Raw genomic sequence first — 57671 nt, forward strand, 5'->3', positions numbered from 1 at the left:
CACTCTTTTTTGTCATGTTTCTCAGCATGACAGCCACACTTAAAACTAGCTGTTATCTTCATATTACACTCAAACATGATGCTCACTCCTTCTTTTTATACTCATATTTAGCATACGCTTGAACATAATCTATTGAGTGATAACCTAGCCTAACAAAAAAATATTTCCTTTTAAACCATTAATTGGACAGCAACAAAAAGTATCCATCCATCTGAGCCTGCATCCTGTTCAAAAAAAAAGAATCTGACAAGTAATATAGCATCACTTGTCAGATTCTTTTTTTCCTCATTTCATTTTCATCCAGCTGTCGATATAATGCACCGCAAACTTCACATTATTTTCTGGATATGCTTTATTCACTTTTGCTAATTCAGCTTTCATATATGCACTGCTTTTTTGATAAAAGCTAATATGGATTCCTTCATCTGATTGCCCTGTTTCTACAGCAATCGTTATTGGTTTGTTTGCATTTTGTGCATATTGCCATTCGGTTTTCACTAAAGTATTAATGCCATTTTCTCCTGCCGCCATATTGCGGTATGCCATTACTGTAACACCATCTGTTAGATTAATCGCCCATTTTGCAAGATTGCTTTTTCCGAACTTATTCTGAAAATTGATGCTATCAAACCAAAATGGCATATCAATTGTAAAAGGCAAATTCAATTTTGCACTTTGGTTTGCACTATTTCTTATGATTTCTTGGTAATATAATACAGTGCTGCTTCTATCAGCATCCCAGTTTGATAATATATATGGTTCTACATCTAAATGGATTCCTTGAAACTGCTGATTCGCACTACTTTTAGATTGATATGCTTTTACCCATTGAAAAAAAGCTGTTTGTTTCGTTTTTCCTTTTTGAGTAGCCCAATCCGGTGCCCCATCTAATGCATAAATTTCTATATTTTTAGCCGTTGCTTTTGCTATAAATTGTTGGTATACACTGTTAGAAAGATCTGAATCTACTTGTAGATAAACTTGGTCTACATTATTTTTAACAAGAAAGTTTAATATTTTTGTTTCTTCTGTACGCAATGACCAAGGGTTCCAAATCCACGTAGCATCTGTTGTCATTTCTGCTGCTTTTGAACACATCGCTGGCATCATCATCCAAATACACAATAATAGAATAATACTTTTTTTCATTTCTTTATCTCCTTTTAAAAAAAGCCGAGACTTTCTTTAAAAAGAGAAGTCTGGCAACCTGGCAACCATACGTATAAAACGGTTAGGTCCATAGCTTTGCGTCCTTATTTTTCAATAAGTTTGCCCTTTTCAGATTGTTATTTATACCTCTATCATACTAAAAAAGTACTAGTTTTACTATTGCTTTTTTCATATTTACTAGATAATTTAACCCTATAAAAGATTTATTATGGCTGATTGTCTATGCTCAGTAGATTCTTTTTATTTTTTCAGCGCTTCCTCAAAAGGAGCATAAAATACTCCCTTAGGTGCAAGTATATCCGTTTCGGTTTCTTCTTCTTTCCCGTCTAACTCGTAAATTCCTGCTGGAAAATAATCATAATAGCCTGATTGTCTATGCAGTTCTACAAAATACTCATCCAATTCTCTCATTAATTGAATATAACTCTCATGATCAATTACTTCTCCATATTCATCTAATTCATAATTTTTTTTAATAGCCTCTTCTAATTCAGGATAAGATTCTGCTGCAACAAATAAATCCACATCACAGCATTCCATGCATAATAAAACCTCTTCGCCTTTAATTTGCTCGTAGGCAGTATCAATCATTTTTTTTAAGATACTTTTTATTTCTTCCTCATTATTTACTTTTTTTATTGTATTCATCCTCATACCTCCAAGTCTTTCTTCTATCGTAGAAAGAACATGTTTATCTACTTTCACCACATTTGATAAAGTAAAAAGCAGCCAATAACATACTTGACCATTTCTCCTTCTATCATACTAAAAAATAAAGAGGTATGGAAATAATCCCCCTTTCAAACAAAAGGGGGATTACTCATTTCTATTGCACCAATTCTTTTAATAAACGATAAGATTCTAATCTATCTTCATGATTAAAGACTTGTGTATTGACAATCATTTCATCTGCATCTGTTTCAGCAAGGAATTTTTGCAGTTTTTCTTTTACTTGTTCAGGGGTTCCTACAATCGAAGCTTTTAATTGTTGATCCACAATCGCTTGTTCATGAATGCTCCATAGTTCATCCATATTGGAAACGGGCGGTTTTAATTGTGTCGGCATACCTCTTATTAAGCTTAAAAAGGCTTGGGAAAAAGAGGTTGCCAAATATTTTGCTTTTTCTGCTGTTTCTGCAACAATTACGTTTACCCCAACCATTACATACGGTTTTTCCAAACTTTCAGACGGAGTAAAATGCTTTCGGTAAATATCAAGTGCTGGTAGCGTATAATCTGAAGAAAAATGGCTTGCAAAGGAAAATGGCAATCCTAGTTCCCCCGCCAATTTTGCACTAAATCCACTCGAACCCAACAGCCAAATAGGAATATTTAATCCTTCCCCTGGAATGGCTCTAACTGGCAATTGTGTTAGTTCATGAGGCTCCAAATAATTTCTTAATTCCTTCAGCTGTTCTGGAAAATCGCTTCCATCCCTTCTCGTACTTCTTCTTAGGGCATGTGCCGTAATCTGGTCACTCCCTGGAGCCCGTCCTAATCCTAAATCTATTCTGCCCGGATACACGGATTCCAATGTTCCAAATTGTTCAGCAATCACTAAAGGAGAATGATTTGGCAGCATAATGCCCCCAGAACCAACTCGAATAGAATTTGTGCCTCCTGCAATATAGCCAATTAAAACACTTGTTGCACTGCTTGCAATACCTGGCATATTATGATGTTCTGCCACCCAATAACGATTATATCCCCATTTTTCAGCATGACGTGCTAAATCTATTGTATTTTTAAACGCATTTGCTGCCGTACTGCCTTCTGTAATTGGCGATAAATCAAGGACAGAAAATTGTATCTCTTGTAAAGACTTTGCCATTTCTGTTCCTCCTTTAATTCTACTTCCTCCCTACTATAAATCTGCCTGCAACAAGCTTTCAACTTTATTGCCTGAAAAAATCTCCCTATCATCCCCTTCTAGTTATTTTTTTCGATAAAATCCAATGTATCTCGATGATATTTTTGCATTAAATATTCTATCGGCTCAAATGGAACAACAATTGGCACTTTTTTATCGTTAATAATGCGAATAATGGGCTTGGCGACAGACTTAGATTCGATAATAGACCATTTTCCTGCTTTTTTCTCTAATCTCAAATCAATAATCCCTAAATGATTACCCCAAAAGCCAGCCTGAACAGCAGGTTTTCCAGCAATTTTTCCTTTTGTATGCTTAACAAGAAGAGTATTTTTTTCTCCTTTTTTCGGAAATAAACTATGTGAATGCCCATATAAAACGACATCGATTCCTTTTACTTTGCTGACATCTTGAACATTATTGCCCCTTTTTTCTTTGAATTCCCTGTCCGATTGCAGTCCTGCATGTACAAGAGCCACTACTACGTCTGCCCCTTCTGCCTTCATTTTTGGCACTATTTCTTTTGCTGTTTCCTCCATGTTTTTTATCTTCACTTTATTTGCTAGATGTTCTTTATCCCACTCTGCTGTTATAGGAGTAATTAAGCCGGTTACTCCTACCTTTATAATTGTTTTTTCCCCAGTCTCTGTTTGAACTTCTTTATTTAAAATAATATAGGGCGAAAAAAAGTGTATATCATCTTGATCATATTCATTATGATCATCTACATAGATATTGGCATTTACAAAGGGAAATTCAGCTCCTTGCAAGCTTTTAAGCAAATAGTCAAGGCCATAATTAAACTCATGATTGCCAACTGTCGCAGCATCATACTTAAGCAAATTCATACTTTTATAGGCAGGGTGAATATCAGTATAGTAAAGAACATTGCTTGAAGCCACATAATCAGCCAGCGCATTTCCTTTTATTACATCTCCCACATCAAATAACAGGGTATTAACCTGATCTTTTTTTGCTTGCTGAATAAGACTAGCTGTTCTGTTTAAACCAAATTCAATTGTTCTCTTTTTCTTCGCATAATCAAAATCCAATATATAGGAATGAATATCAGTTGTTTCTAAGAGACGTAAAGAAACAATGGTTGACTTCTTTTCTTCTTCTCCGTTTATTATTTTTCCCGGTATAAATAACAGCAAAAGCATCATAATATAAAAAATTTTTTTTGTCATTGTTCATTCACCTCGAAAGATAACGACTCCAACATATAACCGTTCTTTACTTATTCTTATCTATTGTCTGTTATTTTCTTTCAAACTAACCATTGATTTTATTCCCATTTTTTTGTTTATCCTAAATCTCTTATCTTATAGGTTTATATTACATATGGATAGGGAAAAAACTATCTGACAAATAGTATTATAAACTGCAGGAAAATAGATAAAACCTTTTATTATGCAGAAATATGTCTACTCTTTAGAAGTTTTGATAGCTTTTGTCTTATCGCAGGAAAATTGCCTAGGCATCTCAAATATATGTAAACAAGAGAATAATTAAATATAAATATGAGGGGAGATTCATAATGAAAGCTTATTCCATTTATGAAGCATCAAAAAAACTAACGACTTCACCAAATAGATTAAGAAAATGGGAAAAGGAACTAAGAGACATATTATATATTCCAAGAAGCAAAAATGGCAGCAGATTTTACACAGATAAAGAAATTTCCTTATTATTGGAAGCGAAAAATTTATATGATAAGAAATTGCCGAAAAAGGAAGTTAAAGAACAATTAACGCTGATTCTTCAGCCAAAGCCAAAAAAACAGGAAGAAAAAGAAGAAATGATACAAGAAACTTCTGAAACATCATTCGAGCTTGTAGAGGAAATAAAACCTGTTCCCACTGCCCTTACTCCCTCTGTTACAGAGCAAAATATAAAGATGCTCCTCCATTCTTTAGAAACATATAAACAAGATTTTTTGCAAGAAGTTAAAGAAGAAATCCGCACGGGACTCCAAGGAGAAGTTTTGAATCATATTAAAGAAGAAATCAAAGCAGGACAAGCCCAATCAGCCATAACAATCAGCACAACGATTGAAAGAAAAAATGAAGAATTAAAAGATGAATTTAGAGACAATATCGATGAGTTAACAGATGTTATACATAGTAATGCACATCAATCCCATACAGAATACGAAGACATTCGTTCCACTATTAAAAAACTGTCGAAAATATCAAAAGCTGAAAGAAAAACTTATTCCAAACAGTGGACAACTACCGCATCCTCTTCAAAAGAAATTAAATCAATGATTGAACATTTATCAAAATCGAATGCTGAAATAAACAAATCGATGGAACAATTGCACCAAAATGATCAATCGATAAAAGCAGACCTCTTAAAAGAACGAGAACAGCTCAGAAAGGAAATTAGAGAAAGAGAACAAAGCTTTCAAGATTTAGTGCAAAGTTTTCGTGATACCGCAGTTGCAATAGAGAAGAAAAAACAATGGTGGAAGGTTTGGCAATCATAAAGTAAAACATTAATCAATGGGGACAGCTTAGTTAAATAAAAATAATTACTAATTGTAAAGGCTGGTATGAAGACATGTTTTGCTTTTTAAACATACTTCATACCAGTCTTATTTATGCTCCTGTTTCTATGGTATTATTATTAAGGGCAGTTCTCTATTAAAGAATACTACCTCTTTATTGATTCTATCAGCAATATTTATTAACATAGTTATATGAAAAAACATTTTGAAAAGGAGGAACAAATGACTACATATAAAATTTTATTTCTTGATATAGATGGTACTATTTTACAGCCTGATGATACCATCCAAGAATCTACAAAAACAGCAGTTAAATTAATGAAAAACCAGGAAATTGAAGTATTTTTAGCTACAGGAAGACCCCTCCATGAAATAGCAGATATTGGTGAAACACTTGACGTCCACTCTTTTATCGGCTATAACGGTGCCTATGCTGTTTCTAAAGGCGAAGATGTTCTAAAAGAGCCAATGAGTCCAGAATTGGTAAAAACATATGTAGAAATTGCCAAACAGCAGAAGAATGAGCTTGTTTTATATACAAATACACATAATTTATTATCAAATCCAGACAGCCCTATCTTAATGGAATTCGCAAAAAAATTCCATTTGAAACAAAATAAAATATTTTCAGAAGAGGAAGCAGCCAATGTTCTCGGTATAACAATCGTAAATGTGAAATCAGAGGATATTCCATTGTACGAAAAATTTGCCAACGTTCATTTATCGCAAGTTAATATTGAAGGATTTAGACATTCCTATGATGTGATTAGTGATAAAGTCAATAAAGGAATTGCGATTGCAAAAGTTTTAGATCGTCTTGGCATCAACCAAAAAGAAGCGATAGCATTTGGCGATGGCCTTAACGATAAAGAAATGCTTAGTACAGTTGGAGAAGGATTTGCGATGGGAAATGCAAATGAAAAATTATTTGCCTACGCTAAACATAAAACAACATCTGTAACAGATTCTGGAATATATAATGGACTAAAATCTTTAGGATTAATTAAATAATCTATATACATAGATAGATGCAGCTATGAAAAACATAAAATCCCTCAAGTGCAGATTTCATAGCACTTGAGGGGGAGTATTATAGATCAATATTTTCTTTTTCTTCTGTATCCTCTTCTACACGTTCACTTTCTAAATACTGTCCTATTTTTTTATCATAGTATGCCTGATTCATTTTATAAGAAAATTCAAAAGCGGGAGTTGTTGCATATTCTTTATTTACTAAATAAAACTCTCCTGCTTTTTGTATTTCTGTTAATTCCAACATCATCGTTACTTCTAATGCAATCAAATTTTTATTTTTTGTAATACTAACAGATGGATTAGATGACTTTACTGGTTTATTCATCAGCTTCTTATTAAAAAAGATAGAAAAATAAAGTTCATTGCCACTTTTGCTTTTTTTATTTATCTTTACTAAAAAAGAATCTCCTAAATCCTCCAGTTTTTCTTTGTCCATATTCTCTAAAGACAGAATTAATCGTATGTACTTATTTTCTACCGGTGTTATATTAATTTTTGTTGTGCTCATCTATATCCTCCTCTAATTAGCACACTACCCTTTGACCATTCTGTTCATTATATGATAAGGGGAAGTTTTGTATAACAAAAAAACACACTTGCTTATCCACTTTTCACCAGAATGAAATCTACAGCAGATTTTTAACAGCATTTTTATATAATAGTATAAATTCTACTCAATTATCAAGCTTCCCTTTAAAATAATAACTTTTTAAGTAATTCTAAAGAAATATGTGTATAATCAATACTGATAGCTTTATCATTCGACAATAAATAAAGCTAGTCTACAAATTTTTTAAAGAGGTGCATAATGAAAGAAATCCAAACGTTAGAAGAATTTAATGAGATTATTCAAAGTGAAAAAACAGTGATTGTTAAGTTTTTCACTACCTGGTGTCCTGATTGTACAAGAATGGATCTATTTATCGGCGACATTATGGAAGCGAACACAAATAAAACCTGGTACAGCCTTAATAAAGATGAACTTCCAAGCATAGCAGAAAAATATGATGTAATGGGCATTCCAAGTTTGCTGCTATTTAAAAAAGGAGAAAAAATCGGTCATTTACATAGTGCAAATGCTAAAACGCCAGAACAAGTAGAGGAATTTCTACAGACCTATTAATTTATTTTGAGCGTTTCATCTATCACAATAGAAAAGAAGAGAAAAGTTTTCCTTTTCTCTTCTTTTCTCTGTCAATAAATCTTGCTAACTTCTGCTTTTCTGCTAGCCAATGAAATTTTTCTCTCTAAAAAACTGATTCCATAATAAGCAGCTATTATAGAATCAGCTCCCTTTTATTTATCACAAATTAGTAGGTTTTTGCCCACCACCTAAGGGATGATTAAGAGAAAACGAAAAATCTCGGTGTACAAAAACTTGCCCATAAAATCCTGATTAATTCAACTAACAATCAATAGGAGATGGACTCCCACTGATTGTAGTTTCACTTTATCAGCCTGTATTGCGTAAACCTGCTGCAATTCCATTAATAGTCAACAGCACTTGGTTCATTAATTCAGGGTCCGGATTTTCTTGTTCGCGCAATTGTTTAATCAATTCTACTTGGAAGAAATTTAATGGATCCACATATGGATTTCTACGATACACCGATTCTTGAATAGATGGTGTATGATCCAATAACTGCTCGTCTCCTGTTATTTGCAAAAGAATTGTCTGTGTTTTATTATATTCATCTTTAATATTGTTATATATTCGTTGGCCAATACTCTGGTCTTCTACTAATGATGAGTATTCTCTAGCTGTTGTTAAGTCTGCTTTCATAAGAGCCATTTGCAGATTATCAACAGTTGAACGGAAAAACGGCCAATTTTTATACATTTCTTTAAGGAGCGCTATATTATTTGCTCCACCTTGTGCATATTCATAAAGCCCAGTGCCCGCTGCATACCATGCTGGCAGCAATTGTCTACTTTGTGTCCATGCAAACACCCATGGAATTGCACGAAGATCTTCAAAAGATGTTTTGTTTTTTCTGCTCATTGGTCTAGATCCTATTTTCAAATTGCCAATTTCAGTTAATGGCGTTGCTTCTTTGAAATATGTCATAAAATCAGGATCATTAAAAACTAACGATTGGTATTTCCGCAGTGAAATAGTAGAGATTTCTTCCATCGTCGTTTCCCAAACAGGTCTTCTATCAGTATGTTTATCTAAATTTTGAGTAATATGAGCAAATGCTGTCAATAAAGTAGAGGTTGCTTGTTCTAAACTTCTAAAAGCAATATCTTCCAATAAATATCTAGAAGACAAAACTTCACCTTGCTCCGTAATTTTGACGCCATCTCCTAATGTTTCAATTGGCTGTGACAAGATGCTGCGGTTTAATGGACCGCCCCCACGACCTAATGAACCACCTCTGCCATGGAAAAATTTTAACCCAATTCGATAGCTACTTGCCATTTCATGAATCTCTCTTTGTGCTTTATACAACTTCCAATTTGCAGTAAGAGTTCCACCGTCTTTGCTTCCATCAGAGTAGCCCAACATAATTTCTTGCTGATCATTATGCTGCTTTAAGTGCCCTCGATATACTGGAAGTTTGAAAAGTGTTTCCATAATTTTTGGCCCAGCAATTAAATCATCAATTGTTTCTAATAATGGCGCAACATTTAAATTGCTTTCTACCGAACCATCTGCATGTACACGATAAATGCCCGCTTCTTTAGCAAGCACAAGTACTTCTAAAATATCGCTAGGAGACTGTGTCATGCTGATTAGGTAAACATCGATAGCACGTTTGCCGAATTTTTTATGGGCTTCTCTTATCATTTTAAACACTTTAACCATTTCTTGTGTTTCTTTTGAATAGTCCTCACTTAATAAAAGAATTGGTCTAGGATCCTTTAGAATTGCTTCTAGTACTTTTATTTTTTCTTCTTCTGCTAAATTTTTATAATCGTCGGCAATGTGAACTTTTTTTAATATTTCGGCAATAGCAGATTCATGTTCCCCGCTATGGTTTCGAATATCCAATGTCGCTAAATGGAAGCCAAAAAGCTTTACTTGGCGAATTAATTTATGCATAGATTTTTCATCATGATGAATCGGCTGATGACTTTTAATGCTGTCATTAATAAGCAATAAATCTTGACATAATTCATCTGCATTACGATATCCTTTTTCAGAGATACCGACTTGATTTAATCTTTCGAAAATTATTGCAAGTTTTCTGCGATACACTTCTTTTTTCGCAGGCCATCTTTTATCTTCTGCCAAATATAATTCTTCTTCTCTATCAATTGTTTCAAGCAGCGCTGAACTTACTTGAACACGATTTGTTGAATGGCTGAATCGTTTCATTAAATCCACAACAGATTCTTTGTATTTTTCAATAACCAGTTTATTTTGTTTATGCAATGTCTGCCATGTTACTTCTGGAGTAACAAATGGATTTCCATCCCTGTCTCCGCCAATCCATGAACCAAAAGTTAGGAAATTGGGCACTTTCCATTCAAAATTCGGATAATTTTCTTGCAGAGCATCTTGTACTTCTTGATGAATTTCCGGCAAAACGTCAAATAATGTTTGTTCGAAATAGTATAAACCATTTCTCACTTCATCCATTACGGTCGGTTTGCTGTGTCGTAGCTCATCGGTCTGCCACATAATCGTGATTTCGTTAAATAAACCTTCCTCTATTTTCTTGCGTTCTTTTTTTGTTAATAGAGGATTATCTGATTGTTTAAGCAGATTTGCAATCCGTTTTTGAATTTCTAAGATAGATCGTTTTGTTGACTCTGTCGGATGTGCTGTAATAATTAACTCTAATGAAAGAGTATTAAGTACATCCTGAATTTCAGCTTCTGTTAAATTTTTCTGTTTAAATGTTTGAATTGCGCTTGCAATAGAACCAGGCTGTATGCCTTTGTCATCTTGCAATTGATAATCTCTTCTGCGTCTAATTCGATGAATTTGTTCTGCTACATTCACTAAATGAAAGTATTTTGAGAAAGCGCGAATAACTTGTCTTCTCATAGGTCTTTCTAAATTTTCCAATTCTTCTTTTAGCGCGTTGTATGTAGATTCATTATTATTATTTCGCAGTTCAATCGATAGTTTACGTATCACTTCTACTTTATCTAGCAATTCTTGACCACCATGATGAACAAGAACCTCTCCTAGAATATAGCCTAGTTGTTTTATGTCTTTACGTAGCGGAAGACTGCTTTCATTTACTTTAATTCTTGTTGTCATTAGATTACCATCCCTTAATCTAAATATTATTTCAAACTGTATCAACATCTATAATCGTATCATTATTTTTAGAAAAATTCATTAATAATTACTGTTTATTGATAGATATAAAAGATAAATCAGATAAAATTAATCTAATTTATAGATTAATAAAATTTTCATTGGAATTTAATGGAATTTTAATGCGTTTTCAACCCTTATTATGGAAAAAGAAGGCCTGACCTTTATACATTCACACATGCCCGCATAAAGAGTTGACCTCCTATTTTTTAATGATGATGATGTTCTTTTGCTGGATTATAAATAACAAAGCCTGGTTCTGGAACATGGAAATATTGCACCCAGATTCCATCTAAAAAATCAGCTTCACGAGTGTCTAATAAAACTTCCACCTCTTTATCCGTTTGTACGACTTCATCAAACTCAGTCTGCTTGTCTAATTTCAAATCATAATGGGCATGGTTTCCGTGGTGTTCGGTTATGTACACACGAAGTTTTTCTCCTTCATTAGCATTTGATAACATTTGCTTCATTACTTTTTCCGCATGTCTATTTATCTTTGCTTTCATTTGTTTATCCTCCAAATCATTAGTTGCTTATTTATTGTAATCCTCCAAAATATCGTTTGCAACTAATTGAATTTCTGCCTTCCTATTTCGTTATTTTCTAAATTTTTTATAGCAAAAAGAACTAGGCTGTTTATGCATTCGCCTAGTTCTTCATTTTACGCAAATATTCCGTTAATTAACCAAAAACAGCCACACTATCTTGCACTTCTTTTAATGCGGAAAGTTCTTTTGCATATAAAGAGAAATTGCCTTCATCCATGCTATCAAGTGTTTCATTTACTTTATATTCTAAGTAGTTGATTTTCAATTCCAAGTCCATAATTGAACAAATCTTTTTATCTTCTACAAACTCTTCTAATTCATCTATGTACATATAGACACTAGAATTTTTTATTAAAACGAGAACTAGCCAACCAAGGGAGTCAACATATTTTTTTTCATCAGTAATGATAAATGTATCTCCTTTATCGAATTCCAGCATAAATGTATGTTCAGGACTAGGACATGTACATTCAATTAAATATTGAAAAGATTTTAGCACTACATAGTTATTGTTCATCCTATTTTCCACCATCCTATAAATTGTTTAATAAACACTATTTGTGAAATAATAAGTTTTATTTGTTTTTTATTTTAAATGAAAATGATTATCAATGTCAAATGATTTTATTTTAAAAATAGAAAAAGTACGATGATTTTCTTCCTAAAAGAAAATCATCGTACTTTTTAGGATATAGAGTGGGTTTTATGATTTCTTTTCTCGACTAATGGAGTAACATATGCACGATTTCTTTTTGCAATTTTTTCTTTAAAATAGCTCATCATAAAAGAAATAATAAGCACGGAAATAATGCTGTAAAGCGCCCTTATTATCCCGACACTACATACTCCTATTAGGATAACAATTGTATCAAAAACAAAGTTTGTTTTTCCCATATTCCAATTAAGCTGCTTTTGCAAGGTGATGGATAAGATTTGTGCTCCTCCTAACGATGAGCCATTCATAAATAATATAATTGTGCCACTTCCGATAATGATCCCTCCAAGCACGCTTCCTACTAGGGGATGGATACTGAACGCTACATGTATTTTTGCCAATAACGCTGAAAATAAAGTAACCATACAGACCGCTGCCATCGTTGCAAATGTAAATTCTTTCCCCATTTTTTTGAAGGAAATAATAAAAAATGGAAGGTTAATGATGGCAAACAATAATGGAAAGGATAATGGAAGCAAATAGGAAAAACTTAATGCAAGGCCTGCTGTACCCCCAGTTACAATCCCGCTTGCTTTTAAAATAGATAAACCGAGGGCTGTTATAAAACATCCAAGCATCATAAAGAGAAATTTCAATAGATACCACTCCTAAAACAAGTTTTTATGATGTATAAATCTTTTGCTTTTTGGCGGCAGTTCATGCAGTTGGATAAGGGAAAAATATATGTGGATTTAAAGGTGGAATTATTACACTTATAATGATAGAATAGATCGAAGCAATTTTACATAACAAAAAGAATGCATTTAAACCAAAATACCTAAATATCGAATTGTTTTTCAAGAAAACAAGTTCAATTTGTTCAAAGGAGAAATTAAAGGAATGGATAAGGTTGATATACAATTACTGAAGATTCTGCAAGAAGATGGAAGGATAACAATAAGCGATTTATCCAAAAAATTAGCTTTAAGCCGTCCAAGCGTCTCAGAACGTTTACTTCGCCTACAGGAAAAAGGCATTATTGTTGAGTTTAGCGCACGAGTATCTCCTGCTAAATTAGGAAGAGAAACATTATTATTTATTCAAATTAGCGAATTAAAAGGAGAAGCAAAAACATTCGAAGATTTCATTCAGATAGTGGAGGATATTATCGAGTGTCATCGGGTAACGGGGCCAATTAGCTATACGATTAAAGCAGCTGTCTCTGGTATTGATGGAATGCGCAAATTAGTGGATCGGCTAATCCCATATGGAACAATCAATACTTCTGTTATTTTGGCTTCACCTGTTCCTTATCGTCATCTATTGCCAATGGAAGATGAAGATCTTTCTTAAATACAATAAAGCAGGAAAAAGGCTATTTGCCTTTCAGGCTGTCGACAAACGCTCACTTTGTTCGTCTTGTTCGAATGCTCATTACCTACCTCGGTAACTCCGCTTCTCTCAAGGCTTCACGCCTCAAAAGTCAAACGTTTTCGATCAGCCTGAAATTTTTCATTTTAGATTTTGTCTACATGTTGAAAGGCTATTTGTACTTTTTCCCTGCTTTATTCTTTACACTTTCTTAAGCCATTGAATCAATAATTGCAAATAAATCGTGAAGATTCTGAATTTCATAAGTAGGAATAACCTCTTTAGGAACAGCCTCTTCTCGATTAATCCATACTGATTTAATGCCAGCTCTTGTAGCACCAAGCACATCTGTATTGAGATTATCTCCTACCATTAACACATCTTCTTTATGGACATCTGCGATTGCTAATGCATGCTCAAATATCGATGGATCAGGTTTGCCTCTGCCAAAAGCACCTGAAATGATGATTTCATCAAAGTATGGTGCAATTTCTGGTGTTATTTCCAATTTTGTATTTTGCAATTGCGGAGAACCATTTGTAATAAGAACTAGCTTATATTTTCCTTTTAATTGATCAAGAACTTCAAATGTTTCTTCATAAACAAATGGAGATTCTTTTCTCAAACGAGGAAATGCTTCTGCTAATTCTGCACCAAATAATTCATCCTCAATTCCAACAGCTTTTAAGCCATTTATCCACGCATTTTTTCGGTAAAGCGGCACAATTTCTTTCATTTTTCGAAAAGAATCATGATCATCTGCGAATTCTCCCCATAAACCCTCAAAAGGATTAATGCCAATCATTTGAGTAAATGAATAAGTTTCATACCCTTCATAAAGTGCTCTTGCCTCTTTGCGCACTGCTTCTTCTAATATCTGAACATCTATTTCATATTTTTCTTGTGCAAGTCTACATGTTTTGTTGAATGCTTCTTGCACACTTTTTTTGTCCCATAATAATGTATCATCTAAATCAAAGAATATTGCTTTCACCATTTGAATCTTTCCCCATTCCATTATGTACTTAGATAGTGTTGCTTTCCCTACTAGATTACAAGGTAACGATTTAGATGTAAATACTTGATTTTTGAACAGAAACTTGATCGTAAATTTTATTGTCCCATAAAGAGAAAAAAATCAGGCATTTTTCCCGCCTGATTTTCCAACCATTATCTTTCATACAATCACTTTCGTTTTTTAATAAAAACCACTTTTAAATAATTACTTTCTTTGACCTGCTCTAAATAACGAAAGTCTTTTGGCAAACCAAATTCCTCAACAATTTCATACCTGCTGCTTTGTTTTTCAAACGCATCTAAAATAAATTTTTTGAATTTTTTCATATCAAAGGTGCTGCAATTTGTGGAGGCTACAATGATACCATTATCCTTTGTAATCGCAATGGCCTCTTTTAATAAGTTAGTATAGTCTTTGGCTGCACTGAATGTATGTTTTTTTGACCTTGCAAAGCTAGGAGGATCAAGAATGACCATATCAAATAACAGTTTTTTCTTAACAGCATATTTAAAATAGTGGAAAACATCTTCTACGATAATTTTTTGTTCTTCCAGATCGATGTTGTTCAGCTGAAAATTTTCCGCCGTTTTTGCTCTGCTTCGATTTGCTAAGTCTACACTAGTTGTTGACTTGCTTCCACCAATTGCTGCTGCAACAGAAAAAGCCCCTGTATAAGAAAAAGTATTTAATACATCTTTTTCGTTTGCATATTTATCGCAAATCGTTTTACGCACATCTCGCTGATCTAAAAAGATTCCAACCATGGCCCCGTCGTTTAAATCTACAGAGTAGCTCATGCCATTTTCTTTTATTGTAATTGGAAAATCTCCTTTTATTCCCATCACAAAATCGTCATCTTCTACATACATGCCCTTTTGATCAAAACGCTTTTTTTCATAAATTCCTTTAAAATCTATACATGTTTGCAGAGCTGCAATAATCTTATCTTTAGAACGATAAATTCCTTTGCTGTACCATTGAAAAAGCAAAAATTCATTAAAAATATCCAACGTAAAACCACCGATTCCATCTCCTTCGCCATTAAACAAACGAAATGCAGTTGTATCAGGATCTTGAAATAATGTTTTTCTTTTATCAATAGCAGCAGCTAATTTTTTTTCGAAAAATTTTTCGTCAATTGCTTCATTGGGATCGTTGGTTAAAATCCAGCCAATTCCTTTATTTTGAATAGCATAATACCCACGCCCAAGAAATTGTTTTGCTTTATTTCTCACTTCTATAATTTGCCCTTCTTCTAAATGGGAAACATTTGCCAAAGAATCTTTATACAATAAAGGGTTTCCTTCTTTTATTTCACGCTCAAATAAAGGATTTACTTGCACTTCTATTCGTTCCATTTTGTCACCTATTTACTTTCTATTATTCATTTCATCATTCTGTATATGTAAATGACTACAGAAAAAACATTCGATTCTATTTATTATACATGAAAAAGGTAGGGATACCTATATTAGCCAAAACAATCATTCGTTTTTTATAAATGAACCGAAAATCCCTTTATCTACAAGATGCACTAACATAATTTTGTGCAAAAAAAAGCAGTTTATCTGGCCAAAAGGAACCAAATGAACTGTTTTTTATTTCGAGATAATTATTTTACCAATCATGCCATACTCTTTTGCTTCTTCTGCATTAAAAAATAATCCCGTTCCGTATCATAATCATAAGCAGCTTTTGCAACATTCTGGTCAGTTTTTTTAGAAATGAATCCATATCTCAGTATATACCTATTTCTTTCCAGGATGCCTCTGAAGCGACAATAAAGGCGCGCTCAAAGAGGGAAGACAGCTTTTCTCTGGTTTCTACACACTGGAAAGCTGGATCGTGTACCGTTATCTTTATAAAATCCTCTGAAATACTATTAAAGTCTTCTACCTGTATAACATTTGCATAGGATTTTCGTACGATTGCAAACTCTTCAGGAGATAGTGTTTCTTTTACATATGTTCCTTTTCTTGTACATATGTTCCTTTTCTTGTACATGCGATAATAGTATGATCCAGGCTTATTTCTTTAAAGAGCTGGATGATTCGCATCCCCAATCCATTTGATAATAAGGATTCATAAACAAACTGCTTGTTGTGCTTTATACGTGTTGCGTTATCACCTAAAATCCAGAAATCATCCGCATCAATTCTTCTATCCGTTCACATTGTTTTCCCGTACAAGGAGCAAACACAGCTCCTTTATCCTTCATAATTTTTTTCGTCTCTTTAAATAATTCTCTATTAAAATCACCCTTGTTGTTTAAGAAAGTTCCGTCCATATCAGATATTACTAATCTAATGATGTTTAGCTACCCCTATTTATCTTTCATATTAAATACACTCAGATTGCACTTCATAAAGTCATTATAAGTTTCCCAAGCGAAATACCCATTGTATAGCGGTTACATTTTGCAATATAGTTTTTAAGTAATGAATGGATTTTTTTAGGAATATCCCTAAAATACACCGAAAGAAATGATTTATATTTCAATTTGCTTAATCACTCTAGCTGGATTACCACCAACTACAACATTATCTGATACATCTTTCGTAACTACTGCACCTGATGCGATAACAACATTGTCTCCTACCGTTACTCCTGGATTTATTACTGCACTTCCTCCAATCCATACATTATTTCCAAAAGTAATAGGTTTTGCATATTCTTTCCCCGAATTACGTTCCGTTGGATGAAGTGGATGTGTTGCTGTATAAATTTGTACGCCAGGTGCAAGCATACAATTATCCCCAAATCGCACTTCACAAACATCTAAAATGGTACAGTCAAAGTTTGCAAAAAAGTTTTCTCCTACATGTGTGTTATAGCCATAATCAAAACGTATATTTGGTTCCATATATACGTTTTCTCCCGTTGAACCCAATAACTCCTTCAATAACTCAGTCCGTTTTTTTCCTTCCGTTTCTAAAGTTTGATTATATATTCTAACCTTGTGTCTTGCTTCCTTACGTTCCTTTGATAATACTGGGTCAGCAGGGTTGTACATTTCTCCAGCTAACATTTTCTCTTTTTCTGTTTTCATATTTTAAGCTCCTTTTCCTCTATAAAAATTTAAATACGTCAATATATAGTAACCCATTGATTAAATTAGCTTAGTTAAAGCTACTAAGCTTAAAATCTTTCAAAACATATATCTATCGCTTTCCTTATACAGTCAATTCAATAAGGTTTTCTTCAGGGTCCTCTATAACACTCTCATAATATCCATCACCCGTGATACGAGGTGCACTAACAAGAGGATAACCATCTTTTACTAATCTATCTGTTAATTGATTAACCGACTCTCTGTTTCCTAGAGAAATAGCAATATGCGCCCAGCCAATTTTATCCCCCTTATTTTGCTTATTAATGCCATCCTTACGCATTATTTCTAATCGTGCACCCGATTCAAACGTAAGAAAATAAGATTCAAATTTCTTTACACTATTATGATATTTAGTATTTGACTTACAATTAAAATAAATTTCATAAAACTCCCTCATACCCTCCAAATCATTGACCCAAATAGCCACATGCTCAATTTTCAAATTTCCTTCACTCCCTTAATTATTTAAAGATCACCGTAAGTGTCACTATTCAAACATTTTTAGAGTTAAGCTTCGACGTTCTAAATTAGTTCCACCAATACTAGCAATATTTCTTTTAAACTGGCTTTCCTTCAAACAAAAATCTTATTAAAGAAATTTAATAAGTATAGAAATGAAAATTTATTACCTCTCTTTAATAAGTGACAAAATAATATTTTTACCTTTAAATAATTCTCTATTAAAATTGCCATTGTTATTTAAGAAAGTTCCATCCATTTCAGATATTACTAATTTAATCATTTTTAGCCCTCCCACTTTTACTTAATGCTAATTGTGATTCTAAGTACGATCAAATGAAATCTTACTCTGTCAGTTTAGGTTTTTTCAAAGGCATATCCATCATGATATACCGCTTGCATTTCCTATTATATTTTTAATTTACTTTTATAAATATGACAGATGGCTTTTGGTACCTTAAATGCACTGAAAGTAGTTTGTTCTATTTAAACTTGTTTAATCACTTTAGCTGGATTGCCCCCAACTACAACATTATCCGGGACATCTCGCACTACAACTGCTCCAGCAGCAATCACTACATTTTTGCCAATAGTAACTCCCGGCGCAATAACAGCGTTTCCACCTATCCAAACATTATCACCAATAGTAACTGGTTTGCCATATTCTAAACCTGATGTTCTTGTTTCTGCATCTAATGGATGGGTTGCAGTATATATACATACTCTTGGTGCCAGCATACAATTATTTCCTATAGTTACCTTGCAGACATCTAATATAATACAATCATAATTTGCAAAAAAATTCTCTCCAACATGGATATTAAATCCATAATCACAATTAAAATTAGGTTTTACACAACAATTCTCACCAGTTTTTCCAAACAAAGATTTTAACAGGTCACTCCTATTTTCTACTAATGAACCATTAAATTCTGCAAGTATTTGGCGTGCTCTAATATGGTCTCTTCCAAGTTCCTCATCAGGAAAATACAATTCTCCAGCTAACATTTTCTCTTTTTCAGTTTTCATATGAAATAACTCCTCATACTTTTTCTTGAAAATTCTGTTATCTATTGAATCCTCATATGATTAAGATACTATTGAACTTGTGTCTTTCTTCTTTAGTAAAATCTTCTTTTTAAGTAATCTATTTAAATTTTCTGAACTCATGAGCATTGCTGCAACAAAAACAACCATACAAAATGGGAATATTCCTATTGTTGAATGAGATGCGATAAAACCAAGTATTGGCGGCATGAATGTACTGCCTGTATAGGCAATAGCCATTTGATAGCCCATAATTGTTTGGGAATGCCTCTTCCCAAAACGTGTTGGTGTTTCATGCAACATACAAGGAAATATTGGTGCCAACCCTAATCCAACTATAATGAAAGCTATAAGGGAAAAAATGGACGGCAATGGAAGGAACAGAAGGATAGCACCGAACAATGCTATTATTTGCCCCATCCGAATAAGAGTACGGTTGCTCATTTTAAAAGTAATAAAACCTGTAATAAATCTGCCAATGGTTATTCCTGCGTAATAGAAGGAAACCCATTGCGCTGCAACTGCTACAGACAACTCCTTAACATTTACTAGAAAACTACTGCCCCAAAGCCCCATTGTTGCTTCAACCCCACAATAAAACAAAAAGGATATGAGAGACAGTTTCACTCCTTTAATTTGCAAAGGTTTTACATGGTGATCATTTTCGTTAGAAAACACATCTTTTGAATCTTCAGGTTCTTCATTTAAAGGAATATGGCTGTTTTTTCCTCTTCTGTTCCATAAAGGTAAAGTAAAAAAAAGGATTACTACTAACGCGAACTGAATTCCAGAAATCGCAAAATATCCATTTCTCCAAGAATTTTGCTCTGCAATAAATTGGGCCATAATGATAGGACCAAAAGTAGCTCCAACTCCCCAAAAACAATGCAGCCAGCTCATATGGTGTGCCTTATAATGTTTAGCTACATAATCGTTTAATCCAGAATCAACAGATCCTGCCCCGAGTCCAAGTGGTATGGTACATACCATTAACCAAACAAGAGAAGGAGCAAAATAAAATCCTAGTAAAGCAATAGCAGTCATTAAGCAACTGACAAACGTGACATGGCCAGTTCCAAATCGTTTAAGTATCTTTCCGCTGATTAAACTCGAGATAATGGTACAACCAGCAATCATCATAAAAAGGAATCCAGCAGTTTCAAGTGGGGCTCCGTAATCAGATTGCATAGCGGGCCATGCTACCCCCAACAAGGAGTCAGGTAAACCCAAGCTGATAAAAGCCAAATAAATGATGCCTAAAAGGAATATCGTCATATGTAAACCTCGCCATTAATTTTTTTGTGGTCCATTGTACTTTCGATTTGCTTTACCTGCTTATTCCATTCAACATGAGATCAAGTCCAATACTTTGTAATCCATATAAATAATCTTGTTTCCAATCGCTTATTTTAAGATCTGGAAGATGTTCCGAAGGGATATATTTTGAGCTACCTATGGCAATTTTGTCTACCATTGCTTTTTCCACTTCATCATTACAAAAAATAATGATATGAGGATTAATAATAGCTACAAACGAGGCTATTAACCTGCTAATTGCATCTATCTCATAATCCTTACTGATATTAATTTTTTTAGATCCACTTCCGTTTTCTAAAGCTTGTTGAAAATTCCTGTCGTTATACTGTGGAACGAATGAAACCTCTCCTGAGAAAAAAGTACTTCCTCGCACCACATCTCCATTTATCATAATCCCTGCTCCTGGTCCATTCTGACCAGAATACAAATATATAAGGGATTTTCTGTCCCTAATCCCCTTATTATTGTGATATCCAAGAACAGCAGCATTCATATCGTTCTCTACTGCGACAGGTATAGAAAAATACTCCTCATAGTATCCTTTTAAATCAAAATTTTGAAACTGCTCGTACCCTGGTATATAAAAAATTCGGCCGTTATCAACCGAACCAGGAACACCAATTGCGATAGAACTGATTCTCGGATATTTAGTCACTATGTTTTCCATGCACTTAGTTAATAAATTTAAACCATTATCCATTAGTACACTCGGCGCTTTTCCTTTTATCTTTACTTCACCCATACAATTAAAAATCGTATAATTTGTTTCTGTTCTTTCTAAAAATATTGCCAGACCTAACATATGCTCAGGATTATATGTATACCTTTTTGCTCTTCTTCCACCACTAGAATCATCTAAACCGACTAAAAGAATTTCTCCATCCTTCTCCATCTGTGCTAAGAACTTACTTATTGTCGGAAAACTAATATCTAATGTATGACTGAGTTCAGCTTTTGTTGCACTTCCTAGTTCTAGCAGAGTTTTTCGAATTCCAGTAAGTATCACCTTCTTCATAGATTTTGGAGTAGCTGATAATTCATTCACTAAATTCACCTCCTAAAAAACTTATTAAAGATCTTTAATAAGCATGGTGCTAATATAACATAATTTTTTTTTGAAAACAATAAAAATTGATATTAAAAGGTTTCTTTTCACCATACAAATATTCTAATGCTGCTCTTTGACAATCTGATAAGTTTTTTGAATAAAAATCAAACATCATCCTTATTTCCTTTCATCGTTACTTGTTTTTTATTTTTCCGAATTATATCTATCCATTGGTTATACGCCATTTCTTTAATAAAGCTGATGTTATTTTATGTTCCCATACGTTTCTTGTATAATATCTTCTCGGTCCCATTTTTTGATTTGAAGAAATCTACAATAGTCACCAAGTTTCTTCCTATTTTCTTCTAGCCCATCTTTTTCATTTATCATTTTATTTTGAGGGAAGTTCATCGACATGCCTCCTTTTTCTTTCATATCTATAACGTGGAAACTCTATAAAAAGATATGGGGATAAAAAAAATTTTCGTTTTTCTTTCATTTTATGTGTTTGCCGCCTGCCGCCATAATTCCAGCCAAATTGGGAAAATATAAAGAAAAACAACGAAAGAGAGGAAATAAAAATGGGAAAGGCAAAAAAACAGATAGGGACCTGTGCATTATGTTTACGAGAAAATGTAGAAACAACTGTTCATCATTTAATACCAAAAGAAATGGGCGGCGCTCTTTTAGAGACGGCTAATCTTTGCATTCCATGTCATAAACAAGTCCATGCATTGTATACAAATGAAGAATTAGCTCTACGATTACATACGGTTCCCCTCTTAGAAGATGATCCCCAAATAAAAAAATATTTGGTCTGGATCAAAAAACAGCCGTCCTCGAAATTATTAAAGGTTAAAAAATCGAAGGAAAGAAAGAAAAAAAGATAAAGTGCAACTAACAATCAGTGAAGACTTTTCCTATCCAACAGATTTTTAGTTAAACCCTTCAGGCTTCCTATTCCTCCTTCTCTCCAATTCCTTAATCCCCTCTAATGCCTTTTTGGCTTTTGCTTCTACTAAATTATACGATTGCCAGCAAAATTTGTTTTTACGCAAATTTTACTTTTTCTCGATTAGCAGTTCTTTTAGTCCTATAAAATGAAGAAAAAGCACCGAACTCCACTCAATGAATGCCGGACTTGTTACTAAAAATGTATGAATAAAAACTAGACCAACCATAAGGATAAAATTCAGGCTGTAAAAATAAGGATTTTCTGCTATAGCATTCCTTAAGGTCAACACCCATTTACAGCAAAATAAAAACATACCCCTTACTTTATTTATGGCTGGATGCTTTCTTTTTATATAAGCAAAAAAGACCAAATACAAAGCTACAAGAAAAAACAAAACCTGCTCGTTAACATCTTTTTCCCTTTTCATGCTTTATAAAGGAAAAACTTTTTCTTTCTATGTTAAACTATTAGTATGGACAATTTATGAATAAAGGAGGCATTTTTTAATGATCGTAGATATCTAGAGAGGTAATATGAAGCAATTAGTAATTCAACATTCTTCGAATACTCGAATTATTTCTTACATCCATACTCCCATTTAGCGTTTATCCTCTTTTCTACAACTAATCAACAATAAACATTAGAATATTTTGGTACGTCCATTGTCCAAATACATGCATATTTTAAAATAATAGTGGAATGATAACTTAATCAATATTTTATGATGATTAATAAATATTCCTTGAACTTTTATAAGGAAAGGTGTAAAAATGGTAAAAATACATAAAAAAGAATCAAAATCACATTTAATTATGCGCTACATTATGTTAATGATTGGTGCAAGCCTTGCAGCAGTAGCCATTGAATTATTTTTAGTACCAAATACAATAATAGATGGCGGCATTATCGGTGTTTCTCTTATTTTAAATTATATGACCGGTTTTAGTTTCGGAATCCTTGTGCTTATTATTAATCTACCGTTTTTATTTGCAGGATATAAGTATATAGGGAAAAACTTTTGCATTTCTTCCCTATTTGCCATCATTATGCTGGCAATTGTAGAATCAAGCCTACATCATTTTGAAGCATTAACAACAGAGCCCCTGCTTGCGACAGTTTTTGGCGGTTTGATTTTAGGTGCAGGTGTTGGACTAGTGATCCGCAACTCTGGTGCATTGGATGGGACAGAAATTTTAGGGATTTTATTATCCAAAAAAATTCCTTTTTCTGTCGGCGAGTTTGTTATGTTTGTTAATGTTTTTGTGTTTGCATGGGCAGGATTTGTTTTAGAATGGGAACAAGCCATGTATTCCATCTTAACGTATTATATTGCAAGCAAAGCGTTAGATGCGGTTATCCAAGGATTTGACGATACAAAAGCAGCGATGGTTATTTCCAATGAGTATGAAGAAATTGCCGAAGCATTATCAGATCGTCTTGGCCGCGGTGTTACAAAATTAAAAGGAAAAGGTGGATATTTAGATCAAGAAAAAGAAGTGCTGTATGTTGTATTCACACGATTAGAAGTGGCAAAATTTAAAAGCATTGTCCAAGAAATTGATCCAAATGCCTTTATTACCATAATGGATACCCAAGAAGCTCATGGAGGCAAATTTAAATCAGCTATTCATTAAAGCAAAAAAACCCTTGTCAGCACTAGACAAGAGTTCAAGCTGTTGACAAACGCCCGCTTTCTTTGTTGCTCGTTGCTCATTACCCATCTTGGTAACTTCGCGCCTCGAAGCTCAGACGTTTTCAATCAGCCTGAAAATGTGTATTTTCTACTTTGTCTATACTCTAAACTCTTGTAAATACTAAACAAGAGTTTTTTTATGTTTACACAAGTGATAAAACAATCGGTAATGTAATTAGGCTGAGCAATGTGCTAAATAGCGTTGCAGATGATACAAAGTCTGGATCTGTACCATACTGCAACGCATACAATGTTGTATTAGCTGCAGATGGCATTGCTGCCAGCACAATCATAATTTGTTTTAACAGATCATCCACAGGGAGAAATAATGTCATCCCCCAAGCAATCAATGGCGATACCACTAATCGAAGCACTAAAGCAAAAGAGAGCTGAGGAATCCGCAAATTTTTCACTGAAATTTTTGCTAACTGCATGCCGAGAACAAGCATAACCGTTGGAATAGCTGCATCCCCGACCATTTTAATGGCATCCATCATCGTGCTGCTTATTGGTACATGCAAAAAATGAAAGATTATACCTAATAATGCCCCGTACATAATCGGCACACGCAATACTTTTTGCAAAGTTTCTTTATTCGAAGGATTTTCGGAAGATCCTTTTGCCGCATAATATATTCCAATTGTTGCCATTATCAATTGCTGAATAACCATTAAAATAACAGCATAATGCAAAGCTGGTACGCCAAACGCAAATAAAACAAGGGGTGTACCGTAATTGCCATTATTCATAAAGGCTGAAGATAAAATCATTCCGCACATCTTATTTGTGCTATACGCTCTGAGCTTTCCCACCAAATAAATAATCGCAATAATGCCAAATACTAAAGCAAGGGCATAAATAGTCATCATTACATAATCACTATTAAATTTTGTTTCATAAAACACACTAAAACCAAGGATTGGGCTCATTAAATAAACACTCACAGTTGAAACTGGTTTAACATCAATATGCAGAATCTTCTCTCCAACAAACCCGACCCCAAAAATAAAAAATATTGGCAATAATACAGCAAAAAATTCCATTAAAAAACTCCGTTCTCCTGTACTTCCCTTTGTATTTTTTAACTCCTATTACCAAACCCTCACGCTTTGCAGTTTCTTTATGAGCTGAACATTCTCCACCAACGCTCAATCATTTTACTAAAAAAGCAGCGGAGAACACTTCTTATCTATTAAAAGTTTTTATAGTCTATTAGCATTTATTGTCTTATTTGGCCATTACCATAAATTAAATATTTGCTCGATGTTAAGGCTTTTAATCCCATTGGTCCCCTTGCATGAAGCTTTTGTGTGCTAATGCCAATTTCTGCACCATAACCAAATTCAAAACCATCTGTAAATCTTGTGCTTGCGTTATGATAAACAGCTGCCGCGTCTACTTTTGCTAAAAATAATGCTGCATTTTTTTCATCGCTTGTAATAATTGCTTCTGAATGATTGGTCCCATACTGATTGATATGCTGGATAGCCTCTTCCACATTTCCGACCACTTTTATACTAATTTTTAATGCGGAATATTCTGTATACCAGTCTTCTTCTGTTGCTTGTTTCGCTTGTTTAAAAGCTGCACAAACTTTATCATCACCGTAAATTTCTACTCCTTTATCTTCTAAAGCAGCTAGAAGCTCCACTCCATGCTTGTTAAACCAAGCTTCATGAAATAAAATTGTTTCAATTGCATTGCAGACAGAAGGACGTTGTGTTTTCCCATTTAAACTAATAGAAATCGCCATGTTTTTTTCTGCTGTTTCATCGATAAAGATATGACAATTTCCTGCGCCTGTTTCAATAACAGGAACAGTTGCTTCCTGTACAACTGTATCAATTAAATTTTTTCCGCCTCTTGGAATAAGGACATCCAAATATTCTTTTAAATGGAATAATTCTTTTGCTGCTTCTCTGCTCGTATCTTCAATCAGCTGTACAGCATCTAGTGGAAGAACAGACTTTTCTAGCGCCCTATGAATAGATTTGACAATCGCCTGATTAGAGTATGCTGCTGTAGAACTTCCTCTTAATAAAACAGCATTGCCTGTTTTAATGGATAAGGTCGCTGCATCTACCGTTACATTTGGTCTAGCTTCATAGATCATGCCCATTACGCCTATTGGCACCGTTTTTTTCATCATTTTCAAACCGTTTTCTTTTGTTATTTCTTCTAATGTCAGCCCAATTGGATCTTCTAATTCAATTAATTGTTTAATAGCTAACGACATATCTTCTATTCTTTTTTTATTCAGCATAATGCGATCCAAAACAGACTCTGTCAGCCCTTTTTCTTTTCCAAATAGCAAGTCTTTTTTATTTTCTTCGATAATATAATCTTGATCGATCAAAAGCTGCTCGCTGATGAATAATAATGCATCATTTTTTTCCGCTGTCGTTAATTGTGTCATATCAAAACTTGCTTGTTTCGCTTTTTTTCCCTTTTGTTGGATTTCTGTCATTTTTAATCCCCCTTAAATTTTTACCCATTTATCACGATGAATGACTGTTGTTCGGGAAGGATGTTCGGCATTTTTGCATTCTTCGCTTTTTTTGCCGATAATGGACATAAGTTCGTCTGATGAATATAAAACTTCCCCTTTTCCAATTCTTCCTGATTCACCAATCACTTCTACTACATTCCCTTTTTCAAATATTCCTTCAATTTTGTATATTCCAGCAGGCAATAAGCTGCTTCCATGATTCATTAAGGCTGTTTCTGCCCCTTTATCTACATAAAGGCTCCCTTGAACTGTTGAATGCAAGGAAATCCACTGGCGATTATTATTAATGGCTGTTAATTCATCTTTTCCAATATAAGTGCCATCTCCATGCCCTTCTAAAATAGAAATGAGTTTCTCTTTTCCACTGCCATTTCCTATAAATACTTTTACCCCTAATGAAATGGCTGTTTCTGCAGCAACCAGTTTCGACTTCATTCCACCTGTTCCAACCTTTGAACCGGAACCTTCTGCGCCCTTCATAAACTCTTCTGTAATTCCCTCGATAAAATCATATCTTTTGGCGTCAGGATTATCCTTTGGATTGCTGTCATACAGGCCATTAATGTCTGTTAAGATAATTAGCTGCCCTGCATGCACAAGTCCACTCACTAGAGCCGACAGCATATCATTGTCGCCGAATGTCAATTCTTCAACAGACACTGTATCATTTTCATTAATAATCGGCAAAATGCCTCTTTCCAATAATTCCATCAGTGTAGAATAGGCATTGCGGTATCGATCTCTTTTCGAAAAATCATTTCTTGTCAAAAGGATTTGAGCAGGAATAATGTCAAATTGAGAAAATTGTTTAATGTAGTTTTGAATTAACAAACTTTGCCCAACTGCCGCTGCTGCTTGTTTGCCCTTTAATGTAACAGGCCGTGACGGATATCCCAACTTTGCAAACCCTGCGGCAACTGCTCCAGAAGAAACGAGGATGACTTCGTGGCCTAGTTTTTTTAAGATGGCAATACTTGCAATATGGTCTGATAATTTTTTTTCATCTATTTCTCCTTTGGCATTCGTTAAGGAACTGCTTCCTATTTTCACTACAACTCTTTTTTTCTCCATAATCTGTAAAACCTCCTGATTCCAAAAAACATAAAAAAGCCCTTCTCATCCTTCGATAAAGGACGAAAAGGGCTAATATTTCCGTGGTACCACCTTAATTGGATAATAAAACACCACTTTGGTGCCATTATCCCACTTTGTCTGTTAACGCCAGATCACGCCTATCTTTTTCATAGGACTCAAAAGGCAGGTTCTGCGGATTTAACGTTATGAAGTCTTTCAGCTTCTAAACTTCACTCTCTAAAACGCAAGGTTTCGCATACTAATCCTTTTTCAAACGTTCTCTTGTTTAGATGTTGATTTTATTATAACAGTTTTTTTGATTGTTTCAATCCGTTTTTTTTTTGATTTTCCTTATCATGCCGACTGGCAGCGATAACGTGAATTTTTTTGATTTTCCACTAGCTTTTAAAACTAGGCTCTTTTTTTAATGCGTATTTCCGGATAGCCTTAGCTACACCATTTTCTTCATTAGTTTCTGTAACCGCATCTGCCGCTTTTTTTACGACCTCTTGGGCATTTCCCATTGCAACGCCAAATCCAGCTTCTTTAATCATACTAATATCATTTAAGCTGTCTCCAACGGCCATTACATCATCCATTGTAATATGTAATTTGTCGCAGACGGTTTTTAAACCCTTTGCTTTATTAATTCCAATCGCATTTACTTCAATATTGCTTAGAGAGGAATTGCTTAATTCAAAAACTCCTTTATCTTGCAATTCTTTTAATACACTTGCACGAATCTTGTCATCTTCTATATCAAAACCAAATTTCAGCCATTCTAATGAAGCAATATTTTCAGGCATTTGATCATTCCATGTTTTTCCGCAGCTGATCGCCCAAACTCTTGCCTGATGTTTTTGGGAAAGCTCCCACATCCACTTGATATTCTCCGCTTCCACCAAATTTCTTTCAATTAAATTGCCTTGGTAATCCCAGATTTCACTTCCATTAACTGTTACTAAAAAAGTTTTTAAAAACAAGCTTTCCGCATGCTCTCGACAAGTAGCAATAGATCGTCCTGTGCTTAACACAACATGGATTCCTTGATCTTGCGCTTCTTTAATAGCCTTGCGGTTCTCTTCTGGAATCTCGCCTTTTTCATTTAATAATGTTCCATCCATGTCTAGTGCAATTAATTTAATCGTTGGATTTTTTAACACGTTGTTCATGTTTTTTCCTCCTTTTTATTTCGCTGCAAAATGGATAGTTTACTATTACCCTTTATTTCCTTAGCAGAAGGTGAAATTCGTCTAAATGAATTTCACTTTTTTCTATTAAATAGTATATCGTTTCTGTTGGAAATAGTAAAAAATACCGCAAACTTTACAAAGTATTAATATTCTTTTATTGTAAAGAATCGAAATTAATATTATACAGAAATAGATTTTTTTATAACAAGGGACCTTCTTGAAAAAATACTATGTAATACCATGCCTACAATGATAAAACACATTCCAATCAATGAGATAAAAGAAGGCATCTGTGCAGAAAGGAATAGCATTTCCCCAAGCAGCGCAAATAATACTTCAAATGATTGGGTTGCTTCCACTGCTCCTAATTTCTGCATATCATTTCGCACTATATCTGTCGCTGCAAAAAATAAAATGGTGGCAAAAACGCCCGAAAATAAAGCGACTATGCTCGATTGCACCACTTGCTCCTTGCTTGGCAAACCTACAGTATAGACTCCGTAAATAGATAAAATAATCCAAAAAGGCAGACTCGCAATCGTCATGCCTAACACCCGCTGATAGGCATCTAAACGTCCGTCTAGAATCTCCATCATTTTGCGGTTGCCAAGTGGATAGGCAAATGAAGCAATGACAATTGGAATAAAGCAAAGCAATGTACTTTGAATAGACATCTCTTTTGCATACTCTGCTTGCATTAGCAGAACGCCAAATACAATCAGCAAAGAAAATGTTAAACTATTAAATGGAATTTTTTTTCGAATTTGTTTACCGCCCACTTTTTCATAAAAAAGTGGTGCAAGCAAGGTACCAGATATAATGGTTAGCTGCCATGTTGCCGCAACAAGCCATCCAGGTCCATAAGCTGCCGCAAAACAAATAAAAGCATAAAAAATGCCGAAGCCAACAGAACTCCAAAGAATCCATGGAATAGGATTTGCTTTTAGTTCCTGCCATACTATAGTTAGATTTTTTCTAAAAAGTACTATTATAAATAGTACTGGCAGCATAAAAAAATAGCGCAGAGATGCACTCCAAACCCAACTTCCCCCATTCATTTCCATCGCTTGATTCAAAACAAATGTAAATGCGAAAAAAAACGCTGCTAAAATGCCTAAAATAATAGCTCGCATAAAAATTTCTCCTTTAACTTTATTTCTGCATTAATATTTAGACTATTTGAAACCTTCATATATTACTATAACGCAATTAGTTTAGAAGCTGAATAGTTTTCATTATGGATGCGCAGAATTTTATAGATTTTTATTTTATTCGAATAATAAGGGAGCTGCCTTCATACTGTTATAGGAGAAAAACAGCAAGAGGTGGTTGTTTTGCGTTTGAAGAAAAAAAGATATTTCCTCTTTTCTTTTATCTTTTTGTTTATTCTGTATGTAATTGCACATATATTAGCACATGTTAAAATTTATATTATGTATAGCGCAAGCCTTTTTCCTTTTCTATTTGTCTTTTTCATCCTGTTTGCAGGAATTCTTATGTTGTTTAAATCTAAGCTTAAATAGAACCGTTATAGCGTTAAAATCGCCTAATAGCCGTTGGATTTTTCCAACGGCTATTAGTGTTTGTCTATTAACCAAGTACTATTGCTAGCATTTTTTGGTTATACTTATACTAATAGAAAGGTGTGATAGCAATGGATTTTATACTTTCCACATTTTCCTTTGTCGGCATTATTTTTATTTTGTTCTTCGCAGCATATATTAACGCCTTACTAAGTGTAAATCGAAATAAAGACCGAAAAAAATAAACCTTCTTAGATTATTTTATCCTTTTTCTTACACTGTAAATCGTCTAATTATCCTTTGTAATTCTTCTGAGTTTTCAGCAAGGGCTTTCGCAGAAGCATTCACTTCTTCTAGTGACGCAATCTGCTCTTGTGTGCTGGCGGCAACATTCTCCGATGCGTCAGCATTTTTTGTTGCAATTTCTGCAAGTTCATTTGTTGTGGAGCTAACTGCAGAAACTTCCTCAGAAACTACTTTTACAATAGTAGAAATTTCAGCAATTTGTGGTGCGATACTTTTGATTCCTGTTAAAATTTCATTAAATTTTATAATCGTATCATTAGATATTTGAATGCCTGCCCCGACACTTTTAGCCGCCTCATTCATTTTTTCAGCAGAATGCTCTGTTTTCAGTTGAATTTCTTGTACAAGATCTGTTATTTGTTTTGCTGATGCTTGTGATTGCTCTGCAAGTTTTCGAACTTCGTCTGCGACTACCGCAAATCCTTTTCCTTGTTCACCAGCTCTTGCTGCTTCAATCGCTGCATTTAATGCTAATAAATTCGTTTGTTCTGCAATTTGACTGATGACGGTAATAATTTGATTTATTTTACTAGAACGATCATTTAATTCCTGAATCATCTGATCCGATTCATTTACATGTCCATAAATCGTATTCATTTGCTCCACATTTCTTTTTACAAATGCTTCCCCTTCTTCTGCGTGAAAAGCAGTATTGCTAGCTTCCTTATTTACGCTTTCTATATTAAAGGAAATTTTTTCAACACCTTTGGCAATTTCTTCGATTGCATGTGCTGTATTATCTATAACCATTGTTTGTTTTTCCGCATCAGATGCAATAGCTTGAATAGATGTCCCTACATGCTCTGTCGCTGTTCTTGTTTGTTCAGAAGCTGCTGATAATTCTTCCGCCGCTGCTGCAACTTGCTCCGTATTTTCATCCACTTGAATAATTATCTGACGTAAGTTTTCGCTCATATTTTGAAAAGCATTTCCTAGTTCACCGATTTCATCCTGTGACTTGAGTTTTATTGCCTCTGTTAGATTTCCTTGACTAATAATATTTGCGCTTGTTTTTAAAACATTTAATGGTTTTGTTATCGAACTTGTAACAGAAATCGCTATAATGCTCCCTATTAATATCATAACAATTCCTATTATAATTGTTATCTTTATTAAATTGGAGGATGCTTGCATTACTTCATGTTTATACATGGTGCCTGCGACTTTCCAACCTGTTAATCCATTGGTCAAATAGGTCATTTTTTTATCTGTCCCATTATACTGATAGGAAAATTGTCCTTCATCACCTTCGTATAGTTTTTGAAAAAATTCCTCTTTTGGTACGGTTCCAGGGTCAATTGTCGGATGGGAAATATATTGCATTTCTTTGCCTAAAAGGATTGCATAACCTTCTTTTCCTATATTGATCCCTCTTGTTACTCTATTAATCGTATCGACTGTTAAATTAATTCCTATAACACCAGATCCATCTTTTAATTTTTTTGAAATAGTGACAACTTGATCTCCTGATGCAGACAAATAAGCATCTGAAATAACCGTATTGCTTGTATTTTCGGCATTTTTATACCAGTCTCTTTCTCTTGGATCATATCCTTTAGGCAGCTCCTTCTTTGGATACTGCACCATCACTCCTTCTGTGGTTCCAAGAAAAATGCTTGCATTTTCTGGATGAATAGATGCATATTCTTCCAGCCTTTTTCTTAATTCTGATCCCTCATTTATTTGTATATTTTGTTTTGAAATTGTTTCTGCAAAATAATCTGCATCTTTTACTTTCGGTTCTACTGTATCGGTAATATACTGATCAAGCAATTTAATGCTTTCTTTTGCAGCATAATTAATTTGAGTTTTCACTGTTTTTGTTCCGTTTAAATACGATATTGTTCCTATAATAATAACCGGAACAACAGCAAGCAGCAAAAAAGCAACTAATAATTTCTTTTTAATTGTTAAGATTGCCTGTTTCTTTTTCATTTAAATCCTCCTGCAATGCTAAAACTTAATATTTTTGTTCTTACCCTTAATATCGGCAGGCTCTAGTTTATCTGAATAAACTATTAGTCATCATTCAATAGGCAAAATTTTCAAAAAAACTAGAAAACACCTCTTGTTTTAATAAATTATGTTCAAGAGATGCGGTATATCTTATGCTGCTCGTATAAAAATAAGGCTGTTTTCGTAAACTTTGTTGCGTTTAAAGGAGTAGGTTGATTGCAGTGAAGGGATGCTCGCTTTCCGCGGGGCGGGCGGTGAGCATCCTCAGGTTGTGAACTGCGGGGTCTCACCTGTCCCGCTAATCCCACAGGAGTCTCGCACCTTTTACTCCAATCCACCTGTTTTAGCTATGGAATTGCTCATGGAAACTATCCGAAAAACAACAATCTTTTAGGAAACAGCCAAAAATAAAAAGACGAAAACAGTTGTTATATCTGCTTTCGTCTTTTTATTATCTTATTTTTACAGGCAGTAATTCCCGCGAATTTTCGTTTTATTTTATTGCTGGTATTGAACACGATGGAGATTAGCAAAAATACCGTCTTGATCTAATAACTCCTCATGACGTCCTTCTTCTGCAATTCCATCTTCTGTTACAACTACGATGCGATCTGCATTGCGAATTGTTGCAAGCCGATGGGCAATCACTAGTGTCGTACGATTTTCTGCAAGCTCATTTAATGAGTTTTGAATAATTAATTCTGTCTCTGTATCGAGTGCAGATGTTGCTTCATCCAATATTAATATTGGCGGATTTTTCAAAAACATTCGAGCAATTGCAAGACGCTGTTTCTGCCCCCCCGAAAGTTTTAAGCCCCGCTCTCCAATTTGCGTTTCATATCCATCTGGAAGTTTGCGGATTAAATCTTCCAAATGTGCACGTTTTACTGCTTGATGTATTTCTTCATCCGTAGCATCTAATTTTCCATAAGCAATATTTTCTTTTAGTGTTCCTGTAAATAAAAAAACATCTTGCTGAACAATGCCAATTTGGGAGCGCAAGGAGGATGTTGTCATATCGCGAATATCAATTCCGTCAATGGTAATGCTTCCACCTTTTACATCATAAAAACGAGGAATCAATGACGTAATCGTTGTTTTTCCTGCCCCAGATGGTCCTACAAAAGCAATTGTTTCTCCAGCAAGAATAGATAGATTAATATTTTCTAAAACGGGACGGTTATTTTCGTAGCTAAAATCTACATTGTTTAACTGGATATCCCCGCGAAGATTTGGCACATCAACTGCATTTTTTGCATTTTTAATATCTGGTTCTGTATCAATCAACTCTAAAAAACGTTTAAATCCTGCCATTCCTTTTGGATACAATTCTAATAAAGTACTAATTTTATCAATCGGTTTTTGCAATACATTCACATATAAGATAAAAGCAACAAGCGCCCCACCTGTTAATTCATTATGAAAAGTAAGCCATGCACCATACACGAGTACAATTAGTGTGAAAAAACGCATAAGCATATAAACAGAAGAGGAAGTAAGCGACATTACTTTATAAGCGCCCACTTTTGCTTTACGGAAACGTTTATTGTTAACCGAAAAACGAGACATTTCATATTCTTCATTTGTAAAAGATTGTACAACACGAACTCCTGATACACTGTCTTCCACCCGAGCATTCACATCAGCAATATCACCATACATATTCTTCCACGCTCTATGCATGCTTTTATTGCAATACGTAATAAGCCAAATTAATATCGGAACGATAAAAATAATAATAAGTGCAAGTTTCACATTGATTGTAAGCATAATCCAAAAAGCTCCAACAAATGTCATAGCGGCAATAAATAAATCTTCTGGACCATGGTGAGCTAATTCTCCAATATCAAATAAATCATTGGTAATGCGGCTCATAACATGGCCTGTTTTTGTATTGTCAAAAAAACGGAATGATTGCCTTTGAACATGGTTAAACAGCTGTGAGCGCATATCTGTTTCAATATTAATCCCTAATTTATGACCCCAGTAGTTAACGATATACTGCAAATATGTACTAACTAAGTATAATGCCAATAAACCAAAACTTACAGATACAATCGAGCTCCAATTACCCTCAGGTAGTAATGTGTCTATAAACCAAGAAACGGCCAAAGGAAATGCCAGTTCTAGTATGGCTACAACAACGGCGCTAGAGAAATCTAGTATAAATAATTTTTTATGTGGCAAATAATAGGTAAAAAATCGCTTAATCATAAAAATCTCCCTTATATTTTTTATTTTAAGATCCTATTCACTCCCCCCAAATGTTGCATACTAGAATTGTTTATGAGAATCATTATTGATTATAGATGTTAAACAGCTATTATTCAAGAAATTTATTTTTTAACCCGAAATAATTTCATGCAAAAAAGCAATGAAGAAATATTCCTCCATTGTTTTTTTATTAGTGATTACAAACGCTTTTTGCAATTCTAGTTAGCAGTTCCACACTCATTGGCAGCACCTTTTCGTCTATATCAAAACGATGATGATGATGTGGAGCAGGAAGTGGGGAACCGATAATCATATAGGTTGCTTTTCCCCCATACTCTTGTACACGACGCATCATAAAAGTAGCATCTTCACTGCCTAGGTTACTGTTGCTTTCAAGCTGAAACTTTGTAAATCCTTGAACTTTTTTCGCTTCTTCAACTACCAGCTCCATTAACTCAGGATTAGAAGCTGCCGTTGTCGCTTCGCCAATTACTTCCATTTTCGTTTGTACACCATGCATGGCGCCGCTTCCTACAATAATTTTTTCCACCCTTTTTTTTAACTCTTCATTCACTTCCCAGCTTTCGGCTCTTGTTTCAAGAATCATTTGTGCATAAGCCGGAATAATATTGGCAGCCGTTCCTCCTTCTAATACTCCTACATTTATTCTTGTTTTTTCCCCGCTAAATCGGGGCAAAGCATGAATATTCAATAAAGCAGTAGAGGCTGCTAATAATGCATTTGCCCCTTTTTCAGGAGAAGCGCCGGCATGGGAAGGGATTCCTTTAAATATCACTTTTAATTTAGATGTCGCCAAAAAATTGCTGATGCCACCGTGCACTTCACCTAATGGAAGATTTAAACCTAAATGAAGGCAAAATAAATGACGGACATCATCTAATATCCCTTTTTCCACCATTGATACAGCGCCACGTCCGCCTTCCTCCGCTGGCTGAAAAATCAGCTTAATGGTTTGAGATGGAGCAGCTTCTGCTATTTTTTCGGCAAATGTCAAACCTATTGCGGTATGACCATCATGGCCGCATGCATGCATGGATCCTGTCATACAAGAAGCATAGCCTTCCTTAAATGGAAGATGGCCTTCCTCTTCACTTTCTTTTATTGGCAGTGCATCCATATCAAAACGAAAAGCGATGGGAGACTTTTGCTCCCCTCCTCTCCAAATGCCAACAACAGCAGTATTTCCACCTTGCATCCTTTTTAGCAGCAGCGGATCTGCTCCCTGTTTTAATGCTTGATGATAGGCCTTTGTTAATTGTTCCTCTTGCGGAACACCAAAACGTGCTTCTGGTACCATTGCTTCTTTGCCGCAAAGCACTTCAAATCCCAGTTTTTTTAATGTTTGTGCGACAATGGAAGCAGTCCGAAATTCAAGAAAACCTTGTTCAGGATAACGATGAAAATCTCTTCTTTGTTCAATTACATTCACATTGTTTACTCCTTTTTTTTGCAATCCTTTCTCTATTTTAACATAATTTAAATTTTTAAAATTTTATAAATATAAAATGTTATAATTTGTCATAAAGTGAAACTTCAATCAGTGAGGGTTTTCTTCCTCCCTCACTGATTGTTAGTTGAACCAATCAGGCTTTTATGGGCAGTTATCCCCCACCTAGATTTCTCGTTTTCTCTTACCATCCCTTAGGTGGGGGGGTTACTGCCCGTTAATGCGTGATAAATACAAAACCATATGTTTTTCATCATAATAAATATTTTCATACTTTAACGCTCTTTTTTCTAGCCCCATAACAGTAAAGCCAATTCCCTCATATAAATGGATAGCATCCGTATTTTTAGCAACCACTGTAAGAAGTAGTTGTTCTATTTCATAATTTTTGGCAATCGAAATAACTTTTGTTAATAAAGTTTTACCTATTCCTTTTCCCCGATAATCATTTTCCACAAAAAAAGACAGCACACTGCCTTTATGTTTAATTTTTTCAAACACTTCTCTTTGCAAAGTAATAGAACCAACTAATCTATTTTGATCAAATGCACCTAACGTTATTCTAGTTGGATCTTTCAACTGCTGTGCCGTCTTTTTTACAGGTTGCAGTTTGTTTTCTTCTTCCGCAACAGTGAGCAAAAAAGCATCCGGATTTTGTTTTAGTGTTTTTAGTCGCAATTGCCAATACAATTTGGCATCTTTTGCTGTCAATAATCTTATGTACATATTCCCCACCACACTTATCTTGTTGATTCAAGCTGCAGCACATGCAGCTAACTCTATCTCTATAGAGTAATTCCATAACTCTTCGTTTCATCCCTTCTCCTTCAGCAAATTTTTTTAATGCAAAGGCTCTGTTAAACTTGCCTGTTGATTTCCACTACAGGCGTTCGCTTTCCGCGGGCGGTCCGGGAGGCTTGCTCCTGCGGAGTCTCACGTCCTTCTTTCCAATCAACAAAGTGCCAAAATCAACAATAAACTTTAACATAGCCAATACAAAAAAAGCACAAGATTTAAGCTCTTGCGCTTTTTTCGCTTCTGACCATTTTTAATTGGCTACTTTTTTCGTTGCATTTATTAATGCTTTGATTCCTTCAAGATCATTTTTATCAAAAAGCTCCACTATTTTACTGCCAACGATAACACCGTCACAGTACTGTGTCATGTTTTTGACATGTTCTGGTGTAGAGATGCCGAATCCAGCAAGAACTGGAATAGGACTTACTTCTTTTACTTTTAATAAATGAGGACCTAAATGTTCTTGGAAAGTGGTTCTAGCTCCTGTTATTCCAGTTACCGTTACAGCATACAAAAAGCCATTTCCTTTGTTCGCAATCGTCGCAATTCTTTCCATTGGACTTGTTAATGTTACTAAGCGAATTAATTCTACTTGATGTTTAGTTGCAGCATTTAGCAGAATTTCCTCTTCTTCCATTGGCATATCCGGTACGATTAAGCCATTAATATTCGCCTCTTCACAGCTTTTAAAAAATGCCTCTACCCCGTAGGACAGGATTGGATTAATATAGGTCATAAATACTAATGGGATAGATGTTTCTTTTCGAAAAGAAATAATCGTATTAAATACTTTATTTAATGTCGTGCCTGCTTTTAATGCACGTATTCCAGCTGCTTGAATAATCGGTCCATCTGCAACAGGATCAGAAAAAGGAATGCCGACTTCAATTGCTGTTGCACCAGACTCTTCCAAAAACTTAATTTTTTCTTCTAAAGTCTCTAATCCACCATCTCCAGCCATAATATATGGCACAAATCCTTTATCCCCATTTTCCTGTACTTTTGCAAAAGCTTCTGCAATTGTCGCCATTAGTTATTCACTCCCATTTTCTCCATTACTGTATTGACATCTTTATCGCCTCTTCCTGATAAACAAACGACAATTCCTTCTTCTTTTTTCATTGTCGGCGCTAATTTCAGTACATGAGCTATCGCATGAGAACTTTCCAATGCTGGGATAATTCCTTCCAATTTGCATAATAATTGCAATGCCTCAAACGCTTCATCGTCTGTTACCGATTCATATTGGACACGGCCAATATCATGTAAATGGCTATGTTCTGGCCCAACACCTGGATAATCAAGACCTGCTGAAATAGAATGAGCCTCTTGTACTTGACCATCTTCATCTTGCAGTAAATACATATAAGCCCCGTGAAGAACACCAGGTTTTCCTTTCGTTAAGCTTGCTGCATGCTTTTCTGTATGCAGACCATGCCCAGATGCCTCTATTCCATATAACTTCACTTCTTCATCTTCAATGAAAGGATAAAACATGCCCATTGCATTGCTACCTCCGCCAATACAAGCAATGACAGCATCTGGCAATTTTTGTTCTTTTTCTTTATATTGCTCCTTTGTTTCTTTGCCAATTACACTTTGAAAATCACGAACCATCATTGGGAATGGATGGGGCCCAGTTACAGAACCTAAAATATAATGAGTGTCCATCACATTTGTTACCCAGTAGCGCAGCGCTTCATTGCATGCATCTTTTAGTGTGGCGCTTCCTGACGTCACACTTACTACTTTTGCTCCTAACAATTCCATACGAAATACATTTAATTTTTGTCGGCGAATATCTTCTTCTCCCATAAATACCGTACATTCTAAATTTAAAAGAGCACATGCTGTCGCTGTTGCAACACCATGCTGGCCTGCACCTGTTTCTGCAACCACTTTCTTTTTGCCCATTCGTTTCGCAAGCAATGCTTGACCTAACGAGTTATTGATTTTATGTGCACCAGTATGGTTAAGATCTTCTCTTTTCAAGTAGATTTTTGCGCCATTTAAGTGTTTGGTTAAATTCTCTGCATAATAAAGGGGCGTTTCTCTGCCAACATAGTCTTTCAGCAAATAATCCAACTCTTGTTGAAATGCTGGATCTGCAATTGCTTTTTTATAGCCTTTTTCCAGCTCCAAAACAGCATGCATTAATGTTTCCGGGATATATCTTCCCCCATATACACCAAAATGGCCTTTGCTGTCTGGAAAAGAATAATTTATTGTCATTTTTACTTCCTCCTATTGCTTATCTAGATTCACAATTGATAAAAAATCACGTATTTTCTTAAAATCTTTTTTTCCATCTGTTTCGACTCCACTTGAAACATCAACTAGATCAGGTTGAACCATCTCTAACGCTTCTTTAATATTATCTGCATCCAACCCTCCGGCAAGGATTACTTTTTTGCCTTTAAAATCATAGTCTTTTAGCATCGTCCAATCAAAGGTTTTTCCATTGCCGCCGTGATATATTTCTCTCGGGCTATCCAATAATACATAATCACATTCAAATGCTTGGACCGCTTTTAGATCTTCTTCTGATTGAATGCTGAATGCTTTAATCACCGGCAAGGTAAACTGGGAAGCAAATTCATTAGATTCATCCCCATGAAGCTGAATAACATTAATGCCAGAAATGTTGGTGATTTCATCAATTTTTTTCTTTGATTCGTTAACAAACACGCCTACTTTCCAAATATTTTCCGGAAGCTCTTTAATAATTTCTTTGGCATCTTCCGGACTGATTTTCCGCTTGCTTTTTGCAAAAACAAACCCCACTGCCTTTGCACCATTTTCTACTGCACATTTTGCTGCCTCTTTATCTGTAATTCCACATATTTTTGCACCCATATGATCACTACCTTAAATAGAAACTTTCATTTGTTTTAATGTTTCTTCCAAGTTTCCGCTTCTCATAAATGTTTCCCCTACTAAAATAGCATTGGCACCAGCCTCTACCACTCTTCTAATATCATCTGTTGTGGCAATCCCGCTTTCGCTTACTAAAAAGCTGCCACTTTTTTTAATCATCGAAGCCAATTTTTCTGTTGTTTCAAGTGATACTTCAAATGTTTTTAAGTTTCGATTATTTACTCCTATCAATGATGCTCCAAGGGCAATAGCACGTTCTGCTTCCTCTTTATTATGCACTTCTACAAGGACTTCCAAATCTTTTTCTATTGCATATTCATACAGATTTTTTAATGTTTCATCATCTAAAGCCGCCACAATTAATAAAATTAAATTAGCGCCATAATGCTTGGCAAAATCAATTTGAATAGGATCAATAATAAAATCCTTGCAAAGAATTGGAAGCTCAACAGCTGAACGAACTTTTGTTAAATCTTCAAATGTTCCTTTAAAAAAAGGAGTGTCCGTTAAAACAGAAATAGCATCGGCACCAAACTGTTCATAATCTCCTGCCTGTTTGGTTGGATCTAACTTGGCATTTATCTCTCCTTTTGAAGGTGATGCCCGTTTAAATTCCGCAATAACAGAAAGAGTATTGGCACTTTTCAATGTATTCAGAAAGGAATATTTGGGTTTATTTTGGACAGTAGTCCCCAACTCTTCTTTTCTAGTTTTTAATTCTTCCACAACCGTATGTTTTTCGGCAATAATTTTATCTAAGATTGTTCCCATTATATCCCTGCTTTCTGCAATTTTCCACTTTTTTCAACCAATTGCTGCAATTTGCGATACGCTGCACCTGTATCAATACTTTCAGCGGCTAATTGGACTCCTTCTGCAATTGTTTCTGCTCGGCCTGCTGCATAAATGCCGATTCCTGCATTTAATAATACAGTATCTCGGTAAGCCCCTTTTTCTCCTTTTAATACATTTAATAGAATTTCGGCATTTTCTTTTGCGTCCCCGCCTCGAATTTCTTCATTTGAATAAACAGGAAGGTTTACATCAAAAGGGTGAAGCATTACTTTACGAATGCTGCCATTTTCCAAAATAACCAATTCATTTTCTCCTTGCAAACTAGCTTCATCCATGCTGCCTGCACCATTTAACACAACCGCTCTTTTTCTTCCTAATTTTTTTAGTACTTCTGCAAAAGGCTCGGTAAAATCTTTTCGATAGATCCCAAGCACTTGAGAATCTAAATTGATCGGATTAGTTAATGGGCCAATTAAATTAAAGATGGTTGGAATTCCTAACTCTCTGCGAACTTTCGTAATTCTCCCCATTTTCGGCTGAACATGCTGTGCAAATAAAAAAGTTATACCGACACTTTCTAACTGTTCTTCATTTTGCTCTGGGGTAATGTTTAATTTAATGCCCAGCGTTTCCAACACATCGGCACTTCCAGTTTTACTCGAAATGCTTCTATTGCCATGTTTTGCAACAGGTATTCCTGCACCTGCCATCACGAATGCAGAAGTACTGGAAACATTAAAGCTTTGCGAACCATCTCCCCCTGTGCCACAATTATCAATGCAGCCTGGCATGCTATTTTGAAATGGAAGGGTTTGTTCTCTAACAGCTTTGACGATGCCGACCATTTCATCAACTGTCTCTCCCTTCATTTTTAAAGCAGTAATAAAGGAAGCAATTTCACTGTCAGATATTGTGTCAGAAAATAACTTTCTTGCAGCAATAATCATTTCTTCTTCTGTTAATGATTGGTTTTGCAATAACTTCTGTAAATATGCTTTCATTTGATTACTTCCTTTCTTGTTTCTTTTATAAAGTTCGCAATTAATTGTTTGCCGTACCCTGTACCAACCGATTCTGGATGAAATTGAAATCCATAAAGAGGAAATTCTTTATGCTTAATAGCCATAATTTCTTGATCATCACTAGAATGGGCTAATATGGTAAATTCTTCTGGCAATGTGCCATTTTTAATCACAAGAGAATGATATCGCATCACTTCAACCGGCTCTTCTAATCCTTCAAAAACCGAAGATTGCTTTGTTGCTAAAAAGGATGTTTTTCCGTGCATAATATTATCTGCTTTTATTATTTCTGCACCAAATGCGTAGCCAATTCCTTGATGACCCAAACAAATTCCAAGTATTGGGAATTCCTTATATAGTTGTTGGATAAGCGTAATAAGTATTCCAGCATTTTCTGGTCTTCCAGGCCCAGGAGACAAAACAATTCGATCTGGATTTAGCGCTCGTATCTCCTCAATGGAAATTTTATCATTGCGGATAACTTTCACTTCTTCTCCCAATTCCCCCAGATACTGAAATAAGTTATACGTAAAAGAATCATAGTTATCGATTAATAAAATCATGTTGCCCCTCCAAAAATACTTTTAGTTTATGAATGGTTTCTTCATATTCTTTTTCTGGCACCGAATCATACACAATGCCTGCACCTGCTTGGATATATGCCGTTTCTCCTTTAATCACCATTGTTCTTATCGCTAAAGCAAAATCCATATTGCCATTTTTAGAAAAATAGCCAACTGCTCCTGAATAAATACCTCTTTTTACGCCCTCTAGCTCATTGATAATTTGCATGGCTCGTATTTTCGGTGCACCAGACACAGTTCCTGCTGGCAAACAAGATACAAGTGCATCCACACTAGAATATTCTTCTTTTAAATCGCCGCTGACTTCGGATACTAAATGCATCACATGTTTATATTTTTCTACTTTTAAATATTTATCAACATTTACGGACCCAAAATGGCTCACTTTTCCGACATCATTGCGTGCTAAATCTACAAGCATTTTATGTTCTGCCAACTCTTTTTCATCTTGTAATAAATCGTTTGCTAAATGGTTATCTTCTTCTACATTTGCACCTCTTGGCCTTGTGCCTGCAATTGGATTAGTAATGACTTTGCCATTATGTGCTTTGATCAAACTTTCCGGCGAGCTTCCTACCACTGCATATTCTTCAAAATCTAAAAAGTACATATATGGCGATTGATTCTTAATTCGCAGGCCGCGGTAATAAGAAAAAGGGGAACCTTCTATTTTTGCCGACATGCGCTGGGATGGAACAACTTGAAAAATATCGCCGTTTCTAATATACTCTTTTGCCTTATTCACTTTTTCTACAAATGCTTCCTTTGTAATAGACGGCTGAAAACTAGTTAAAGCAACCTCCTCCTTTTCTTCTACAAATGGTGTCGTTAGTTCTTCTTTTCGTTTATTTATTTTATCCTGCAATTCTTTTTCCGTTGTTGAATCAGAAAGGGGAGTTGCTATCAAATAAATTATTTGTTCTAAATGATCAAAAATAATCAAATCTTCAAAAAATAATAAATGCACATCTGGAATGCCGATCTCATCTTTCGCTTCTGGTCCGATATCTTCGTATTGTCTAATATTATCATACCCAACATAGCCGATTGCACCGCCAGTTATTGGAAGATCAAATGGCAGCTCCACTTGCCTTTTTGGCAGTAGTTTTTCAACCAAAGACAAAGATTTTTCATTGATGACCTCTTTGGTGTTTCCTCGGATAATGGTAGAAACCGAACCGTTGCCAATTAACTCAAAGGCAGGATTAGAGCCGATAATTGAATATCTCCCCGAATTTTGATGTTTTAAAGAACTCTCTAAAAGAAACTTCTTTTTTCCTTTTATACGTTGATAAATGCTAATTGGAGTTAATGTGTCTCCAGCTATTTTTTCAATAAGTAACAAATCTGCTTTTGTAGGCATCAAACTTTCTCCTCCTTTAATAAAAAAAGTCCCCTATCTCGCATCTTCAAATAAAGATACAGATAGAGGACGATTAAAAACCGCGGTACCACCTCACGTTAGAGTGTCTGACACTCTCCCTTTTCAAGTACTAATAATAAATACTCTATCCCTTTAACGGTGGAAACCGACGAACCATACTTTTACTTCAAGTCCGCACTCATAAGTCCATTCTGCAAGTAGATTGTATCGGTTTTCACCAGCCACCGACTCTCTAAAACAACACTCACTAGCATACTACTCTTAATCATCGTTTTTTTTATTTTTTTGTATACAAAAAGGGCTCTCTCCTATAAAAAGGACGAGAAACCCGTGGTGCCACCTTCATTAGCTTATAATAAGCTCACTTTAAGAAATACTTGCATATCTATGATGCAATATTTCCGTCTCTTGTAACGACGAGACTTTCGCTAAAGCCTACTCCTTTAACAGTTTCGGTTTAGAGGCTAGAAGTCCATTCATTATTATGTCTACACTGATTTTCACCAACCATCAGCTCTCTAAAGCATCCATAAAAATTACTACTCTTCATCACTGCCAATCACTATGTTGTTTTAATCATATGTATTTTTTCAAAAAAAGTCAAGAGAATCCAACTTATTTTTTTATTTTTTGCAGAGCTTTTTCAAATCGATTGCGCCAATCTAAAGCCAAATCTTCCAATAGTAATACTTTTTCAATTTTCTTTTTATTTTCTTTATCTAAAAGCATTAAATTTGTTGCATCCCAAACCGATATTTCAGATTGTTTTCTTTCTAATAAAGTAAACGATGAATTTGCATCGACCTGTCCCTCTTTTACTACTTTCAAAAAATACCCGGTATAACAGGTTTCCATTATTCTTTTTAAAAACATATTTATATGGTTATACTTAGAAATGGTCGAACATGGAATTCTCCCTTGTGTAACTTGTACGATTGCATCTCCTAATGAAAAAATATCTCCTATATAGGTTTCTTTTTCTACATAACCTGTTGCACAAATATTTTCTCCAAATGCAGGAATTGCTAATTCTGTTTGAAACTCCTTTTCCCAAGCTGCATAATGCTCATAAGGGTAAAAACATACAGCTCTTTCAGGTCCGCCATGAAAGGCTGGATTTGCTACACCATCTCCGACAAAACAATCTTCTGTCAATTGAGCAGATTGTTTTATTGTTTTTCCAATCGCCGAAACATATTTTTTTTCCTGCCAACTAAGCTCTTCTGGTTGGCCAATGCTTAATGCAACAATATTCCCCACATCTATTCCTCCATCTCTTATTTTGCCTATCTTTTATCTTAATATGAATAAATTAAAAATCAAAGCCCTTTCCTGCATAATTCCTTCCTTTTCTTATGTTTGATGCTTATTTTCCAAAAAACATCCGCATTATTAGTTAGCTTTTTTCTTTATTTTTTGCGTTATCGTCATATACACTTTTTCCCAAAACATTTTTTTACTAATTTGCAGAGGAACGGTACATATTAAATGTAGTTAACATTTTGAACGCTAAGGAGATAAGTCAAGATGGAGAATATTAATGATAAAAAGATGATTGGCATGTCTATTAATAAAACAACCCATAAAACCAAAAACAAGCAAACAGAAGTATCCAAAATGTCAATTCTTTCAATATCATCGATACCGCTAGTTATGACACTCGGCAACAGCATGCTTATCCCAGTACTGCCCTCTATTGAGAAAAAACTGAATATCTCTTCTTTTCAAGTTAGTATGATTATCACTGTCTATTCCATACTAGCAATTCTTTTAATACCTGTTGCCGGATACTTATCAGATCATATCGGCCGAAAAAAGGTGATTATTCCAAGCTTGATTATTTCTGGCATAGGTGGATCCATTGCAGGAATTGCCGCATGGTTAATGAAAGACAGTTATTGGGTTATATTGATTGGAAGAGCCTTGCAAGGCATTGGAGCAGCTGGAGCATTTCCAATTGTACTGCCCTTAGTTGGAGATATGTTTAAGGATGAAGAAGAGGTTTCAAGCACTTTAGGAGTTATTGAAACGGCAAATACATTCGGCAAGGTGCTAAGCCCTATATTAGGAGCCATTTTAGCAGGATTTATCTGGTTTATTCCCTTTATGGCAATTCCTGTATTTTGCCTTTTGTCAGTCATTTTAATACTAGTTTTTGTAAAAGTGCCAACCAGTTCAAAAAAACCTCTTCCATTTAAAGAATTTATTGCACACACAAAAGAAATAATTCATAAAGATAAGAAATGGCTATATGCTATTTTTTTTATTGGAACTATTGTCATGTTTGTTTTATTTGCAGAAATGTTTTATTTATCTGATGTTCTAGAAAAAAAGTACCATATTAAAAATATAAAAAAAGGGTTTTTTCTTGCCATTCCATTAGGAGCATTATGCATTACTTCTTTTATTACAGGAAGAAAAATTAAACAAGATCAAATGCTGATGAAATGGATTACTTTCAGCGGCATTATAGCTATTATTATTGGCACAGTCGCTTTAAGTTTTCACGATAGTTTATGGTATGTTATCGGCTTTTTAACATTATCAGGGATTGGAATAGGAGCAAGCCTTCCTCCCCTTGATGCATTAATTACAGAGGGCATTGAAAAAGAAGAGCGAGGCACAATTACAAGCATGTATAGTTCGATGAGGTTTATTGGTGTTGCTGCTGGACCACCTCTTATGGCCATTTTGATAAAACACGCAAGCCATACTCAATTTTATATTTTAAGCGGCATTACAGTGCTTGCAGCGCTTGCCGCATTTTTTCGCTTAAAGCATGACAGCGAAAAAGCAAGCTGACTAGATTATCCCCCCCCTCTTTTGCATCTAAGTGGGGGGATTATATTTTACTAATTAGAGTTATACATTCAAAGGAAATGCCCGAGTTTTATAGTTTAATTCCACAGATCTTGCCTATTTTAACCTAGGCGATAAGCAATGGACTGCAACAAAGATTTTTTTCCTATATATAAAACAGTATCAGCAGAAGATATCACATTTAAAAATTCTTAAAAGGATTAATTATTTTGCATAAAAAAAGATGCAAAAGTCTTTTTCACTTTTGCATCTTTTTTATTTTTATTTTTCAACTAGTGGCTTTTTTAAAATTCCTAATAAAATGGCCGCTACTACCGCACCAATTAAAATGGCTAAGAAGTATAATAATGGACTGCCATCTACTAAACCTACAACAAAGATTCCTCCATGTGGTGCTCTAAGTCCGATATTAAAGAACATAGATAATGCGCCAGTAACTGCTGCACCAATTGCTACAGACGGAATAACACGCAATGGATCTGCTGCTGCAAACGGAATCGCACCTTCAGTAATAAAAGATAATCCCATAATATAGTTTGTTGGAGCCGCGTCACGTTCTTGTTTTGTAAATTTATTTTTAAAGAATGTGGAAGCTAATGCAATTGCAAGCGGCGGCACCATACCACCTGCCATAATAGCTGCCATTGGCTCATACACACCATTTGCAATTAAGCCTGTACCGAAGACATAGGCTGATTTATTGATTGGGCCACCCATATCGATCGCCATCATGCCACCTAAAATAAGTCCTAATAATACTGCATTCGCTGTTCCTAAACCAGATAACCAGTTTGTAATAGCCGTATTTAACGCACCAACTGGGCCATTTACTACATAATGCATTAATAATCCTGTAATTAAAATCCCTAATAATGGGAAAAGTAAAATCGTTTTAATACCTTCAAGAGACTGCGGCATTACTTGCAATGCTTTTTTCAATCCGATAACAACATAACCTGCTAAGAAACCAGCGATTAAGCCGCCAAGGAAACCAGCACCGCCGCTTGCTGCCATCATACCGCCAACCATACCAGCTGCAAAACCAGGACGATCCGCAATACTCATTGCAATGAAACCAGCTAAAACAGGGACTAATAAAGCAAAAGCATTATCTCCACCAATTGCTTTTAATACTGCCGCAAAAGCATTGTAGCTTGGATCGTCAGGATTGGATGAATTATAGCCAAACATAAAGGAAATTGCAATTAAAATTCCGCCGCCCACAACAAATGGAAGCATGTTGGAAACACCATTCATCAAATGCTTATAAAATCCTGATTTGCCTTTTTTGCCGCTTTCACTGTCAGCAGCTGCTGAACCTGATCCGCCTTGATAGATTGGAGCATCTTGATTTAATGCTTTTTCAATTAATTCTTGTGGTTTTCTGATACCATCTGCAACCGGGGTTTCGATTACATGTTTTCCTTTGAAACGCTCCATTTGCACTTTTGTATCTGCTGCTACAATAATCCCAGTAGCGTTTGCAATTTCTTCAGGTGTCAGAACATTTTTTGCTCCACCAGAACCGTTTGTTTCTACTTTAATGTCGACTCCAAGTTCTGCTGCTTTCGCTTTTAAAGAATCTGCTGCCATATACGTATGAGCAATACCTGTTGGACATGCTGTAACAGCAACAACGAAATTCTTTTTATCTGCAATATTTTGTTCTTCTTCTTCCTCTTCTTCATCATAACTGTCAATAATATCTACAACATCTTTTTTTGTTGCTGCCACAAGCAATTTCGCACGCACTTCTTCTTTTAGCAAGATAGTAGATAAACGTGATAATGCTTCAAGATGTGTATTATTTGCGCCATCTGGAGCGGCAATCATAAAGAAAAGGTGAGCAGGCTGACCATCTAATGACTCATAATCAAGTCCATCTACAGAGCGGCCAAATGCGATTGCTGGATTTTGTACAGCACTAGTCTTTGCGTGAGGAATAGCAATTCCTTCTCCAATACCAGTTGTACTTTGCTCTTCCCTTTTTAGAATAGCTTTTTTATATTCTTCTTTGTTTGCTAATTTCCCTGCATTATTTAACGTGTCAACTAATTGATTGATTGCATCAATTTTTTGTGTTCCTTCTATATTTAAAAGGATAGTTTCTTGCGTTAATAATTCTGTAATTCTCATCAGATAACGCTCCTTTTTTTTATTTTATTTCTTTTATGCCCCGCTACTATTGAATAACTACTTGAGGCAATAAACTTTCTACTTTTTCTTTTGTGCATAAACCAATTGAAAATGCTGTCGCACTGCCTGAAGCTACGCTATAGCGAAATGCTTCTCTAATATCTTGCATTTCTTGATATTTCGCTAAGAAACCAGCTACCATACTATCGCCGGCACCTACAGAGCTTTTCAATTCGCCTTTTGGAACTGTGCTAATAATTGTTTCATGCTCATTAACCAATACGGCGCCATCGCCTGCTAAAGATACAATGACGTTTTGTGCACCACGCTCCAGCAGCTTTTTAGCATATGGGATTACTTCTTCCACACTTGTTATTGTTGTATCAAATAATTCTCCCAATTCATGATGGTTTGGCTTAATAAGAAAAGGGTTATATGGAAGTACTTTGTTTAATAGCTCCCCTTCTGCATCCACTACAAATGACACATTATTCTTATGGCAAATTCCCACTAGCTCTTCATATGTTGTTTTTGGCAAAGTAGATGGAATACTGCCTGCAAGCACTAATAAATCCTCTGAAGTCAGTTCACTGATTTTTTGTTTTAATTCTGCAAACTTTTCTTCTGAAATAGCAGGACCATTTGCATTTAATTCTGTTTCTGTATCAGCTTTTACCTTCACATTAATTCGTGTATCTTCTTCCACTTCTACAAAATTTGTTGCAATGTTTTCTTTTTGCAGCTGATCGACAATATAATCCCCAGTGAAACCACCGATAAATCCTAAAGCTTTGCTAGAAACTCCCATACGATTTAGTACGCGGGAAACATTTATTCCTTTTCCTCCAGCAAATTTGCTCGGATTGCCTATTCTGTTTAATTCACCTAATTGCACCACATCTAATTCGATAATGTAATCAACAGATGGATTTAATGTCAATGTGTAAATCATACTTTCACAACCTTTATACGTGTTTTACTTGCATACATTTTACTTACTTCTTCATTAAGATGATTAGTGATAATAGTAGCTTCATGCAAATCTGCAATTTTAGAGAAATACACTTCCGAAAACTTGCTGCTATCTGCCAGTACATATGCTTCTCTCGAAAGTTTCATGGCCGCGTATTTCACCATCGCTTCTTCTTGATCAGGTGTAGTATACCCTGAATTAGGATGAATACCATTGACCCCCATAAAACATTTATCAAAACGATAATTATTTAAACTTAATAACGCACCTCTTCCTACCAATGCATTTGTCTTTTCTTTTATATATCCCCCTATCAGGTAGGTACTAATCCCCAGTTTTATTAAGGGTTCCAAGTGCATTAGTCCATTCGTTACCACCACAATATTTTTATGTGCCAGATAGGGAATCATCTCTGTTACAGATGACCCTGCGTCTAAATAGATGCTATCCCCTTCTTCCACAAATTGTGCTGAAAATGAGGCGATTGCTTGTTTTTCATGACGGTTTTTGGATGTTTTTTCACTCATGCTCGGCTCCGACAATTTACCTTGCAGTTTGCTTGCCCCACCGTGCACTCTTTTTAAAAAACCTTCTTCTTCCAATAAGGTTAAATCACGTCTAATCGTCGATTCTGAAGTATGTGTTATTTCTACAAGTTCCTGTATTTTAACAATATTTTTTTCCCTAATTAACTGTAATATTAATTGATGGCGCTCAGGTGTTAACACTTATTCACATCCCCTTTTTTTAGAGTATGTGCTTGCTTTATATAGCATATAATACTGTAATCGATTTCAATGAGCAAGCATTTTCTTTCAGAATTAGTCAAAAAGTTTCATATTTTGATAGTTTGTGAACGTTTTTTGTATTTTCAGTTTTTTCAATCCATTATTTTTTAGAAAAAAAGAAGGAAGAAAAAAATAAATTCCACTCCTACTATTAGCTTTATTATCACATTTCTTCTATAATGGAAAAATCGACAAAATTTTTTAGGAAAAGGATTTAAATAAATGAACAAAATCTCCTACTATTATTTAGAATTAGTTAAATTGATTGTTATCGCTATTATTCTTTTTGCACTGTTTGGAGTAATCAATGATGCAGTTATCAAAGGAATAACTGGATCGTCTTTCCCAAACCCTGATTTTCTTCAGTATAAAGGATCTCAACCCTTATATATTTTACAGCATATCGCCTGTGCTTTCCTCGTATTTGTTTTGTACAAAAATACGATTCAATTTATTGGTTTCCATAAAAATAAAAAAGGAAAGAAACTTTCTCCAAAATGGTCAAAAACAATCATCTATTCTTCCCTTTTTGTAATTATTATTTATTATTTATTTTTATTGCTGCAATAATTCATCCATCTTTCTCTTTTCTTCTTTTTATAGCCATAAAAAAAGAAGAAAAAATCGTGAAAATGGACAGAATACGTTACTACCAAATTTTCCAACTCACTATCTATAGTCACTGATCATTCTAAATGCTTAATTCTCCGTTTTTGTTGCTAAAAGGACGTGAATTTTCCGGGAAAAGTCACGGCAATATGTCAAAGTAACTCATAGTAATAATAGGCGAAAGTCATACTAACAAAAGAAAATAGAATTAAAAAAGAAGGTGCAATCCATATTGAGATTGCACCTTCTTTCAGAGTGTAGACAAAGCTTATTTTGCTAACTTTCAGGCTGATCGAAAACATTTGTCTTTGGAGGCGTGAAGCCTTGGGAGGTAATAAGCATCCGAGCAAGGCGAACAACGAAGAAAGCGAACGTTTGTCAACAGCCTCAAAGAGATTGCACCTTCTTTTCTAGTAACCTATCTTTTTGCAAATCTTTCATATATATCCTGCAAAGTATTACAACCCATCTCTTGCGCCTTGTGTAAATATTGTGTCCAAAGAATAGCTGTTAGTTTTGCATCTCCTAATGCATGATGACGATTTTCAATGGAGATTTCACTGTATTTGCACCACTCTTCTAACGTCACAATGGAATGATTAGGCGCCACAATTTTAAATAAAAAAGAGGTGTCAACAATACGATGCTTAAAAGGTGTTTTAAATTGCTTCCAACATGCAGATTGCATAAAGTTTTTTTCATGAGAAGAGTGATGAGCCACTAATGTATCATCTTTAATAAATTCAAAAAATTTCACCATTACTTCTGATAAATTCGGTGCATCCACTAAATGATCATTGCTAATGCCAGTTAACTCCGTAATTTCTTCTGATATTTCTTCCTTAATATGAACCAAGGAGTAAAATCGCTCCTCCTGTATTTCACAGCCTATGACTTTTACCGCTCCAATAGAAATAATCTGATCTCCCTTTTCAGGGAAAAAACCAGTTGTTTCAATATCAAATACAACTGTTTTCAAATCTCGCAAAGCGAGGCGGCTTGCCACCTCCACTTTTAAATCCTTTTGAAACTGCCTCATAAATGCAAGCTGCTGAGAATTAAATCCTGATGAATTTGTATTTAATACACTTGAATTTACTTTTCCATACAAATCTCTCATATACTGAAGAAAAGATTCTACACCCATGTTAACACCCTTTTTCAATTATCCTTTGAACCTGTTGATATAATTTTATTCCGTTTCTCAGCAATTGTTTAATTTCTTGTCTTTCTTCTTTTGTTAATTGATTAATATTTAAAAAATGAACATCACTGTATGTTTCGGCATTTCTAAATAAGACAATTCGATAGGCTAATATTTTAGCAAAATAATTTTCATAAGGAATTAAAAATGTTTGATAACGATCCATCTTTTTTAGTTTCTTCATTCTTGCCAATGTGGAAGTTTCTTGAAGGCCTTCTTTTATTGCAAGCAGCCTAATTGAATTGACATATGGTAAATACAACGTATTCTTTAAATGAATAAAGCCTTTATGGGAACCAGTTCTTTCAACAAAAAACTGGCCAAAAATGCCGACACCTTTTTTGATCCTCATAACATTATTAGAAAATCGTTTTAAAAGGGAAGGCTTAAATAAACGATATTCATGAATGAACGTTCTAAGCTCCTCTACAAAAACAGCATCACCCGCAAGTTTTCTAGCATCATAAAAAATTTGCAAAAACCGTATTGATTCCCAGCTCTCTGTCTCCATCCATTTCAGAAGCTGTTTTCGCCAATCTTCTAGTGATTTGCACCAAATAGGATTACTGCTCATTACATTTCCTTCACAATAGGAATAGCCTACTTCATTGAGTGCATCACTTAATTCCTTGCCAAATGTTAAAAAATACTGCTGATGACCGGCGCTTGTTTCCTTAAAAATAATGCCATGATCTTGATCACTAACCAATCCTTGTTCCAATCTCCCTGCACTGCCAGTGACAAACCATACAAATTCACAAGGAGGCCTTCCAGCAGCAGTTATATAATTTTCTAAAGCCACTGCAAAAACCTGGTTTAAAATTTCATCATGACACCTGTTTAATCGTGCATTTGTTTCTGCAGCTTCCTTAATTTGTGTTTTTTTATATTCCTTTATTTGATTGATTCGAATAGCATAAGAGCACATTCATGCACTTCCCTTTATAAAAGATAAGATAAATGGTGGATAAAATGATATACTCACTCACAAGCGAGCATAACCATTTATTTATGTTTGTTTTATATATGTTATATATTATAACATGATTTCAAATAAAGTGTGTATCATGATGCAGTAAAATAATAGGAGCCTCACTATAATAGCGAGGCTCTCAGGTCTTTCAAATTACTCCATGTCTTTTGTATTACATATTTTTGCTTTCTTCATTAGAAAGGAATGCTTCTGGATATCCGTATGTTCCATGCTCACTAATATCTAAGCCCATAATTTCTTCTTCCTCTGATACACGAATTCCGCTTACTTTTTTGATAGCCAATAAGATAATATAACTTACAACAAATGCGAAGACTGCACATGTCACAACACCTAACGCTTGAATTCCTAATTGATGGAAACCACCGCCGTAGAATAGTCCAGGCTTACCAACTGTAGCAAGCTCTTTTGTTGCAAATAAACCATTTGATAAAGTTCCCCAAACCCCTGCAGTACCATGTACAGATAATGCAAAGATCGGATCATCAATTTTTTTGTTTTCAAAGAAACGAACACTATAGAATACTAATACTCCAGCAACTAAACCAATCACAACTGCTGCCCATGTATCAACAAATGCACAAGATGCTGTGATAGCAACTAATCCTGCGAGAGCACCATTTAAAATGGTTGTAATATCTGATTTCCCTAAAACAATCCAAGAAATAAATAGTGCAGAAACCGCTCCAGCGGCAGCCGCTAAGTTTGTATTTAATGCAACAAATCCAAAAAAGCCATCTGCTACAGAAACAGTACTACCTGCGTTAAATCCAAACCAGCCAACCCAAAGGATAAGAACACTAAGCGCCGTGTACACTTGGTTATGTCCAAAAATTGGATTTGCAGAACCATCTGCATTATATTTGCCAATACGTGGTTTTAATAGAATAGTAGCCGCTAACGCCGCCATTGCACCAGTTAAATGAACTACTGTGGAACCGGCAAAGTCTTGTTTTCCATGTTCAGCCAACCAACCGCCGCCCCAAATCCAGTGAGCAATAACCGGATATACAATCGCAGAGAATAAAAGTGAAAAAATAACGTAAACAGATAATTTCGCACGTTCTGCAAAACCGCCAAGAGCAATTGTTAAAGAAATTCCAGCAAAAGCTAATTGGAAAACAAAAAATACGGATGTTTGTAATGCTGCACCTTCTGCTTGTGCACCTGAATAGAAGAAATCAGTTAATCCAACAAAAAAGTTGCCATTTCCTCCAAAGATAAACCCGTATCCAACAGCCCAGAATACTAATGATGAAACTCCAAATGTAAAGACTGTTTTACCAGCAATATGCCCAGCATTTTTCATTCTTGTGGAACCAGCTTCTAATAAAATGAATCCACCTAACATAAAAATAACTAAAATTGCACCAACCATTGTCCACAAGCTGTTCATTAAAAACTCTAATTCTTCCATTTTGAGCTTTTCCCCCTTTATGTTATGTATATTTTATTTACTTTCAGTGTCATATAATCTAACACTTTGTTAACTTTATTTTACCCATATTAAATTTTCTGTCAATATGATTTTCTTATTTAATTTTCAAAAAAATGAAATAATTGTTTGTTTCCCTTTATTTTACGTGATTTACCAGCCTTTTAGAATTAAAAACTATTTTTTTATGAACAAATAAAGAAAGCGTTGTCATAATTGTTCGTCATTCTTCCACTGCCTGCTCCATAATAAAAAGGTGTTCTAATATGTCAGGTATCTGACATATTAGAACACCTCAGTAAACTAAATTTTGTTTGTAATTAGCAAATAAATGTCGCACCAACGATAATCAACAAGATAAATAATACTACGATTAATGCGAATCCGCCGCCGTATCCAACTCCACCAGCATATCCACAACCACCGTATCCATATCCTGCTCCATAACCGTAACCACCGTACATAAAACCTTCCCCTTTCTACATATATATTTTAATTGTTAACAACCTCTCGTTAACTAGGAAGCTGTTTGCTAAAGAATTTCTCCCTTAACACTTCCTTACAAAACATCATATGCAAGTATGACTAATTGGGTTTGGGTAAATGTCTATGTTCAGCAAAAAACCCATTGTATTTTATTATTTACTTATACTAATATATTTTCTGCTAATTGTTTTGCGCGATCAAATGGCGAATCCCCATAACTGATTTCAGAAATAACTGCTACTCCATCTCCTCCAGCATCCATCACTTTTTTTGCATTTTGGGACGTAATCCCTCCAATTCCGACAATAGGAATATCGATGCCCCTCTCTTTCAGCTCCTGAATTAATTTTGTGCCTTGCACTTCCTTGGCATCTTTTTTTGTATTAGTTGGGAAAATAGGACCAATCCCCACATAATCAGCGCCAGCAGCAATTGCTTTTTTGACTTCTTCAATAGAGTGTGCGGACACACCTAACATTCTATCTCCAATTTTCTTTTTCACAAGTGTTGGAGATTCATCCTCCTGACCGATATGTACCCCATCAGCATCTATTTCAATAGCCAAATCCACATCATCATTAATGATAAAAGGAACCTGATATTCATGGCAAATTTCCTTCCATCTTCGAGCAAGTTCTATTTTCTCCTTGCCCGTATAGGATCCTTCTCCCTTTTCGCGGAATTGAAAAATAGTCACGCCACCTTTTAACGCTTCTGTTAAAACAAATTCATGTTCATGATTTGTATTATTGCTGCCCATTATAAAATATACTTTCAATTTCTCTCGGATCCAGTCCTTACTGTATCTGCTCAATCTCTAGCCCTTCTTTCCTAACTTCTTACCGTACGATTTTGCTGCTCTTGATAAGCCCAATGATTTGTTGGCCCATGACCGCTTCCAATATGCAAGTCCTTTTGAATTGCACAATATACAAATTCTTTGGCGATTTGAAATGCTTCTTCCATTGTTTGCCCTTTTGCTAAACAAGCTGCAATAGCGGCTGCAAATGTACAGCCCGTTCCATGAGTATTTTCTGTAAAAATCCGTTTTGAATATAATTCTACAAAACCTTTTCCGTCAAATAATAGATCTGTCAAATTATCATCGGTATCATGACCGCCTTTAATAATGACATTTTTTGCACCCAATTCAAACAACGCTTCTGCTGCCAATTTCCTTTCAGCTAAAGACTTTATATTAAGGCCAGTAAGCTCCTCTGCTTCTGGAATATTTGGTGTAATCACTGTCGCAACTGGAAGCAAATATTTTTTCATGGCAAACACAGCCTCCTGCTGCAATAGTGCAGATCCTCCCTTTGCAATCATCACAGGATCTACAACTACCTGCTGCCATCCGTATTGTTTAACTTTAGAAACTACTAGTTCAATAATTTCCGAATTAAACAACATCCCTGTTTTTACTGCTTCCGTCCCCATGTCAAGTCCAATGGCATCTAGCTGCTGTTCAATCGCTTCTAGACTCATCGGGTATACCCCATGCACTCCAAGTGTATTTTGAGCAGTTACAGCCGTAATAGCGCTCATACCAAATACTTTCAGCTCTTGAAATGTTTTTAAATCTGCTTGAATCCCTGCTCCTCCACCTGAATCAGAGCCTGCTATTGTTAATGCTTTTGCTCTTTTCATATCGCAAATTCACCTTCTTTTTCTATACGCGCCATTTTTAAAATGTCTTCTTTATTTACTTGCGCCAATTTATTTAATAATTGAATTTGGAAACTCCCCGGACCTTCTTTCCCTCCTTGTTCTGCTGCCATTTCTGCTGCAACTCCATATGCTGCAAGCCCAGCTGCACAAGCTTTGACAACATCCTTTTCCACGGCAATAAAAGCCGCCAGCACAGAAGACAATAAACAGCCTGCACCAGTAACTTTTGTTAATAACGGATGCCCATTAGCGATTAAATAGACAATATCTCCATTTGCTACAACATCCTTTTTTCCTGTAATGACAACAGGTGCTTGTATTTTTTTAGAAGCCGCTTTTGCAATTGCCACAACATCTTCCGTTAATCCTACTGCATCTACCCCTTTTATCTCTGCCTGCATCCCGCTGACTGCGGCAACTTCTGCTGCATTCCCTCTCATTAAGGAAATCTTTACTTCATTTAGTATTTTTTGAACACTTTCTGTTCGATAAGCGGTAGCCCCAGCGCCTACAGGATCTAGAACAACCGGAGTATTCCCCTTATTTGCCGCTTTTCCTGCAATAATCATGCTCTCCACATTTTCTTTTGTTAAAGTCCCGATATTTAATACTAAGGCATCTGAAGCCACAGCCATATCTGCTACCTCTTCTTTTGCATATGCCATAACAGGTGATGCCCCAATAGCAAGAAGTCCATTTGCTGTAAAATTTGTTACAACAACATTCGTGATATTATGAATCAGAGGGTTCTTTTCTCTCATTCTAT

At 35.0% G+C, this 57671-nt stretch carries 53 protein-coding genes, 1 riboswitch and 3 other annotated features (1 of these 57 running past the window's edge); of the genes, 8 read left to right on the forward strand and 45 right to left on the reverse strand.

The genetic code is table 11. The annotated features are described in order from the left end of the window. Window positions 1-285: 285 nt before the first annotated feature. The 4 genes from CWS01_RS09715 to CWS01_RS09730 form a co-directional block, all read right to left on the reverse strand. Window positions 286-1149 (reverse strand): amidase, encoded by an 864-nt coding sequence (locus CWS01_RS09715; protein ID WP_101177001.1) that lies wholly within the window; start codon window positions 1147-1149, stop codon window positions 286-288. 49 nt (window positions 1150-1198) lie between these two features. Next, a riboswitch (cyclic di-GMP riboswitch) is annotated at window positions 1199-1284 on the reverse strand. 126 nt (window positions 1285-1410) lie between these two features. Continuing rightward, window positions 1411-1818, reverse strand: a complete 408-nt coding sequence (locus CWS01_RS09720) for a nucleotidyltransferase family protein (protein WP_101177002.1) — start codon at window positions 1816-1818, stop codon at window positions 1411-1413. Between the two features lie 178 nt (window positions 1819-1996). Next, window positions 1997-3001, reverse strand: coding sequence for an LLM class flavin-dependent oxidoreductase (locus CWS01_RS09725; protein WP_101177003.1), 1005 nt, complete (start codon window positions 2999-3001; stop codon window positions 1997-1999). Window positions 3002-3099: 98 nt separating this feature from the next. Further along, on the reverse strand, window positions 3100-4230 hold the full coding sequence (locus CWS01_RS09730) for a metallophosphoesterase (protein ID WP_101177004.1): 1131 nt from the start codon (window positions 4228-4230) through the stop codon (window positions 3100-3102). Window positions 4231-4580: 350 nt separating this feature from the next. On the opposite strand from CWS01_RS09730, the gene CWS01_RS09735 reads away from it, so the two are divergent. Next, window positions 4581-5531: a MerR family transcriptional regulator gene (locus tag CWS01_RS09735; RefSeq protein ID WP_101177005.1), complete on the forward strand. Its 951-nt coding sequence runs from the start codon at window positions 4581-4583 to the stop codon at window positions 5529-5531. Between the two features lie 243 nt (window positions 5532-5774). Further along, the gene (locus CWS01_RS09740) at window positions 5775-6563 is read left to right on the forward strand and encodes a Cof-type HAD-IIB family hydrolase (protein ID WP_101177006.1); all 789 of its coding nucleotides are present in this window, start codon (window positions 5775-5777) and stop codon (window positions 6561-6563) included. A gap of 79 nt (window positions 6564-6642) precedes the next feature. On the opposite strand, the gene CWS01_RS09745 is transcribed toward CWS01_RS09740, so the two are convergent. Next, the gene (locus CWS01_RS09745) at window positions 6643-7095 is read right to left on the reverse strand and encodes a hypothetical protein (RefSeq protein ID WP_101177007.1); all 453 of its coding nucleotides are present in this window, start codon (window positions 7093-7095) and stop codon (window positions 6643-6645) included. A 300-nt stretch (window positions 7096-7395) separates the two neighbouring features. Here CWS01_RS09745 and CWS01_RS09750 point away from each other — a divergent pair, with 300 nt between their 5' ends. Then, window positions 7396-7710: a thioredoxin family protein gene (locus CWS01_RS09750; RefSeq protein ID WP_101177008.1), complete on the forward strand. Its 315-nt coding sequence runs from the start codon at window positions 7396-7398 to the stop codon at window positions 7708-7710. Window positions 7711-8040: 330 nt separating this feature from the next. Here the strand turns inward: CWS01_RS09750 and ppc are convergent, their stop codons facing one another. From ppc to CWS01_RS09770, 4 genes are all read right to left on the reverse strand, one after another. After that, window positions 8041-10803 carry a phosphoenolpyruvate carboxylase gene (gene ppc, locus CWS01_RS09755; protein ID WP_101177009.1) on the reverse strand — a complete coding sequence of 921 codons (2763 nt, stop codon included), beginning with the start codon at window positions 10801-10803 and terminating at the stop codon, window positions 8041-8043. Between the two features lie 269 nt (window positions 10804-11072). Further along, entirely contained in the window at window positions 11073-11372 is a 300-nt protein-coding gene (locus CWS01_RS09760) for a heme biosynthesis protein HemY (RefSeq protein ID WP_101177010.1), read from the reverse strand. A 175-nt stretch (window positions 11373-11547) separates the two neighbouring features. Further along, window positions 11548-11931, reverse strand: a complete 384-nt coding sequence (locus tag CWS01_RS09765; protein ID WP_101177011.1) for a hypothetical protein — start codon at window positions 11929-11931, stop codon at window positions 11548-11550. Between the two features lie 167 nt (window positions 11932-12098). Further along, a complete protein-coding gene (locus CWS01_RS09770) occupies window positions 12099-12725 on the reverse strand; it encodes a YitT family protein (RefSeq protein ID WP_235852019.1) in 627 nt (208 codons plus the stop codon). Between the two features lie 244 nt (window positions 12726-12969). Here CWS01_RS09770 and CWS01_RS09775 point away from each other — a divergent pair, with 244 nt between their 5' ends. Further along, window positions 12970-13422, forward strand: a complete 453-nt coding sequence (locus CWS01_RS09775) for an Lrp/AsnC family transcriptional regulator (RefSeq protein ID WP_101177012.1) — start codon at window positions 12970-12972, stop codon at window positions 13420-13422. A gap of 229 nt (window positions 13423-13651) precedes the next feature. Here CWS01_RS09775 and CWS01_RS09780 read toward each other — a convergent pair whose 3' ends face one another. The 9 genes from CWS01_RS09780 to CWS01_RS22345 all read right to left on the reverse strand — a co-directional run bounded on the left by CWS01_RS09780 (window position 13652) and on the right by CWS01_RS22345 (window position 21852). Continuing rightward, window positions 13652-14437 (reverse strand): HAD family hydrolase, encoded by a 786-nt coding sequence (locus tag CWS01_RS09780; RefSeq protein WP_101177013.1) that lies wholly within the window; start codon window positions 14435-14437, stop codon window positions 13652-13654. A 188-nt stretch (window positions 14438-14625) separates the two neighbouring features. Next, on the reverse strand, window positions 14626-15816 hold the full coding sequence (locus CWS01_RS09785; RefSeq protein ID WP_101177014.1) for a class I SAM-dependent rRNA methyltransferase: 1191 nt from the start codon (window positions 15814-15816) through the stop codon (window positions 14626-14628). 770 nt (window positions 15817-16586) lie between these two features. Then, the gene (locus CWS01_RS22940) at window positions 16587-16745 is read right to left on the reverse strand and encodes an HAD family hydrolase (protein ID WP_235852020.1); all 159 of its coding nucleotides are present in this window, start codon (window positions 16743-16745) and stop codon (window positions 16587-16589) included. Window positions 16746-16946: 201 nt separating this feature from the next. After that, window positions 16947-17507: a sugar O-acetyltransferase gene (locus CWS01_RS09795; RefSeq protein WP_101177016.1), complete on the reverse strand. Its 561-nt coding sequence runs from the start codon at window positions 17505-17507 to the stop codon at window positions 16947-16949. A 124-nt stretch (window positions 17508-17631) separates the two neighbouring features. Then, window positions 17632-18012, reverse strand: a complete 381-nt coding sequence (locus tag CWS01_RS09800) for a VOC family protein (RefSeq protein WP_101177017.1) — start codon at window positions 18010-18012, stop codon at window positions 17632-17634. A 503-nt stretch (window positions 18013-18515) separates the two neighbouring features. Beyond that, window positions 18516-19058 carry a maltose acetyltransferase domain-containing protein gene (locus tag CWS01_RS09805; protein ID WP_101177018.1) on the reverse strand — a complete coding sequence of 181 codons (543 nt, stop codon included), beginning with the start codon at window positions 19056-19058 and terminating at the stop codon, window positions 18516-18518. A 60-nt stretch (window positions 19059-19118) separates the two neighbouring features. Next, on the reverse strand, window positions 19119-20351 hold the full coding sequence (locus CWS01_RS09810; protein WP_101177019.1) for an MFS transporter: 1233 nt from the start codon (window positions 20349-20351) through the stop codon (window positions 19119-19121). Window positions 20352-20403: 52 nt separating this feature from the next. After that, a complete protein-coding gene (locus CWS01_RS09815) occupies window positions 20404-21438 on the reverse strand; it encodes an ROK family transcriptional regulator (protein WP_193603770.1) in 1035 nt (344 codons plus the stop codon). A gap of 267 nt (window positions 21439-21705) precedes the next feature. Further along, window positions 21706-21852, reverse strand: a complete 147-nt coding sequence (locus tag CWS01_RS22345; RefSeq protein ID WP_157827620.1) for a hypothetical protein — start codon at window positions 21850-21852, stop codon at window positions 21706-21708. Window positions 21853-22022: 170 nt separating this feature from the next. Between CWS01_RS22345 and CWS01_RS09820 the strand changes: the two genes are divergently transcribed. Then, entirely contained in the window at window positions 22023-22331 is a 309-nt protein-coding gene (locus tag CWS01_RS09820) for an HNH endonuclease (protein WP_101177020.1), read from the forward strand. Window positions 22332-23166: 835 nt separating this feature from the next. Beyond that, window positions 23167-24030, forward strand: a complete 864-nt coding sequence (locus CWS01_RS09830; protein ID WP_101177022.1) for a YitT family protein — start codon at window positions 23167-23169, stop codon at window positions 24028-24030. A gap of 202 nt (window positions 24031-24232) precedes the next feature. Here the strand turns inward: CWS01_RS09830 and CWS01_RS09835 are convergent, their stop codons facing one another. From CWS01_RS09835 to CWS01_RS09920, 17 genes are all read right to left on the reverse strand, one after another. Beyond that, the gene (locus CWS01_RS09835; RefSeq protein WP_101177023.1) at window positions 24233-25132 is read right to left on the reverse strand and encodes an AEC family transporter; all 900 of its coding nucleotides are present in this window, start codon (window positions 25130-25132) and stop codon (window positions 24233-24235) included. Between the two features lie 176 nt (window positions 25133-25308). After that, the gene (locus tag CWS01_RS09840) at window positions 25309-26556 is read right to left on the reverse strand and encodes a glutamate-5-semialdehyde dehydrogenase (protein ID WP_101177024.1); all 1248 of its coding nucleotides are present in this window, start codon (window positions 26554-26556) and stop codon (window positions 25309-25311) included. A gap of 12 nt (window positions 26557-26568) precedes the next feature. Next, window positions 26569-27669 carry a glutamate 5-kinase gene (gene proB, locus CWS01_RS09845; protein ID WP_101177025.1) on the reverse strand — a complete coding sequence of 367 codons (1101 nt, stop codon included), beginning with the start codon at window positions 27667-27669 and terminating at the stop codon, window positions 26569-26571. Window positions 27670-27724: 55 nt separating this feature from the next. After that, window positions 27725-27956 (reverse strand) — a binding site (T-box leader). 114 nt (window positions 27957-28070) lie between these two features. Further along, the gene (locus tag CWS01_RS09850; RefSeq protein ID WP_101177026.1) at window positions 28071-28844 is read right to left on the reverse strand and encodes an HAD family hydrolase; all 774 of its coding nucleotides are present in this window, start codon (window positions 28842-28844) and stop codon (window positions 28071-28073) included. 200 nt (window positions 28845-29044) lie between these two features. After that, complete coding sequence (locus CWS01_RS09855; protein ID WP_101177027.1) at window positions 29045-29998, reverse strand: DMT family transporter; 954 nt, start codon at window positions 29996-29998, stop codon at window positions 29045-29047. A gap of 663 nt (window positions 29999-30661) precedes the next feature. Next, window positions 30662-32629, reverse strand: coding sequence for a methyl-accepting chemotaxis protein (locus tag CWS01_RS09865; protein ID WP_101177029.1), 1968 nt, complete (start codon window positions 32627-32629; stop codon window positions 30662-30664). 519 nt (window positions 32630-33148) lie between these two features. Next, entirely contained in the window at window positions 33149-34864 is a 1716-nt protein-coding gene (locus CWS01_RS09870; protein ID WP_101177030.1) for an ABC transporter ATP-binding protein, read from the reverse strand. A 190-nt stretch (window positions 34865-35054) separates the two neighbouring features. After that, a complete protein-coding gene (locus tag CWS01_RS09875) occupies window positions 35055-36314 on the reverse strand; it encodes an amidohydrolase (RefSeq protein ID WP_101177031.1) in 1260 nt (419 codons plus the stop codon). Between the two features lie 225 nt (window positions 36315-36539). Beyond that, window positions 36540-37058 (reverse strand): GNAT family N-acetyltransferase, encoded by a 519-nt coding sequence (locus CWS01_RS09880; protein WP_101177032.1) that lies wholly within the window; start codon window positions 37056-37058, stop codon window positions 36540-36542. A 322-nt stretch (window positions 37059-37380) separates the two neighbouring features. Next, window positions 37381-38160, reverse strand: a complete 780-nt coding sequence (gene trpA / locus CWS01_RS09885; protein ID WP_101177033.1) for a tryptophan synthase subunit alpha — start codon at window positions 38158-38160, stop codon at window positions 37381-37383. Further along, window positions 38160-39356 carry a tryptophan synthase subunit beta gene (gene trpB / locus CWS01_RS09890; RefSeq protein WP_101177085.1) on the reverse strand — a complete coding sequence of 399 codons (1197 nt, stop codon included), beginning with the start codon at window positions 39354-39356 and terminating at the stop codon, window positions 38160-38162. The genes trpA and trpB overlap by 1 nt, the downstream gene beginning before the upstream one ends. A gap of 18 nt (window positions 39357-39374) precedes the next feature. After that, window positions 39375-39986 carry a phosphoribosylanthranilate isomerase gene (locus CWS01_RS09895; protein ID WP_101177034.1) on the reverse strand — a complete coding sequence of 204 codons (612 nt, stop codon included), beginning with the start codon at window positions 39984-39986 and terminating at the stop codon, window positions 39375-39377. A gap of 12 nt (window positions 39987-39998) precedes the next feature. Further along, complete coding sequence (gene trpC / locus CWS01_RS09900; protein ID WP_101177035.1) at window positions 39999-40778, reverse strand: indole-3-glycerol phosphate synthase TrpC; 780 nt, start codon at window positions 40776-40778, stop codon at window positions 39999-40001. Continuing rightward, window positions 40778-41803, reverse strand: a complete 1026-nt coding sequence (gene trpD / locus CWS01_RS09905) for an anthranilate phosphoribosyltransferase (protein WP_101177036.1) — start codon at window positions 41801-41803, stop codon at window positions 40778-40780. The genes trpC and trpD overlap by 1 nt, the downstream gene beginning before the upstream one ends. Beyond that, complete coding sequence (locus tag CWS01_RS09910) at window positions 41800-42387, reverse strand: anthranilate synthase component II (RefSeq protein ID WP_101177037.1); 588 nt, start codon at window positions 42385-42387, stop codon at window positions 41800-41802. Before CWS01_RS09910 ends, trpD begins: the two co-directional genes overlap by 4 nt. After that, complete coding sequence (gene trpE / locus CWS01_RS09915; RefSeq protein WP_101177086.1) at window positions 42368-43771, reverse strand: anthranilate synthase component I; 1404 nt, start codon at window positions 43769-43771, stop codon at window positions 42368-42370. Before trpE ends, CWS01_RS09910 begins: the two co-directional genes overlap by 20 nt. 62 nt (window positions 43772-43833) lie before the next feature. Beyond that, window positions 43834-44070 (reverse strand) — a binding site (T-box leader). A 34-nt stretch (window positions 44071-44104) separates the two neighbouring features. Next, window positions 44105-44354 (reverse strand) — a binding site (T-box leader). A gap of 53 nt (window positions 44355-44407) precedes the next feature. After that, a complete protein-coding gene (locus tag CWS01_RS09920) occupies window positions 44408-45052 on the reverse strand; it encodes an MOSC domain-containing protein (RefSeq protein WP_101177038.1) in 645 nt (214 codons plus the stop codon). A 267-nt stretch (window positions 45053-45319) separates the two neighbouring features. Here CWS01_RS09920 and CWS01_RS09925 point away from each other — a divergent pair, with 267 nt between their 5' ends. After that, on the forward strand, window positions 45320-46594 hold the full coding sequence (locus CWS01_RS09925; RefSeq protein ID WP_101177039.1) for an MFS transporter: 1275 nt from the start codon (window positions 45320-45322) through the stop codon (window positions 46592-46594). A 279-nt stretch (window positions 46595-46873) separates the two neighbouring features. Here the strand turns inward: CWS01_RS09925 and CWS01_RS09930 are convergent, their stop codons facing one another. The 3 genes from CWS01_RS09930 to CWS01_RS09940 are packed head-to-tail and all read right to left on the reverse strand — an operon-like array spanning window position 46874 to window position 50449. Next, entirely contained in the window at window positions 46874-48748 is a 1875-nt protein-coding gene (locus CWS01_RS09930; RefSeq protein WP_101177040.1) for a PTS fructose transporter subunit IIABC, read from the reverse strand. A 46-nt stretch (window positions 48749-48794) separates the two neighbouring features. Further along, complete coding sequence (pfkB, locus tag CWS01_RS09935; RefSeq protein WP_101177041.1) at window positions 48795-49700, reverse strand: 1-phosphofructokinase; 906 nt, start codon at window positions 49698-49700, stop codon at window positions 48795-48797. Next, on the reverse strand, window positions 49697-50449 hold the full coding sequence (locus CWS01_RS09940) for a DeoR/GlpR family DNA-binding transcription regulator (RefSeq protein ID WP_101177042.1): 753 nt from the start codon (window positions 50447-50449) through the stop codon (window positions 49697-49699). The genes pfkB and CWS01_RS09940 overlap by 4 nt, the downstream gene beginning before the upstream one ends. A gap of 282 nt (window positions 50450-50731) precedes the next feature. On the opposite strand from CWS01_RS09940, the gene CWS01_RS09945 reads away from it, so the two are divergent. Further along, the gene (locus CWS01_RS09945) at window positions 50732-51079 is read left to right on the forward strand and encodes a hypothetical protein (protein WP_101177043.1); all 348 of its coding nucleotides are present in this window, start codon (window positions 50732-50734) and stop codon (window positions 51077-51079) included. A 457-nt stretch (window positions 51080-51536) separates the two neighbouring features. Here CWS01_RS09945 and CWS01_RS09950 read toward each other — a convergent pair whose 3' ends face one another. The 7 genes from CWS01_RS09950 to thiM form a co-directional block, all read right to left on the reverse strand. Further along, the gene (locus tag CWS01_RS09950; RefSeq protein WP_101177044.1) at window positions 51537-52265 is read right to left on the reverse strand and encodes an exonuclease domain-containing protein; all 729 of its coding nucleotides are present in this window, start codon (window positions 52263-52265) and stop codon (window positions 51537-51539) included. A 1-nt stretch (window position 52266) separates the two neighbouring features. After that, window positions 52267-53250, reverse strand: a complete 984-nt coding sequence (locus CWS01_RS09955; protein WP_101177045.1) for a DUF294 nucleotidyltransferase-like domain-containing protein — start codon at window positions 53248-53250, stop codon at window positions 52267-52269. 217 nt (window positions 53251-53467) lie between these two features. Beyond that, the gene (locus tag CWS01_RS09960) at window positions 53468-54733 is read right to left on the reverse strand and encodes an ammonium transporter (RefSeq protein WP_101177046.1); all 1266 of its coding nucleotides are present in this window, start codon (window positions 54731-54733) and stop codon (window positions 53468-53470) included. A 338-nt stretch (window positions 54734-55071) separates the two neighbouring features. Next, window positions 55072-55215 (reverse strand): YjcZ family sporulation protein, encoded by a 144-nt coding sequence (locus CWS01_RS09965; protein WP_101177047.1) that lies wholly within the window; start codon window positions 55213-55215, stop codon window positions 55072-55074. Between the two features lie 182 nt (window positions 55216-55397). Next, a complete protein-coding gene (thiE, locus tag CWS01_RS09970) occupies window positions 55398-56051 on the reverse strand; it encodes a thiamine phosphate synthase (RefSeq protein ID WP_101177048.1) in 654 nt (217 codons plus the stop codon). A gap of 17 nt (window positions 56052-56068) precedes the next feature. Next, window positions 56069-56884: a bifunctional hydroxymethylpyrimidine kinase/phosphomethylpyrimidine kinase gene (gene thiD / locus CWS01_RS09975; RefSeq protein WP_101177049.1), complete on the reverse strand. Its 816-nt coding sequence runs from the start codon at window positions 56882-56884 to the stop codon at window positions 56069-56071. Next, a protein-coding gene (gene thiM, locus CWS01_RS09980; RefSeq protein ID WP_407938554.1) for a hydroxyethylthiazole kinase crosses the window boundary here: on the reverse strand, window positions 56881-57671 show its 3' portion. Its footprint extends 34 nt past the window's final position; only the last 791 of its 825 coding nucleotides appear in the window; the start codon falls outside the window, past its right edge; its stop codon occupies window positions 56881-56883. The genes thiD and thiM overlap by 4 nt, the downstream gene beginning before the upstream one ends.

Origin of the sequence: Niallia nealsonii, assembly GCF_002835805.1 — a bacterium.
In the GTDB taxonomy this organism is placed as follows: Bacteria; Bacillota; Bacilli; order Bacillales; family Cytobacillaceae; genus Niallia; species Niallia nealsonii.

Coding starts and splice junctions, on each gene's coding strand:
- CWS01_RS09715 (WP_101177001.1), bottom strand. CDS start 1,149: ATGAAAAAAAGTATTATTCTATTATTGTGTATTTGGATGATGATGCCA.
- CWS01_RS09720 (WP_101177002.1), bottom strand. CDS start 1,818: ATGAATACAATAAAAAAAGTAAATAATGAGGAAGAAATAAAAAGTATC.
- CWS01_RS09725 (WP_101177003.1), bottom strand. CDS start 3,001: ATGGCAAAGTCTTTACAAGAGATACAATTTTCTGTCCTTGATTTATCG.
- CWS01_RS09730 (WP_101177004.1), bottom strand. CDS start 4,230: ATGACAAAAAAAATTTTTTATATTATGATGCTTTTGCTGTTATTTATA.
- CWS01_RS09735 (WP_101177005.1), top strand. CDS start 4,581: ATGAAAGCTTATTCCATTTATGAAGCATCAAAAAAACTAACGACTTCA.
- CWS01_RS09740 (WP_101177006.1), top strand. CDS start 5,775: ATGACTACATATAAAATTTTATTTCTTGATATAGATGGTACTATTTTA.
- CWS01_RS09745 (WP_101177007.1), bottom strand. CDS start 7,095: ATGAGCACAACAAAAATTAATATAACACCGGTAGAAAATAAGTACATA.
- CWS01_RS09750 (WP_101177008.1), top strand. CDS start 7,396: ATGAAAGAAATCCAAACGTTAGAAGAATTTAATGAGATTATTCAAAGT.
- ppc (WP_101177009.1), bottom strand. CDS start 10,803: ATGACAACAAGAATTAAAGTAAATGAAAGCAGTCTTCCGCTACGTAAA.
- CWS01_RS09760 (WP_101177010.1), bottom strand. CDS start 11,372: ATGAAAGCAAAGATAAATAGACATGCGGAAAAAGTAATGAAGCAAATG.
- CWS01_RS09765 (WP_101177011.1), bottom strand. CDS start 11,931: ATGAACAATAACTATGTAGTGCTAAAATCTTTTCAATATTTAATTGAA.
- CWS01_RS09775 (WP_101177012.1), top strand. CDS start 12,970: ATGGATAAGGTTGATATACAATTACTGAAGATTCTGCAAGAAGATGGA.
- CWS01_RS09780 (WP_101177013.1), bottom strand. CDS start 14,437: ATGGTGAAAGCAATATTCTTTGATTTAGATGATACATTATTATGGGAC.
- CWS01_RS09785 (WP_101177014.1), bottom strand. CDS start 15,816: ATGGAACGAATAGAAGTGCAAGTAAATCCTTTATTTGAGCGTGAAATA.
- CWS01_RS22940 (WP_235852020.1), bottom strand. CDS start 16,745: ATGGACGGAACTTTCTTAAACAACAAGGGTGATTTTAATAGAGAATTA.
- CWS01_RS09795 (WP_101177016.1), bottom strand. CDS start 17,507: ATGAAAACAGAAAAAGAGAAAATGTTAGCTGGAGAAATGTACAACCCT.
- CWS01_RS09805 (WP_101177018.1), bottom strand. CDS start 19,058: ATGAAAACTGAAAAAGAGAAAATGTTAGCTGGAGAATTGTATTTTCCT.
- CWS01_RS09810 (WP_101177019.1), bottom strand. CDS start 20,351: ATGACGATATTCCTTTTAGGCATCATTTATTTGGCTTTTATCAGCTTG.
- CWS01_RS22345 (WP_157827620.1), bottom strand. CDS start 21,852: ATGAACTTCCCTCAAAATAAAATGATAAATGAAAAAGATGGGCTAGAA.
- CWS01_RS09820 (WP_101177020.1), top strand. CDS start 22,023: ATGGGAAAGGCAAAAAAACAGATAGGGACCTGTGCATTATGTTTACGA.
- CWS01_RS09830 (WP_101177022.1), top strand. CDS start 23,167: ATGGTAAAAATACATAAAAAAGAATCAAAATCACATTTAATTATGCGC.
- CWS01_RS09835 (WP_101177023.1), bottom strand. CDS start 25,132: ATGGAATTTTTTGCTGTATTATTGCCAATATTTTTTATTTTTGGGGTC.
- CWS01_RS09840 (WP_101177024.1), bottom strand. CDS start 26,556: ATGACAGAAATCCAACAAAAGGGAAAAAAAGCGAAACAAGCAAGTTTT.
- proB (WP_101177025.1), bottom strand. CDS start 27,669: ATGGAGAAAAAAAGAGTTGTAGTGAAAATAGGAAGCAGTTCCTTAACG.
- CWS01_RS09850 (WP_101177026.1), bottom strand. CDS start 28,844: ATGAACAACGTGTTAAAAAATCCAACGATTAAATTAATTGCACTAGAC.
- CWS01_RS09855 (WP_101177027.1), bottom strand. CDS start 29,998: ATGCGAGCTATTATTTTAGGCATTTTAGCAGCGTTTTTTTTCGCATTT.
- CWS01_RS09865 (WP_101177029.1), bottom strand. CDS start 32,629: ATGAAAAAGAAACAGGCAATCTTAACAATTAAAAAGAAATTATTAGTT.
- CWS01_RS09870 (WP_101177030.1), bottom strand. CDS start 34,864: ATGATTAAGCGATTTTTTACCTATTATTTGCCACATAAAAAATTATTT.
- CWS01_RS09880 (WP_101177032.1), bottom strand. CDS start 37,058: ATGTACATAAGATTATTGACAGCAAAAGATGCCAAATTGTATTGGCAA.
- trpA (WP_101177033.1), bottom strand. CDS start 38,160: ATGGCGACAATTGCAGAAGCTTTTGCAAAAGTACAGGAAAATGGGGAT.
- CWS01_RS09895 (WP_101177034.1), bottom strand. CDS start 39,986: ATGGGTGCAAAAATATGTGGAATTACAGATAAAGAGGCAGCAAAATGT.
- trpC (WP_101177035.1), bottom strand. CDS start 40,778: ATGGGAACAATCTTAGATAAAATTATTGCCGAAAAACATACGGTTGTG.
- trpD (WP_101177036.1), bottom strand. CDS start 41,803: ATGAAAGCATATTTACAGAAGTTATTGCAAAACCAATCATTAACAGAA.
- CWS01_RS09910 (WP_101177037.1), bottom strand. CDS start 42,387: ATGATTTTATTAATCGATAACTATGATTCTTTTACGTATAACTTATTT.
- trpE (WP_101177086.1), bottom strand. CDS start 43,771: ATGCCTACAAAAGCAGATTTGTTACTTATTGAAAAAATAGCTGGAGAC.
- CWS01_RS09925 (WP_101177039.1), top strand. CDS start 45,320: ATGGAGAATATTAATGATAAAAAGATGATTGGCATGTCTATTAATAAA.
- CWS01_RS09930 (WP_101177040.1), bottom strand. CDS start 48,748: ATGAGAATTACAGAATTATTAACGCAAGAAACTATCCTTTTAAATATA.
- pfkB (WP_101177041.1), bottom strand. CDS start 49,700: ATGATTTACACATTGACATTAAATCCATCTGTTGATTACATTATCGAA.
- CWS01_RS09945 (WP_101177043.1), top strand. CDS start 50,732: ATGAACAAAATCTCCTACTATTATTTAGAATTAGTTAAATTGATTGTT.
- CWS01_RS09950 (WP_101177044.1), bottom strand. CDS start 52,265: ATGGGTGTAGAATCTTTTCTTCAGTATATGAGAGATTTGTATGGAAAA.
- CWS01_RS09955 (WP_101177045.1), bottom strand. CDS start 53,250: ATGTGCTCTTATGCTATTCGAATCAATCAAATAAAGGAATATAAAAAA.
- CWS01_RS09960 (WP_101177046.1), bottom strand. CDS start 54,733: ATGGAAGAATTAGAGTTTTTAATGAACAGCTTGTGGACAATGGTTGGT.
- CWS01_RS09965 (WP_101177047.1), bottom strand. CDS start 55,215: ATGTACGGTGGTTACGGTTATGGAGCAGGATATGGATACGGTGGTTGT.
- thiD (WP_101177049.1), bottom strand. CDS start 56,884: ATGAAAAGAGCAAAAGCATTAACAATAGCAGGCTCTGATTCAGGTGGA.